This window comes from Streptomyces sp. NPDC060035 (assembly GCF_042736635.1).
Lineage (GTDB): Bacteria > Actinomycetota > Actinomycetes > Streptomycetales > Streptomycetaceae > Streptomyces.
The window spans coordinates 222,035-278,303 of sequence record NZ_JBHWVO010000008.1; the positions used below are offsets into that span (position 1 = coordinate 222,035).

The window sequence follows — 56,269 nt, forward strand, 5'->3', positions numbered from 1 at the left end:
ACTCGGGGCGCCGGATGTTTCCGGGAACGGAACGGACGGGAGTGATCTCCCCTGGTACGAGAAGCGACTGGCCAGACATGCCAGCGAGTCTAACCAGCGCGCCTGGGGCAGCATGGCAGCGAGGAAAGGATCCGACGATGGCCCTGTTCAAGAAGCGCACGGTCGGCAAACCGGGCGAGTGGTACTACTGCCTGGAGCACAAAAAGGTCGAGGAAGGCCCTGAGTGCCCGGCGAAGGACCGCTTCGGCCCGTACACCTCCCGCGAGGAGGCGCAGCACGCGATGGACACGGCGCGTGAGCGGAACCTGGAGTGGGAGAACGACCCGAAGTGGCACGACCGCACGGAGGAGACCCCGGAGTCCTAGGGTCTTCGTTCCGTCCGGGAGCCGTACGTGAGCAGCTTCGGCAGCGCCGCAGCCAGCAGCGCGACCGAAGCGGCACACGCCACCGTGCCCGGCCGGATCGCGGACCGGTGCCGGACCGTGGACCCGTCCGGTCCTGGAGAACCCGTCACCAGCGGGCCGGCGGCGGGGCCGTCAGCTGGTCGGCCAGCCGCGACAGCCGGTCCCGGAACGTGCGGCGCCCCCGCGGGGCAGGCGCGCCGTTCTCCCCGGCTGCCGCGCTGACCAGGTGCTGCACGGTGTCCAGGTCCACGTCATCCCCGTCATCCACCGTCAGCGCCTCATGGGCGAGCCCCCGCACCTCCGCATCGCCACCGTCCAAGGTCAGCACCGTCGCCCCTGCCCGGCGCGCATCGTGCACCCGCTCCAGCAGCCCACCCCCGGGCCGCTCCGGGGCCACCAGGAGCAGGGTCTCGCCGCGCCCGGCCGCCTCGATCCGGCCCAGGCCCACTGCCAGATGAGCCGGATCGCCCGGCTCCGCCCGGTGACGTACGAGTGTGGGCCGCAGCTGTGGCAGCCCGGACCACGTGGACTCGTCGACCAGATGCGCGGCCATGTGCCACGGCTCGTACACCTCGGTTCCCACGAGCAGCAGCCCGCCGCCCTGCGGCACGACCGAGGACCGCAGGGTTCTGGCGAACCGCCGGGTCGCCGCGGGCCACTCGGTCCCGGCGAGCACTTCACGCAGCAGTGCGACTCGTACAGCATCCATGACCCGGCATCATGCCCCCAACCACCCACCCGGACTGCCCGATCCCGGCAGTCCATCCGTACGGGGGACTGCCGGGACCCGGCACTGCCGCCCCCTGCCGGACCTGTCACGATGCCGCCATGACCTCAGCAAGCGCCTTCAACTGGGCGTGGATATGCGGCTGGACACTGCTGGTCCTGCCCTTCTCGTTCGCACTCCTGCGTGGCCGGGCCCCCGCGTGGGTGCGCCGCCGGGCCACGCCGCGCATGGTGCGGGCGCGCGGCATCGGAGGCCTGATCATGTGGGCGGGCGCCGTGACGTCGGCCGCGTTCCTGCTGACCGGCGCCTTCGATGGCGACCGGTACGTGCTCAGGATCCTGGCGGGGCCGGTGCCGGTGCTCGCCGCGATCGCTTTCGTCGCCGTGACGGATCTCGCAGAGCGACGACGGCGCAGGGTGCCCTTCCCTACCTCGCAGTAGGGTCGGCGCCATGACTACGAATGACAGCGGCAGCGCACCCAAGCCCCCCGCCAAGGACCCCTGGGACCTCCCCGACGTGTCCGGGCTGACCATCGGCGTACTCGGCGGAACGGGCCCCCAGGGCCGCGGTCTCGCCTACCGCTTCGCCCGCGCCGGCCACAAGGTCGTCATCGGCTCCCGCGCCGCCGACCGGGCGGAGGCCGCGGCCGCCGAGCTGGGCCACGGAGTCGAGGGCGCGGACAACGCGGAATGCGCACGCCGCAGCGACGTCGTGATCGTCGCCGTGCCCTGGGACGGACATGCCAAGACGCTCGAGTCACTGCGCGAGGAACTCGCGGGCAAGCTCGTCGTCGACTGCGTCAACCCGCTCGGCTTCGACAAGAAGGGCGCCTACGCACTGAAGCCCGAGGAGGGCAGTGCCGCCGAGCAGGCCGCCGCCCTGCTGCCCGGCTCCCGGGTCACCGCCGCCTTCCATCACCTGTCGGCGGTGCTGCTCCAGGACGAGACGATCGAGGAGATCGACACCGACGTCATGGTGCTGGGCGAGGCACGCGCCGACACCGACATCGTGCAGGCGCTCGCGAGCCGCATCCCCGGCATGCGCGGCGTCTTCGCCGGCCGGCTGCGCAACGCGCACCAGGTCGAGTCGCTCGTCGCCAACCTGATCTCCGTCAACCGCCGCTACAAGGCACACGCGGGGCTGCGCACCACCGACGTGTGAGCCCGTGCCCGGAGCCGGAACGGGCATGAGGGACACTGGAGGGGACCGCGCACCATCCCCGGACAGGAGCACCAGCCCTCATGCCCCGCCTCGCTCTTTACGCCCTCGTCGTCTGTGTTCTCGCCGTCGCCGCGGCCGTGGTCTCCTTCGTCCAGGGCAGCCCTCTCGGGATCATCTGGGTGCTGATGGCCGGCCTCTCCTCGAACATGGCGTGGTTCTACATCCGTAAGCACAAGGCGGAGGCGGCAGCGGCCGCGAGCTAGCGCCTCCCGTTCGGATCAAGCCGTGCCCGACCCGAGTGCCGCCGCGCAGCCCGGGTCCTGGTCGCCGAACCACTCCCGCCAGAAGCGGTACGTGTCCAGCCCGCAGTACGTCTCGATCTCGTCGACGCCCAGCCCCCGCAGCAGTGCGTCGACCGCGTCGAAGAAGACCCCGTTCACCTCCGGGATCCACAGGAGCCCGAAGACGGCGATCAGTCCGAAGGGCGCGAACGGCTCCACCTGGCGCCGGACCGTGTACGAGAGCCACGGCTCGATCACGCCGTAGCCGTCCAGCCCCGGGACCGGCAGGAAGTTCAGGATGGCTGCCGTCACCTGCAGCAGTGCCAGGAACGCCAGTGCCAGGCGGAACGGGAGCGGGACCCCGTCCAGCGCGTCCAGCCAGAACGGCGCCGTGCAGACGATCGCGAACAGGACGTTCGTCAGGGGGCCGGCAGCCGAGATCAGACTGTGCTTCCAGCGGCCGGTGATCCGGCCCCGCTCGATGTAGACCGCACCGCCCGGCAGACCGATGCCGCCCATGATCACGAACAGCACGGGCAGCACGATGCTCAGCAGCGCATGGGTGTATATGAGCGGGTTCAGGGTGAGATACCCCTTCGCGCCGATCGAGATGTCCCCGCTGTGCAGCGCGGTACGCGCATGCGCGTACTCATGCAGACAGAGCGAGACGATCCAGGCCGCCGTGACGAACAGGAAGACCGCGAAGCCGGTCTGCTCGGCGAAGTCCGTCCACACCGCCCAGCCCGAGACGGCCATGACGGCGAGGATCCCGAGGAAGATCGGACTGACCCGCCGGTCGCTGCGGCGGAATGCAGTGGTCATCGGCGGAACTCCAGGGTGCTGGACGGCAGGCGGCGAGCCCCGACAGTACGGGTGACAGGGCGAGAACGTCTCGCGGACAGGTGGTAGTTCCACGAAGTGCGGAGCCGTCACGGACAATGGGCGCGTGCACTACAGCATTCTCGGTACGACTCAGGCAATCCGCGACGACGGCTCGGCCGTGGCCCTCGGCGGGGCGCGGCTGCGCGCCCTGCTCACCGTGCTCGCCCTGCGCCCCGGGCGCCCGGTCCCGGCAGCGGTTCTCGTCGACGAGGTGTGGGACGGCGATCCGCCCGCCGATGCCGTGGGCGCCCTGCAGGCACTCGTGGGCCGCCTCAGGCGTGCGCTCGGCCGGGACGCCGTCGACTCCGTGGGGAACGGCTACCGGCTCGCCGCCGACCCGGACGCAGTGGACCTGCACCGCTTCGAGCAGCTCGCGGGGGAGGGGGCACGGGCCCTGGAGGACGGCGACGCGGCGAAGGCCGCAACGGTCCTCGGCGACGCGCTCGCCCTGTGGCGCGGGCCCGCCCTCGCCGACCTGCCCGACCGTGCCACGGCCGCCGTCCGCTGGGAGGCCCGGCGCCTCGACGCCCGCCGCACCAGGATCGGCGCCGTCCTCGCGCTGGGCCGCCCCGACGAGGCCCTGCCCGAACTCGCCGCGCTCTGTGCCGACCACCCGATCGACGAACCCCTGCAGGCGCTGCGCATCAGGGCGCTGCAGGCCGCCGGGCGTACCGCCCAGGCGCTCGCGGCGTACGGGGAGGCGCGGACCGCGCTCGCCGAGCGCCTGGGCTCCTCGCCGGGACCCGAGCTGCGCCGGCTGTACGAGGAGTTGCTGCACCAGGACCGGCCCCGGCCGGAACCGGTGCCTTCTCCCGTCGCGTACGGCAACCTGCGGGCCAGGCTCACCAGCTTCGTCGGGCGCGAGACGGACATCGCCGCCCTGCGCGAGGACCTCTCCCGGGCGCGCCTGGTCACCCTGCTGGGCCCCGGTGGCGCGGGCAAGACCAGGCTGTCGCAGGAGACGGCCGAGACGGTCGCCGCGTCCTGGCCCGACGGGGTCTGGCTGGCGGAGCTCGCCCCCGTCGACGACCCGGCGGCGGTCGCCGACGCCGTACTGAGTGCGCTCGGCGCCCGCGAGACCGTGCTGCGGGGCGCCGGAGCCGAGGAGCTCCGCGCCGTGGAGCGGGGCTCCGACCGCGCGGCCGGGGACTCCCTCGCACGCCTCACCGAGCACTGTTCCGGTCGCCGCATGCTCCTGCTGCTCGACAACTGCGAGCACGTGATCGAGGCGGCGGCCGGGCTGGCCGACCACCTCCTCGCCCACTGTCCCGGCCTCACGGTCCTGGCGACGAGCCGTGAGCCCCTCGGCGTGCCCGGCGAGTTGCTGCGGCCCGTGGACCCGCTGCCCGACCCCATGGCACTGCGCCTGCTCGCCGACCGGGGAAGCGCCGCCCGGCCCGGCTTCCGGGTCGACGTGAATCCCGAGACCGAGGCGGCCTGCGCCGAGATCTGTCACCGCCTCGACGGGCTGCCGCTCGCCATCGAACTGGCGGCGGCACGGCTGCGCATGCTCGGCCCACGCCAGATCGCCGACCGCCTCGACGACCGGTTCCGGCTGCTGACGAGCGGCAGCCGTACCGTTCTGCCACGCCAGCAGACCCTCCGGGCCGTCGTCGACTGGTCGTGGGAGCTCCTGGACGCGGCCGAACGCGCGGTGCTGCGCCGACTGTCGGTGTTCGCCGGAGGCTCCGCGCTCACCGCGGCCGAGGAGGTCTGTTCCGTGGCGGGCGTCGACGCCCGCGACGTCGCGGCGCTCCTCGGCTCCCTGGTCGACAAGTCCCTGGTCGTCGCCGCCCCCGGCAGCGACGGCGGGATGCGGTACCGGCTCCTGGAAACCGTTGCCGAGTACGCATCGGACCGGCTGGACGAGGCGGGGGAGCGGGCTGCCGCCGAGCGGCGGCATCTCGTCCACTACCGGGAGCTCGCCCGCCTCGCCGACCCGGAGCTCCGGGGTGCGGGGCAGCAGTCCGCCCTCGATCTGTTCCAGCGCGAGTACGAAAATCTGCGCACCGCCCTGCGCCGTGCCGAGGCCGCCCAGGACGAGCAGGAGCTCCTCTGCCTCGTCCTCTCCCTCGGCTGGTACTGGCAGATGCGCGACCTGCGGGCCGACGCCCGCCACTGGGCCGACGTGGCGGCGGCCCTCGGCCCCGATCCGTTCGCCGAGCCCGTCGAACCGGCCCCCTCCCTGCTGGAGCGGTGCACCGACAGGCCGCCCCCGATGGAGCCCGACCAGCTCCAGGAGGCCAGGCGCGGTGTGCGGCTGATCCGGCTGGCCAACATGGACCACTCGGGCAACGAATGGGCCACCGACGAGGGCAGGAAGCGCCTGAAGGCGATCGCCCGGACCTACCGGCCGGGCCAGCCGCAGACCTGCCGTACGCCGGGATCACTCTGGATGTTCGCGATCCTGTTCACCGGCGAGGTCGATCAGCTGCGCGAGCTCATGGACGAAACGGTATGCGCCTGCCGGGAGTTCGGCTACGCATGGGAGCTGGCTGCCGCCCTGCAGATGCGGGCCAACGTGCTGGCCAACCGCCCCGACTGGGCAGGCGAGGCCCGGCAGGACGCGAACGAGAGCCTGGACATCTTCGTACGCGTCGGTGATGCCTGGGGCGCCGCCGAAGCGCTCTCCTCCCGGGGCGAGGCCCATGAGCGCGCCGGTGACAGTGCCGCGGCGGCCGAGGACTTCCGTAGCGCGGTCACCTACGCCGAGCAGCTCGGGGCCCAGACCCAGGTCGCGCTGCTGCGGGCCCGGTACGCCTCCGCCCTCTGCGAGATCGGCCGGGGCGAGGAGGGGGAGTCCATCCTGCGCGAGGTGCTCGCCAAGGGGCGGCAGGCCGGGCACGAGGCGATGCCCGCCGCCCGGCTCTACCTCGCCCTGTGGCTGGGACGGACCGGCCGCACAGGTGAGGCGCGCGAGCAACTTGCCGCACTGCGCAAGGAGTTCGGATCGGAGACGGTAGCGATCTTCGAGGGTTTCGTGCTGGGTATGCAGGCCTGGCTGGACAACCTCGACGGCGACTACGTCAGGGCCCTGACCCGGGCCCGCCGCGCGCTGGAGAGATCGCAGGGCTCGATGTCGCAGATGGTGGCACCACAGATGTCGTCCCTGCACCTGGTCGCCGTCGCATGGGCCCTGGGCGGCCTCGGCGGCGAGCGGCGGAGCAGGGACGCGGCGCGGCTGCTCGGCCTGCACGCGGTACTGCTGCCGGACGGTCACGTACCGACCCTGATCGAGCGCGCGAACCGGGACGCGGCCGAAGAGGTCGTCCGGGCGGGACTGGCGGACGACGCCGCCTTCGAGACCGCGTACGCCGAAGGCGGCGGCCTCACACTGGAGGAAGCCACCGCCTTGGCCGACGCGCACGTGCAGGAGCAGGACTCCGGCCCGTGATCAGGTCTTCTTGCGGAACTTGCTGACTGCGAGCGGGGCCGTCACCGCGGTGATGACCACGGTCCAGCCGAGCGTCACCCAGACCGAGTGGGCGAGCGGGCCGCCCATCATCAGGGCGCGGGCGGAGTCGGCAAGGTTGGACAGCGGGTTGTAGTCGGTGAACGTCTGGAGCCAGCCGGGCATCGTCCGGGTCGGCGCGAAGATGGACGAACCGAACTGGAGCGGCATCAGCACGAGCATCCCCATTCCCTGGACGGCCTGAGCCGTCTTCATGGTCAGTCCGAGCAGGATGAAGATCCACATGATGGCGGCGCCGAACGCGGCCGACAGGGCGATCGCCCCGATCAGCCCGAGCACCGGCTCCTGGAGCTCCATGCCGAGCGCGAAGCCCATGCCCAGCAGGATCAGCGTGGCGACCATCATCCGGCCGAGCTCGACCACGATCTTCGCGATGAGCACCGAGGAGCGGGCGATCGGCATCGTGCGGAACCGGTCCATGACCCCCTTGCGGAAGTCGTCGTTGACACCGGCACCGACCGCCATGGCGATGTTCATGCCCATCATCGCCATCAGGCCGGGGATCAGGTAGTTGAGGTACTCCTGCCGGCCGCCGCCCATGCTGCCGCCGACCGAGCCGCCGAAGACGTACACGAACAGCAGCGTGAAGATGATCGGCATCAGGAGCGCGTCGAACATCGACTCCGGATCCTTCTTGATCTGGAGCAGGTTGCGCCGCACCAGCGCCCCGATGTGGCGCAGGTTGTTCCGCAGCCCGATCCGGCCCTCGTCGTGGAGCTTCGTGGCCGGTGCGGACGCGATCTTGTCGGTGGGGGTGGGCGTCAGAGTCGTCGTGCTCATGCCGCGACCTCCTGGGGAATCGTGTCGGTGACGGTGGCCTTGTCGCCCGTGATGGCGAGGAACACCTCGTCCAGGCTGGGCAGTGCGGTGGCGACATGGGCGAGCGAGAAACCCCGGGTGCCGAGCAGGCCGATCACGGCGGTCAGCTGCTCGTCGCTGAGGATCGGTACGTAGAGCAGTCCCTCGTCCGGGACCGCCTGAGCACCCGCGATGCCGTCGAGACCGGCCTCCCGCAGCGCCTGCGCCATCGCGGCCAGTTCGGCCGGGTCGGAGGGCCGGATCTGCAGGGTGCGGCCGCCGACCTTGGCCTTCAGCTCGTCGACACCGCCGCGGGCGATGATCTTGCCCTTGTCGATGACCGTGAGCTCGTTGGCGAGTTGCTCGGCCTCTTCCATGTACTGGGTGGTGAGCAGCACGGTCGCCCCCTCCGCGACCATCCGCTGCACCTCGTCCCAGACCTCGTTACGGGTACGGGGGTCGAGCCCCGTCGTCGGCTCGTCCAGGTAGAGCACGGCCGGGCTGCCGATCATCGATGCGGCCAGGTCCAGCCGCCGCCGCATGCCGCCGGAGTAGTCCATCGCGGCCTTCTTCGCCGCGTCGGTGAGCGAGAAGCGCTCCAGCAGCTCGTCGGCGCGGGACCGGGCCTTCTTGCGCGGCAGATCGAGCAGCCGCCCGATCATGTAGAGGTTCTCCCAGCCGGACAGCTTCTCGTCCACCGAGGCGTACTGCCCGGTCAGGCCGATGGTGCGGCGCAGCTGCCGGGGCTGCTTCACCACGTCGTAGCCCGCCACGACCGCGTGCCCGGCGTCGGGCAGGATCAGGGTGGACAGGCAACGTACGAGGGTGGTCTTTCCGGCACCGTTGGGCCCGAGCACACCGAGAACGGTGCCTTCGCGCACATCGAGGTCCACGCCGTCCAGCGCCTTGGTCGAGCCGTAGTGCTTGACCAGCCCCCGCACCTCGACGGCGTTCGTGCCGCTCCTGGGGTTCTTGTCGTTTCGCGTCATGTCCACCATGACATCAGCCGCCACCGACAAGTCACCGACACGTCGCTGACAGCGGACCGACCGCCGGCCGACGGCAGACCCGGCGCAGGGCGACAGCCCGCCGATGGGGGAAGTCGGCGGGCTGTCGGTGGTGCGGCAGTGGTCAGCGGGGCGTCAGTGGAAGGTGTGCTCCGGCTGCGGGAACGTTCCGCCGACGACCTCGTCGGCGAACTCCTTCGCAGCGTTTCCGAGCACCTGGCGCATGTCGGCGTACTGCTTGGTGAAGCGCGGCACCTTGCCGCCGGTCAGCCCGACCATGTCGGTGTAGACCAGCACCTGGGCGTCCGTGTCCGGCCCGGCGCCGATACCGACGGTCGGGATGTGCAGGGTGCGGGTCACCTCGGCGGCCAGCTCGGCCGGTACGAGCTCCAGGACGACGGCGAACGCGCCCGCGTCCTGCACCGCCTTCGCGTCACGCAGCATCTGCTGCGCGGCCTCCTCGCCGCGGCCCTGAACCCGGTAGCCCATGGCGTTGACGGACTGCGGGGTCAGGCCGATATGGCCCATGACCGGGATGCCGGCCTCGACCAGCAGCCTGATCTGCTCGTGGGAGCGCTCGCCGCCCTCCAGCTTGACCGCGCCGACGCCGGAGTCCTTGATCAGCCGAGTGGCGTTGCGCAGGGCCTGGACGGGGCCCTCCTGGTAGGACCCGAAGGGCAGGTCGGCGACGATGAGGGCGCGCTTGGTGCCGCGTACGACGGCGGCGGAGAGCATGGCCATCTCATCCATCGTGACGGGGACGGTCGTCTCGTAGCCGAGGTGGCAGTTGCCCATGGAGTCGCCGACGAGCATGACCGGGATGCCGGCCTCGTCGAAGACGGACGCGGTCATCGCGTCGTAGGCGGTGAGCATGGGCCACTTCTCGCCGCGCTCACTGGCGGCGGCGATGTCGTGGACGGTGATGCGGCGGGTGCTCTTTCCCCCGTACAACGCCTTGCCGGCGGCGGGGGAGGGACCTGCTGGGGGTGTGGTGCTCTGATTCTGCGCAGCCTGAAGCGACATGGCCAACGGCTCCTTCGTCATCTCGTGGCGCCCTGACGGCGTCCCCGGATCCCTTCCATGGTGGCATCCCGGGACCGTTCCCGGGAAGTGGGCCCCGGCGACCGGGTAAAGACTTTCCAATACGAGACGGTCTCGTATCGAAAATGGGCTAGGGTCGCCGTCATGTCCATACCGTCCGGCGCCCCTGCCGCCGAGTCCCGCGTCCCGGAAGCGGTCCACCGCCGCCGCTGGGTGATCCTCACCGTTCTCATGTTCAGCCTGCTCATCGTGGTGCTGGACAACTCGATCCTGAACGTCGCGGTCAAGACGATCGCCAGCCCCGCGCCGACCGGCATCGGCGCCACCCAGAGCGAGCTCGAGTGGGCCATCAACTCCTACACGCTCGTCTTCGCCGGACTGCTCTTCACGGCGGGCCTGCTCGGTGACCGCATCGGCCGCAAGAAGGTGCTGCTGGCCGGCATCCTGGTCTTCGGTATCGGCTCCGGACTGGCCGCGCTCTCCACCACGCCCGGCGAACTCATCACCTGGCGCGCCCTGATGGGCTTCGGCGCGGCCTTCGTGATGCCCGCCACACTCGCCGTCCTGATGAACGTCTTCGAGCGCGATGAGCAGCCCAAGGCCATCGGCATCTGGGCCGGCAGCGTCGGCCTCGGCATCGCCATCGGCCCGATCACCGGCGGTGTGCTCCTGGAGCACTTCTGGTGGGGTTCGATCTTCCTGGTCAACGTCCCCGTGGTGATCATCGCACTGGTCGCCATGGCCGTCCTCGTGCCGGACTCCCGGGACCCGAACCCCGGCCGGGTCGACCCGCTGGGTGTCCTCCTTTCCATCGTCGGCCTGGTCCTGCTGGTCTACGGCATCATCCGGGGCGGCGAGCTCGCCGACTTCACCGACCTCACCGTGCTCGCCCCGCTGTTCGGCGGGCTGGTGGTGCTGGCGGTCTTCGTGTGGCACGAGAAGCGCAGCAGCCACCCCTCCATCGATATCTCGTACTTCAGGAAGCCGGCCTTCTCCGCGGCAGTCGCCGCCATCGCGCTGGTCTTCTTCGCGCTGATGGGCGTCACCTTCTTCTCCGCCTTCTACCTGCAGAGCGTGCGCGGCTACAGCGCGCTGCAGTCGGGGCTGCTGATCCTGCCGCTCGCCGTCGCGCAGATGATCTTCTCGCCGCGCGCCCGGCTGGTCGTCGACCGGTTCGGCGCCCGTGCGGTCTGCACCGTCGGCATGCTGCTGGTCGCCGGTGGCCTCGCGGCCTTCGTGCTGTTCGACGCGGACACCCCGGTCTGGGTGATGTGCGTGGTCTTCTTCGTCCAGGGCACGGGTATGGCGCACATCATGCCGCCGGTCACCGTCGCCGTGATGCAGGCCCTGCCCCGTGAACGGGCCGGCTCGGGCTCGGCCATCAACAACACGTTCCGCCAGGTCGGCGGGGCGCTCGGCATCGCCGTGCTCGGCTCGGTGCTGTCCACGGTCTACCGCGGTGACATCGAGGGCCACCTCGCAGGAGTACCGGCCGGGGCGCGGGACGTCGCGGGCGAGTCGATCGAGGCGACCCTGGGCGTCGCGGCCAGGCTGGGCCCCGCGGGCAAGCCGCTCGTCGCGGCGGCGAACGACGCGTTCATCTCGGCGATGCACGTCACGGCCCTCGGCTCGGCGGCGGTCGCCCTGATCGGCGCGGTGGTCGTGGGCCTGTTCCTGCCGGGCAGGCCCGGGGTCGATCAACAGGAGAGCCAGGCCGGCCCGGTGACGGAGGACGAGAAGGTCCCGTCGAGGCCGTCCGGCGTGTGAGGACACATCGGTGGAAGGGTGGCCGGAGCGGCCCGTGCGAGGCTCATTCCTCGACCGGATCGCCCCGGCCACCGGCCCCATCGAGACCGTCCGGCGATCGAGGACAGAGCGTCGTGCCGGGCCAACCCGGCACCCCACCCGCACGGCCCGGAGGTCGCCGCGCCGCCCGCCGGTCGGCGAGAATCAGGATGAACGGCGAACAACGAGCGGCGGACGGCGCGGCGAGAGGTGACCCACGTGCAGGCGCAGGACCACGCACAGGACCAGGCACGGGACCGGGCTGGGGATCACGCACAGGACCGGGCTGAGGATCACCACGGTCAGGATCCACAGGCCCAGGACTCCGAACCCCGCCGCGGCCGGCCCCGCAGCGCCGCCGCCGAGCGGGCGATCCTCGACGCCGTCGTGGAGCTGCTGGAGGCCGGTGAACCCCTCGCCGGCCTGTCCATCGAGCGCATCGCCCGCACCGCGGGCGTCGGCAAGGCCACCATCTACCGCCGCTGGAGCGGCAAGGAGGAGCTCTTCGTCGACGTCCTGCGCGACATCGAACCAGCCGACCCCACCGTCTCCGGAACCGCCGGTCTCGCCGATCTCCGCCTCCTGCTGGAATCGATGCGTACCCGCGGCCTCGCCCAGCGCTCCTCCGTCCTCCTGCACAACGTGTTCGCGCAGATGAAGAGCCACCCCAAGCTGTGGACCGAGTACCAGTGCACGGTGATCGCGCCGCGCCGCGTCGCCATGCTCGCCGCCGTGCAACGGGCCGTCGACGCGGGCGAGCTGCGCGACGACCTCGACGCGGAGCTGATGGACGACCTGTTCCTCGGCCCCATGCTCGTACGCACCGTGCACCGCCCCGACGCACCCCTGCCCGAGGACCTCGCCGACCGCATCATCCGGATCCTGCTCCAGGGCCTGGCACCGAAACCGCAGGTCACTGCCGAGAAGCCGACGACCGCCCCCATGTGAGCGTTCTGTCACAAGCGACCACAACGACCCTCCCGGCCGGAACCCACGACGCCACATCCGTCGTCCTGATGGCAGTACGGCCGTCGTCGACGGCAGGAATACCGCCGTCCATCGCCTAGGGTCGTGAGGCGCGGCGATGTGTACGGCAAGGCAGTGAGGACAGCGCAATGGTGCAGGCGTACAGGGCGGACACCGAGAACGCCGGCCGAGGTCCGCAGGGGCCCGGATCCCGCCTCCAGGCCCTGCGTCACAGACTGACGACGGACCGGGGCATCTGGCGGCGCGGCATCCTCCTGGCGCTCTGCTCGGTCCTCCTCACCCTGGTGATGACCTTCCACGCGGAGATCCCCAACACCATCGGCAACACGGGCAGCCTCATCGAGACGTTCCTGCCCTGGTTCGGTCTCCTCGTGCCGCTGCTGCTGATCCTCGGCCTTGTCCGGCGTTCGGCGACCGCGCTGATCGCCCTGCTCCTGCCGGCCGTGGTCTGGCTCAACCTCTTCGGCGGCCTCCTGTTCACCGACAAGTCGGGAACCGGTGGAGACCTCACCGTCGCCACGCACAACGTCAACGCGGGCAACCCCGACCCCGCGGGCACCGCCCAGCAGGTTGCGGGCTCGGGCGCGGACATCGTGGCCCTGCAGGAACTGCCCGGCGGCAAGGTGGCCGCGTACGAGGAGGCGCTCGCCGCCCGCTATCCGCACCATTCGGTACAGGGCACCGTCGGCCTGTGGAGCAAGTACCCGATGACGGACTCCCGCCCCGTCGACATCAAGCTGGGCTGGACCCGCGCGATGCGCGCCACGGTCACCACGCCGGACGGCTCGATCGCGGTGTACGTGGCCCACCTCCCGTCCGTACGGGTCAAGCTGCACGCGGGCTTCACCGCCAACCAGCGGGACAAGAGCGCCGACGCGCTGGGCGAGGCGATCGCCGACGAGCGGCTCGACCGGGTGGCCCTGCTCGGCGACCTGAACGGCACGATGAACGACCGGTCCCTGAACGCGGTCACGGCCCAGATGCGCTCCACCCAGGGCGCGGCGGGCGACGGCTTCGGCTTCAGCTGGCCGGCCTCGTTCCCGATGGCGAGGATCGACCAGATCATGGTCCGCGGCGTCGAACCCCTCTCGTCGTGGACCCTCCCGGCCACGGACAGCGACCACCTCCCGATCGCGGCCCGCGTCGAACTCTGAACGGCCGGACCTGTGGCCGCGCCCGCCCTGCACCTCCTCCAGGGCGCGCTCGCCTTCGGTACGGGTACGGCGCTGATCACCCGGGTTCTCCACCTGGCCCCCGACGCCCCGACCCTGGCGGGCTCTTCATCACGGCCGCCTTCACCGCGGGTGCGGCGCCGAGCCCCTGACCGTGCGGACCGGTCCTCGGCGCGGGGTCCGGCTTCCGCGCACCGGTCCGGGTGAGCGCCCTGCTGATGTGCCTGGCCCTGCGGGGATGCTGTCGGCGCGAGCGGTCCCCTTCGGTTCGGCCGGCGCATGCGGGAGCGGTGGGTACGACGACGTGAGGCGGATCCGTGATCTTCTTCACCGGGCCGGGGAGGTCTCCCGGCTCCTGCCCCGGCTCCAGCAGGTCACCGAATGCATCCTGACCAGCCATGCCGACGCCACGGGGCAGCGACGGAGGTACCCGCGCCGCATCCCCCCGCAACTGCCTGTTCATCTCCGGGCATAAAACGTCTGCGACACTTTGTTCCGGCTGAATACTTAATCCGGACCGGCAATGAAGCCGACGCTCCCTCCACCATGCTGAAAGGTCCCCTCCATGCCTCTGGCCCTGCTCGCCCTCGCTGTGAGCGCCTTCGGCATCGGCACCACCGAGTTCGTGATGATGGGCCTGCTGCCCAACGTCGCGGACGATCTGGGAACGTCCGTGCCCACCGCCGGTTACCTCGTCTCGGCGTACGCGATCGGCGTCGTCCTGGGCGCCCCGCTGCTCACCGCCGTCGGCGCACGGGTTCCGCGCAAGCGGATGCTCCTGCTGCTGATGGCCCTCTTCACCGTCGGAAACCTGGCCTCGGCGTTCGCCCCCGACTTCGGCTGGCTGCTGGCCGGACGGCTCCTGGCCGGGCTGCCGCACGGGGCGTTCTTCGGCGTCGGTGCCGTTGTCGCCGCACGGCTCGTTCCGGACGGGCGCCGGGCCCGCGCCGTCGCGACCATGTTCCTCGGGCTGACCGTCGCCAACATCGTCGGCGTACCGGCGGCCACGCTGCTCGGACAGCACCTCGGCTGGCGCGCCACGTTCGTCGTCGTCTCCGTGATCGGGCTGGGCGCCATGGCCGCGCTCGCCCGGCTCGTACCGCAGATGCCCGTCGACTCCCACCAGGGCCTGGGCCGCGAGATGAAGGCCATGGGCAACCGTCAGGTGCTGCTCGGGCTGCTCACCGCGGTCCTCGGCTTCGCGGGTGTTTTCGCCGTCTACTCGTACCTCTCGGCCATGACGACCGAGGCGATGGGCTTCGGCGAGTCCTCGGTGACGCTCGTCCTCGCGCTGTTCGGCATCGGGATGACGCTTGGTGCGCTGGCGGCCGGACCGCTGACGGACCGGGCGCTGCGGCCCACGCTCTACGGATCGCTGGCTGCCCTGGCCGTCGTGCTGGCGGTCTTCCCGTTCACCGTGCATGTGCAGTGGGCGGCGCTGGTGATGGTGGTGCTGCTCGGCGGGATCGGCTTCATGACGACCACGCCGCTGCAGATGCTGGTGATGAACAAGGCCAAGGACGCACCCACGCTCGCGTCCGCCTCCAACCACTCCGCCTTCAACCTGGCCAACGCCGGCGGTGCCTGGCTCGGCGGCGTGGCCATCGCGGCGGGCTGGGGCTGGACGTCACCGGCCCTGGTCGGTGCGGTCCTGGCGGTCGCCGGTCTGGCCGTGGCGGTCACGGCGGGTCTGCTGGACCGTACGCCGGGGGTCTCGCGTGTGGTGGCCGGCGGGCCTGCGGCGCACAGCAAGCAGGAAGCCGAGGTGCGCTGACCGCGTATCCCGGCCCGTGGGGGCGTAGGCCGGATCATTCCGGCCTACGCCCCCACGTCGTTCGTCAGCCCGACTCGCGCCAGCGGTTCGTGATCGGCAGTCGCCGGTCCTTGCCGAAGCCCTTCGGCGAGATCTTCGTGCCCGGCGGGTACTGCCGCCGCTTGTACTCCGCCGTGTCCACCATCCGCAGCGTCTTGGCCACCAGCTCCGCGTCGAAGCCGGCCGCCACGATCGCTTCCAGGCCCTGGTCCCGGTCGACGTACATCTCCAGGATCCGGTCCAGCACGTCGTAGTCCGGCAGCGAGTCCGTGTCCACCTGGTCCGGGCGCAGTTCGGCGCTCGGCGGCTTGGTGATGGAGGCCTCCGGGATCGGCGGGGTCTGCCCGCGCTCCTCGGCGGCCCGGTTGCGCCACTTCGCGAGGCGGAACACCGACGTCTTGTACACGTCCTTGATCGGCCCGTACGCGCCGACGGAGTCCCCGTACAGCGTCGAGTAACCGACCGCCAGTTCGGACTTGTTGCCCGGCGCGAGCACGATCTGGCCCTCCTGGTTGGAGACGGCCATCAGCATCGTGCCGCGCAGTCGCGACTGGAGGTTCTCCTCCGCCAGCCCGGTGAGCCCCAGCGACCCCATGTACGCGTCGAACATCGGCTCGATCGGTACGGTGCGGAAGTTCAGCCCGGTACGACGGGCCAGCTCGGCCGCGTCGCCCTTGGAGTGGTCCGAGGAGTACTTCGACGGCATCGAGATGCCGTACACGTTCTGGGCCCCCAGCGCATCGCAGGCGATCGCGGCGACCAGCGCCGAGTCGATGCCGCCCGAGAGGCCGATCAGCACACTGCTGAAACCGTTCTTCGCGGCGTACGCCCGCAGGCCCACGACCAGTGCGGAGTACAGCTCCTCGTCGTCGTCGAGCCGCTCGGCGTAGCCGCCGGCCAGCTCCGGCTCGTACGCGGGAAGGGCCTCCTCGGAGAGGACCACGTGGTCGATCCGCAGCCCGTCGTTCACGACCCCGGACGGTGCCTCGGCCGCGGCGGCCGGCAGCTCCAGGTCGAGGATCACGCTGCCCTCGGCGAACTGCGGGGCGCGGGCGATCACTTCGCCGTCCCTGTCGACGACGATCGAGTCGCCGTCGAAGACCAGCTCGTCCTGGCCGCCGATCATCGCCAGGTACGCGGTCGTGCAGCCGGCCTCCTGGGCGCGCTTGCGGACCAGTTCGAGCCGGGTGTCGTCCTTGTCCCGCTCGTACGGCGAGGCGTTGATCGACAGCAGCAGTCCTGCCCCGGCGGCGCGGGCGGCCGGCACGCGGCCGCCGTCCTGCCAGAGGTCCTCGCAGATCGCGAGCGCCACATCGATGCCGTGCACCCGCACGACGGGCATCGAGTCGCCCGGCACGAAGTACCGGAACTCGTCGAACACGCCGTAGTTGGGCAGGTGGTGCTTGGCGAAGTTCAGCGCGACCCGGCCGCGGTGCAGCACCGCGGCGGCGTTGCGCGGTGATCCCGCGGGCTGCCCGTAGCGCGGCGCGGCGTGCTCGGAGCGATCGAGGTAACCGACGACGACCGGAAGCTCTCCGAAACCCTCCGAGTCGAGGCGCGCGGCGAGCGCGCGCAGCGCCTCCCGCGAGGCCTCGACGAAGGACGACCGCAGGGCCAGGTCCTCGACGGGGTATCCGGTCAGCACCATCTCGGGGAACGCCACGAGGTGGGCGCCCTGCTCGGCGGCGTGCCGGGTCCAGTGGACGATCGACTCGCTGTTGCCGGCAAGGTCACCGACGGTCGCGTCGATCTGATTCAGTGCGAGACGTAGTTGAGGCACGCGGCCCAGTGTAATCGTCTCTCTGACGCGATGTCCTGGAGGGCCGCCACGAACCGGAGTGCGGCATCCATGGCCCGGGGCCGGCACCGTCCGCCCGGCAGCTGGACGTCCGGCATCCGACGACCCGGCAGCCCTCATGGCGCAAGGGACGCCGGGCCGGGACGCTCTGCCCCGCGCCGGCCCGGGAGCGGGGGACGGAGGGCAGGGGCAGGGTCAGGAACCGGAGTAGACCTTCTCCGCCCAGCCGGCGACCTGCTCGTCCGAGAGATGCCGCGCCAGGTCCGCCTCGCTGATCATGCCGATGAGCTTCTTGTTCTCGATCACCGGCAGTCGGCGGATCCGGTGACTCTGCATCTCGTCGAGCACCGCGCCGACATCGGCGGTCGCCTCGATCCAGCGCGGTGTGCCGTCGCAGAGGTCGCCCGCCGTCAGCTTCGACGGATCGCGTCCCGCCGCCACGCACTTGATCACGATGTCGCGGTCGGTGATGATGCCGACCATCCTGTCCTGCTCACCGTTGGCGGACACGGGCAGCGCGCCCACCTTGTGGTCGCGCATCATCTGCGCGGCACGGTCCAGCGTCTCGTGGGCCGGGATCCAGTGGGCCCCGGTGTGCATGATGTCTTTGGCGGTGGTCATGGGGGATACCTCCTGCGTGCCGGTGGGCACTGCCGTACGGCCCGAGCGAACCCATCGTCATGGGTCCGTTCGGGGTACGCGAGCGCTGTCACCCATTCGGGTGTGCGCCGACGGCCGGACACTCAGGGGCGGGGGGCGGCACCCCGCGCCGTGAGCATGTCCGCCATGAGGTCGAGCTCGGACTGCTGGGCCTCGACCATGCCCTGGGCAAGCCGTTTCTCCACCGGCACGGTGCACTGCTCCGCGCAGCCGCGCGCCATGTCGACGCCGCCCTTGTGGTGGTCGGTCATCAGCTGCAGAAACAGGATCTCTGCCGGCTTGCCCCGGGCCGCTCGGAGCCCGTCGAGCTCTGTTCTGGTGGCCATGCCCGGCATGAGGGCCCCGTCGTGCGCCGTGAACCCGGCCTCCGAGCCCTCCGTGTGGTGGGTGGAGTGCTGGTGGCCGGACATCCACGCCATCGGCTCCTGCCCGGCAGGCGCGGTCTTGGGCAGCTCCCACAGGTCCAGCCAGCCGAGCAGCATGCCCCGTTGGTTGGCCTGCGTGTTGGCGATGTCGTAGGCGAGGCGCCGTACGCCCTCGTCCTGCGTACCGTCGCGCACAATGAAGGACATCTCCACGGCCTGCTGATGGTGGACGGCCATGTCGCGCGCGAAGCCCGCGTCCGCCGACGCCGCCGAGGGGGTACGGGGGGCAGGGGCCGCCCCGTCGTCCCGGGCGGCGGCGACCGTCGCCGCCCCGGCGAACAGCAGCGCGAGCGTCACGGCGGAGCCGGCCACCCACCGGGTGCGGCGCGTGCGCGCCGAGCTCACCCGTCCACCCCGCCCGTGCAGGGCGCACCCGGCTCGGGCGTCTGCTTGCCCTGGACGTACTTCGCGAAGAACTGCGCCACCCGCCGGTCGTCCGCGCCGTCCACCGTGACCTGCTTGCCCCAGGCGCTCAGCGTGATCGGGCCGGCCTGGCCCTCGTACGGGCTCATCAGCGAGAACGGGGTGCTCCCGACGCGGGCCGCGAGCTTTTGCACATCGGCGTCGGCCGCCTTGCTGTTGTACGTCACCCAGACCGCGCCGTGCTCCAGGGAGTGCACGGCGTTGACATTCGGGACGGCTTTTTCGTATACGACGCCGTCGCAGTTCAGCCAGGCCGGATTGTGGTCACCGCCGACCGGCGGCTCCATGGGGTACGTCACCGCGGTCGTGACGTGGTTGCGGGTCAGTTCCTTGGCGTCCCAGGACTTCTCGCCCGCGACCGGCCCGACTGCCGGCTTCTCCTTCTCCTGCTCGGTCTGCTTGGCGTCCTGGGCCAGGCCCTCCGCGTTCCGGTCGCTCGCCTCCGACCTCTCCAGCAGCATGTACGTGCCGAAACCGATCAGACCGGCGACCACGGCGGCGCTCAGACCTATGGCGACGACACGGTTGCGGCGATCACGCGCACGGTCGGTCCTGCGCATCTGCTCCATGCGGGTCCTGCGGTCGAAGCTCATGTCGTCGGGTCCTTATGCCAAGGGGGAGGGAGGGACGTATCGGGCAGGGAAAGCGGGTACGCACGGGCTGTAGGGATGCCACCGCACCCCTTGCACACCATGGCCGCCGATCGTAGTGGGTGGCCGAGTGCTCTCTCTCACACCGTATGCGTAATCTGGGTGAAATCCCGGGTCGTGATACTGGAGTGTCTCCCCTACCCCGGGCGGTGGTGCACGGACCGTCTGAACTGCAAGGATGTGGCTATGGACAAGCAGCAGGAATTCGTCCTCAGGACGCTTGAGGAGCGAGACATCCGCTTCGTACGGCTGTGGTTCACCGATGTACTCGGTTACCTCAAGTCCGTCGCCGTGGCCCCCGCCGAGCTGGAGCAGGCCTTCGACGAGGGCATCGGCTTCGACGGCTCGGCGATCGAGGGCTTCGCCCGCGTATACGAATCGGACATGATCGCCAAGCCGGACCCGGGCACGTTCCAGATCCTGCCGTGGCGCGCCGAGGCCCCCGGGACGGCGCGGATGTTCTGCGACATCCTGATGCCGGACGGCTCGCCCTCCTTCGCCGACCCGCGCTACGTGCTGAAGCGCATCCTCGCCAAGACCTCCGACCTGGGCTTCACCTTCTACACCCACCCGGAGATCGAGTTCTTCCTGCTGAAGAACAAGCCGGTCGACGGCAGCCGCCCGACCCCCGCCGACAGCTCCGGCTACTTCGACCACACCCCGCAGAACGTCGGCATGGACTTCCGCCGCCAGGCGATCACCATGCTCGAATCGATGGGCATCTCGGTCGAGTTCAGCCACCACGAGGGCGCCCCCGGCCAGCAGGAGATCGACCTGCGGTACGCGGACGCGCTCTCCACCGCCGACAACATCATGACCTTCCGCCTGGTCATGAAGCAGGTCGCGCTGGAGCAGGGTGTGCAGGCGACCTTCATGCCGAAGCCGTTCTCGGAGTACCCGGGCTCGGGCATGCACACCCACCTCTCCCTCTTCGAGGGCGACCGCAACGCGTTCTACGAGTCGGGCGCCGAGTACCAGCTCTCCAAGGTCGGCCGTTCCTTCATCGCGGGCCTGCTCAAGCACGCCGCGGAGATCTCCGCCGTGACGAACCAGTGGGTCAACTCCTACAAGCGCATCTGGGGCGGCTCCACCCGTGCCGCCGGAGCGGGCGGCGAGGCACCCTCGTACATCTGCTGGGGCCACAACAACCGCTCCGCGCTGATCCGTGTCCCGATGTACAAGCCGGGCAAGACCGGATCGGCCCGCGTGGAGGTCCGCTCCATCGACTCGGGCGCCAACCCCTACCTGACGTACGCGGTGCTGCTTGCCGCGGGCCTCAAGGGCATCGAGGAGGGCTACGAACTCCCGGCCGGCGCCGACGACGACGTCTGGGCCCTCACCGACGCGGAGCGCCGCGCGATGGGCATCGAGCCGCTGCCGCAGAACCTGGGCGAGGCGATCTCGCTGATGGAGAAGAGCGAGCTGGTCGCGGAGACGCTGGGCGAGCACGTCTTCGACTTCTTCCTGCGCAACAAGAAGCAGGAGTGGGAGGAGTACCGCAGCGAGGTCACGGCCTTCGAGCTGAAGGCACTCCTGCCGGTGCTGTAACCGCAGGTCAGTGACATAGACAGCACGACGCGGGCGGGGCGCCCGATCCAGCAGTGGCGCCCCGCCCGCAGTCATGATCAGCTCTGGGCCGTCTGTGGGCCGTCAGGCCAGGACGGGCGGCCCAGATACACCTCGTCCATGGCGGCGCGGGCCCGTCCCTCGCTGCTCGGGAGCAGGTGGGTGTACGTCCGCAACGTCCAGGCCCGCCGCGGTGGCGGTGGTGTTCATGGTCAGCGTTCCGTCCGGTTGTGGGCGGGGCCGTGGTTGGCGGTGTAGCCCTCGACCAGGGCCTGTACCTGGGCGTCTCCGGTGGCGGTGGCCGAGGCCCCGCAGTGGCACACGGCGGACCCCGTGGCGGGGGTAGACGGAGAGGGCTTGCTGACGTGCAGGCCGGGGCGATCTGCGGTGGGGGTCAGGTCAGCCACGGCAGTCACCGCCCAACCCGGCTGAGCACGGCCCGGGCGGTGTGGCCGGAGCCGTGGCAGGCGGGGCAGTCCGCGGCGATGGTGTGGCGGTGTCCATCGGGGGTGGTCTGGCCGGTGGTGACAGCGACGGTGGGAAAGCCGTCGCAGTGGGCGCAGATCGGCCGGGGCCGGGTGTGCTGGGGCATGATGGGATCTCCCTTTCGGGTCCGTTGGATCTGGGATGGGTTGGGCGCCCGGGGCGGCGGAAACTTGGCGGTTGAGGCCGCCCCGGGGGCTACTTGCTGCGGTGCGAGGAGCGCTTGAGCGTGAGGCCCACGCCGCCGGTTGCCGAGAGAACAGCGACCGTCGCGGCGGCAACCACGTGCAAGGTGACCGCGATCATGAGAACGATCAGGGCGATTCCGCCGGTGATCGTGATGGCCAGCAGGATGGGGCCGGTGTAGTTGCGCGGTGCGGGCCGGACGATGACGATCTGGCGGGCATCGGTGCCGGGCGGGAGCTGCGCGAGCAGGTCGGACGGGATGTGACCGGCGTTGAACTGGTCCTCGGGGTAGCGCACGGGGTCACCTCCGGTCAGGGGTTGCAGCGGTGGGTTTTGGCGGCGAGTTCGGCGGCGGCGCGGCCGTGGTAGTCGGCGGAGAAGTTGCAGCCGGGGGCGGTGCAGACAGCGGTGTGTTTGGTGCGGCCCCGACCGTCGTAGTGCGTGCCGACCTGGACGGGCCCGATACGGATCACGTCGGTGAAGCGATTCGGACGCGGCATGGTGAAACCTCCTTCTGCTCAGGCGAGTTGGGCGGTGATGGCGTCAGCAAGCGGGCCGGGCACGCCGAGCCGGGCGCGGAGAGTGGCCGAGTCGATCCGGGCGCCGGTCGTCGCGTGATGCGTGTCGGCGACCTTCCGGGCGTGGTCGAGCAGGGCCGGAGGAACAGCCACGGTCGGCACTGACACCGGAGCCACAGTCGCGGGTGGAGCAGGGGTCGGCGGGAGTTCCGGAGCCGGGTTGGGAGCCCGCTCCACCGTGACGCCGGGGCCGGTTCGGGGTCCGGGACATGCAGCGATGCAGTGACCGGGGCCGCGGGAGCCGGTGTGGTGGGTGCGTGGGCAAGCAGGGTGCCGCCGAGAAAGGCGAGGGCGGGCCATCCGGCGACGAGAATGCGGAGCCAGGCCGGTACGTTGCCGAGGTCGAGGAGTCCGGCGGTGGCGATGTTCGCGCCCAATGAGGCGGCGAGCGCGATGACAAACCAGATCCAGGCGGCGCGGTTGTCGGCGTGGGTGCGCATGCGGCGCCAGGCAGCGACGAGGAGCAGGTCCACGCTGATCGGGTAGGCCCAGGCTTTCCAGCCGTCCTGTCCGGCCGCTTCGGCCAGGTCATGCAGGTGGGAGAACGACAGTGCACCGGCAATGACGGCTTGGATGAGTACAGCGTCCAGGCGGAGTTTGCGGGACATCAGGTCACCTCCTTTCGGGGTGGGCCGGGGCCGGGCGGGATGTGGTGTTCACCGCCCAGCGCCCGGGTCGAAGGGGTCAGGCATTGGGGTCGGTGCCGGTGCCGAAGCAATTGAGGCAGAGACCGTCTTGCTGGCCGACCGGGCGCCGCTTGCGACCGACGCGAACCGTGGTGGGGACGTTTCCGGTCCCGCCGCAGGGCTGGCACGCGGCCGACTCGGCAGGGCTGGAGGGCTCCTTGGGCTTGGTGGTCGGTTGGGTGGTCATGGCGCTGGGTCCTTCCGGTTCCGGGCATGGGCGGGGTAGGGACCTGGCGCGAGACGGTCACGCCAACCGAGGGGTGCGGGGTGTTACTCGGTGACCGGCCGCGGATTGACCAGCGGTGAGGCCGGAGCCGGGGCGGTGCGGACGACCGGGCGGAACCGGGCCAGCGCCGGGACGTCGGGGGTCAGGTGCACGTATTCGTGGCAGATGGCCACGGCGTCGGCGGCGCTCATTTCGGGGGTGCGGATGCGGGACCAGCCGCCGGAGGAGTCGCCGGCCACGGCCACACCGGGGCGATCCGGCGGGATCGTGGTCGCGGCGAAGACCGCATCAGGGGCAATGTCCCCCAAGCCCATGTCAGCGGTCTGCTTGTCGTTGACGCGGTGCACCACGCGGCCAGTGAGCTGAGCGCGGAGCATGGTGGCACCCTTGCCGAGTTCTGAGCCGAAGCGCTGACCGCAGATCTCCAGGTAGATCCCGACCGCACGGGCCATCTGCGCGAGCCGTACCAGGTGCATCACCATGCGGTCCCGGCGTTCCTCATCCTTCTTCGCGGCGACGAGGAAGAGTTCCGCCACCTCGTCCACCAGCACCACCAGGGGCACCGGCCGAACCTTGGTCGGCAGGTCCCACAGGTCCGAGACGCCGTGAGCACTCAGGATGTCGAAGCGGTCCTCCATCTCCCGGACCAGAACTTCCAGCAGGTCCGCCGCTTCGTCCGGGGTGACCGCGAGGGCGGAGAGGCGGGATGCGTATCCGCGCTGTTCGACACCACGCTTGCAGTCGATCCCCACCAAGCCCACGGGGAGCTTCGCGAGACCGGTGATGAGGTGGCGCTGATACATCGACTTGCCCGACTGATTCGCACCCAGGGTCAGGCCGTGCGGGACTTTCGTGTAGTCGCGGACGAACGCGGTCCCGTCCTCCCGAAGCGCCACCGGCACCACCAATCGGCCGGACCTGAGCTTGCGGGGCAGCCGGCGCGGCATCTTCACCCGCCGCAACACGTCGTAGCCGGTCATGCGGAGTTCGACGAAGCCGGGTTTGATCTCCATCACGTGGACGGAGTGGACGCCCCAGGCGTGCCGGAGCCGTTCCGAAGCCGCAACCACGTCGGCGGGCTCCAGCCCGGCCGGGAGACGGAGAGTGACCCGCATGCCCGTGGAGGAGCCGCGGACCCGGCGAACCCTGGGTGGGACCGGCTGAACATCCTGGCGACGGGCCACGCTGCGGACCATGAACGCCCGCAAGCGGGACGGCTGAACCGTCAGCCCACACACATCCATCGTGGACCGGTACGTGACCGCGAAGCGGACCCGGGCGACCGGCAGACCAACCAGCGACCAGAACACGCGAGGAGCGCGAACCTTCGCATAGCCGAGACCACCGGCAGCCGATAAGGCCCCCGCCACCTCGATCACCGTGTTCAGGTCCGACATGATCAGACCCCAACCGTGATGGCGACCGCGCGGAAGCTGATCCCGTGCCGGGTCTGGCCGTTGAACGTGTTCTCCCAGTCCCGGGCTTTCAGCCCGACCACCGTGACCGGCGTCCCCGGGGTCAGGCTCTCCGGGACACCCGTGCTCGGCACCGTCACCTGGTAGAGGTTGCCCTCCCCCTCATCTGAGATCAGCAGACCCACTGTCGCGAGCGGAGCACCGGTCTCCCGGTCCATCGCGATCTCACCAGTCTGCTTGCTCACGAGCTTCGGGGTCGGAGGCGTCGCGACGAACACGACAGCGGACGAAACATCGATCTTGAACGACGGCATCTCATACTCCCTGGATTGATGTGGAGCAGCCCGAAGAGGACCCTCGGGGACCCGCTGTCCTAGGACTGCGAACCATAAGCAGGATGATGGCTGGTAGTCCTGGGACTGTGTTTGACTTGGCTCTGACGAGAGGGGTTCGGGATGGCGCCCAAGTGGCGAGAGCTGGCAGACAAGCTGGCCGAACAGATCAGGGGCGGTGACTACGCTCCGGGCAAGCAGCTTCCGCACATTCGGGAGCTTGTGGAGGCGGGCGAGGGTTCCAAGTCCACCGTCCACGCCGCCTATAAGGCTCTCGAAGCAGAGGGTCTGGTCACTTCATCCCGCGGTCACGGCACAGTCGTGCGCCAGCAAGTGCCTCTCAAGCGACTCGGTATCGCTCGATACGACAAGGCCAAGTGGCGCGATGGCGACGAAGTGGCGTTCATTGCGGACCGTGTGGCAAGTGGACGTACCTACCGCCGGAACGAGCAGACGCAGACTGTCAGTCTTGTGGAGGCTTCCCCCGCCGTGTCGGCAGCTCATGGCCTGCCCGCAGGAGCTGAGGTGTACGCACGGGCGCGACTTGTGAAGGAAGGCGAGCAGCCCACCCACACCTTGACGAGCTACTACCGGCCCGAACACGTCGAGGGGACCCGCATCGTTGACCCGACTCCCGGACCCGCCGGCCGAGGTGGAGGGTTCCGCGTGCTTTACGAGGCCGGTTACGAGATCGATCACATGAAAGAGCGGATCTTCGCCCGGGGCGCCACATCGGACGAGTCAAAGCTTCTCCAACTGCCGCCCGGGGAGGCAGTCGTTGAACTGCACCGGACGACGTACACAGCCGACGGCACGGTAGTGGAGTTCGCCATCGGAGTGCACGCGGCATCGCGCTTCGCCTGGGAATACGAGTTCCAGGTGCCTGACTCGGCGACGAACAAGGAAGACTCGTAGTGATTTCTACACAGGACTGGGCCGACGCGCGGCGCATTTGGGAGTACCACCAGATGGGCCACGCCCTCCAACCCTGCTCCGTTGCCATCGGGCTCGGCAGCCATGACCTGGGAGTTGCAGACACGTCGGCAGACCTGTACCAGCGCGGATTGGTGCCGCTCCTGCTCTTTACCGGAGCCACGAGCCCCACGACCCGGGAGCGGATGCCCCGCGGGGAAGCAGTCCACTACCGAGAGCGGGCACTCGAATTGGGTGTTCCCAGCTCGGCCGTCCTCGTGGAGCCGAGGGCACGCAACACGGGTGAGAACATCCGCTTCTCGCGGGAAGTGCTAGAGGAAGGGGGTGTCCAGGTGGCTTCTGTCCTGCTGATCAGCAAGCCGTACGAGGAGCGGCGGGCATACGCCACTGCCCGCAAGCTGTGGCCTGAGGTGGAGATCGTCAGCGCTTCGACGCCGATGACTCTGGACGAGTACGTGGACTCCATCGGTGACGCACGTCTGGTGATCGACATGCTTACGGGTGCACTGCAGCGACTGATGATCTACCCGGAACAGGGATTCATGATCCGCCAGCCCGTACCTGCCGACGTAGCCGAGGCGTACCAGCGACTCCGCCAAGCCGGTTTCACCAGTCGACTCCTGCCGACCGATTCGCACTCTGGTTGACCGACAAGAGCTGTTACAGGTTTCTCTACCTCATCAAGGCTCCTCGCTCCGCTCGTCGCGCGCTCCCCGGCTCACCGCCGGGGCCCTGCGCTCCTGTCTCCGCCCCGCTCTGGGCCCCGGCTACGCCGGTCGCGCAACTAGAGCGAGAGAGCCTGACCGAGGGGATCCGTCGGGCATGAGACATGCCTCCGGCGGGGGCGCTCAGACTCCGGGATGGGAGGGGCGCCGTTCGCGAGTGCCGGCGGATTCGTGGTGAGCGTTGTGGGCTTCCATCCCGACCACCTTCGACCCAGGCAGAGCCGAGCAGTCGCGGCCCAGGGCGTCAAGGTCGTTCGTACAGTGGCGCGCTCCACCTTGACGCCCTGAACCACGCCCGCTCCACGGTGTGTGGGTCGAAGGCGGACGGGATGGAAGCTGGGGTGAGTGGTGGGTTAAGGGCAGTGGATCGCTCACGCTGTGCCCATGACAGACTCAGCGACTTGTCAGTCACGAGTCACGCTTGAGGAGGTCCCCTGCCATGCGCCACTTGGCCACCGTGGCGGCCGGTATCGCGGCCACCGTCTTGCTCACCGGCTGTGGCGCCGGGGATGTTGAGAGAGCACCCGCACCGAAGTCGAAGAGCGGCGCATCGGTCACACCAAAGGCAGCTGCTGCATTCGAGGTCGAGGCGGCGCTCAAGAACGCCGATCCGGCGCCTTACTCGGCTCAGATCACGTCGGAAAGCTATGCGGGCTCCACGCTGACTATCGTTATGGCTGGCCGGATGAACCTCAACGGATCAGCTCCTACGGGCAAAATGACCTTGAAGACTTCCGACAGCGCCCCGGAGGACCAAGCGGTCAATGCGGAGACGATCCTGCTGGAAAACGCCACCTACACACGCACACTCGATGACGACGGAGCAACCGGGGAGTGGCAGCGTGCGGGGCTGGATTCCGCAGGCGCAGGCGTAGCTGACTACAGCGTTTATGCCCGGCTGCTCTTGGACCTCGGGCCGAAGGCACGAAAAGGCTCAGAGGAGGTGGACGGAGCGCCGGCGCACCGCCTTTCCGGGAAGCTCACCCAGGACCAGCTCCGGTCGGTGGACCGTCGGCTGTACGACAGGATGCGTTCCATGGGCACCGAGGAGTTCGCCTGCGACGTGTGGGTCAACGAATCCGGCCGAGTCGTGCGCTTCGAGCAGTGGCTGACGGTATCTGGTGTGTCCGCGCACAACGTCGTGAAGCTCAAGAATTTCAGCGCCCCGGTGCCGGTGAGCGCACCCGAGTAGCTTCAACCCAACCTTTGCGCCTGTCATGACGGCACCGTTGACATCAGCGGCTGACACCAACAAGCGCGAACAGCGACGGTCGGCACCGGACCTCGGAGGACGGTCGACCAAAGTGCAGAGCCGATTGGTCGACGTCGCAACCATGGCGTGATCGACCTGATAAGGACGAGGCCACAGGTTCAAATCCTGTTAGCCCTACCAGCCGGGCGTACGCAAGCCGGACCAGGGACTTCTTCCGGAGATGCAGCCACCAGGGATAGCCTTCCAGTCCGTTCGAAAGCTACTGGAGGCTCTCTGTGCACACCGCCGTCTTCCTGCTGCGGGACGCGCTGGGCCTAAGTGGCGGTCTGGTGGGCGCATGGGAGCTGACCCGCCAGGCTTCGGGACCGGGCTGGAGGAAGCTGCGGGTGTTCTCTGCGGTGGCGGCTTTGATGCTCGCCGGGCTGCTCGCCATCTAGAGATGGCCAGTCGGCGTGCCCCTCCCGTGCCCGTTCGGTCGGGAAACAGCGGGGAACAGCGGTCGCTGGCGGACAACGCTCACGTGAACGGCCCCTGACCGAGATACCTGGTCAGGGGCCGTTCACCTGCGGTGGGTGTGGGATTTGAACCCACGGTGACATCGCTGCCACGACGGTTTTCAAGACCGCCGCGAGTTCAGGGAGAGCAGCACCCTGACCTGCATCGATGTGTCAAGCACTGTGAGCACCATGAGGGTTGGCCCACGCATGGCCCACAGGCTTTCCGTTGGGCACGAGACCGCTTCGCCCCGAAGCAACCCTGGTGGTGGACCGACCATGGGGCACCATGCCGCTGACCTGTGCCGACAGTCCCAGACCGTCCGCCGCCGTCCGGCGCTGTCCGCTCCCGTTGGCACTCACTGCTGGTCGCAGCTCGTCAGCTCTGCAAGTGGTTGGCCCATGCCGTCTTGATCCGTTCCCCCTGATCGGCAGTGATGACGCCGGCATCCAGCGCCACTGACACAAGATCCGCTCCGACCTCCAGCTTCATACTGGTGAAGGCGTCGTTCATGCGGTCCACGCTTCGAGGCGTGCCGACATGCCCCATATCAAGGTCGCCAGGAAGGAAGTTGGCCACCTCACCGTCGTGGTTCTCGAACGCGGCCGTGTCCATCCGCACGTGGACCCGCTTCGTGCCAACGGTGACAACGGTCCCGTGAGACCCATGGTGAAACAGGGGCCTATCGCTCGGCGCCCTGACCGTGACCTTGTCTCCGACCTTGAAGCTACTCAGGGTCTTACCGCTGCCGACCACGTATGTCCCCCCTTGGGTGTGTGCATCACTTGACAGGTTTCGTGCCGAATCAGCTGAGACGCCAGTTTTGAGGTAGTGCGCCTTACAGAACTCGACCAGATCATCCGCGTGGATCGCGCCGTACTCTTCGGGGCGCAGCATCTCGACAGCGTCGATGATCTGGTGAGCTGAGGCCGATCGGAGGCCTCTCGCACTGGCGTCATCGCTGAGCGAGACACCCCAGTACTTCACGAGAACCGGACTCTCCTGAAAGCTGCGATAGGTCTGCGTATCACGCAGATCGCGATCTGTGATCTCTACGTTCAGCCCCTCGGAGAGCGCCTCACGGGCGTACTCCAGAGCGGCCTCCAGATCGAGCGTGTAGAGGGTCAGCGGTCGCCCGTTGGGCTCACGAGGTATGGCCATACACGCACTCTACGAACCCTCTCAGGCAGGCGAAGTGGCTTCGGCGGAAGATCGCGCTTGACGGGGAGGGGGAAATCCTGTCGCCGAATGATCCGCTGGCCAAGACCGAGCGCTGACGATGGTGAAGGATCCGAAGAGTCCTTCTTTGGCTAGGGCTGATGTACAGCAGCGGCGTACCGCAACCACAGCAACCGCCCCCGCCCGCCCCCGCCTCTCCAAGGCCTCGTAGCGGCCGGTATGACCACCGCTGACCGATCCGGCTAGAGCTACGGATCAGAAGTTCCCCGTGCCACAAACGCGCCAGATGGGGCGGGGAGCCACGGGGAGCTGCGGCTGCTGGCAGGGACCACAGCCAACAGAAGCCGAAGTCGGTGTCCCGCAGGTCAGGGCCCAAGTCGCCCCACCTCGCTCCTAAAGCGGTGATTCTCGCCCACCTAGCCCGAGGCCACGGCGTCGCCCTTCGGCGTGTTCGCTAGCCAGTACGCACCGAGCTGAGGGAACCAGTCGAAGCCGTCGAGCACCGCGACCGCCTTGGCCAGGAGTTCGTCGCCGCTCTCCGGCCAGGGCTCGAACCCACTCTCGCCCAGGTCGCCGACGTCCATGAGCCCGCTGTTCAGCAGCAGCGTCAGCAACTCGACCGCGACGCCTCGGAACTCGGCGCCCTGGTCTTCTGCGATGTCCACGGCCAGACCGAGGAGCCGGTCGACCGGAACCCAGTCGTCCAGGCCCTCCTCGATCAGCTCACGGAAGATCTCGTGGTCGTTCACTGGGCAGATGCACCTTCAAATCTTTCTTGCTCCCCGCCAGGGAGAGGTCGATCGTCTCTGACATCCACCGTTGACATCAACCACACCGGACGGAGACGCACCCCAGCATTCTTGTCCGGCCATCGTGTCAGCGAGCGGCTGCAGCCGGATCGGGCTCGGATCGAACCCCTAAAGCGGGTGTCGTTTGAGCCCAGGGGTACCCGCTCTGGGCCGTCTCGGGGCCGTGGAAGGGTGCTCAACGATGAACAACGCTGACAAAGATTGACAGCTCGACAGCAGGTCACAGTGATGATGGATACGTGACCGCAGGTCAGAAACGCCCCAGATCACTTCCTGCGCAACAAGAAGCAGGAGTGGGAGGAGTACCGCAGCCAGGTCACGGCCTTCGAGCTGAAGGCGCTCCTGCCGGTGCTGTAGGGGCAGTTCAGCCCTGTTTCGGGTGAACGTACGCTTCGGGCCGACGGTTTCGTACCGTCGGCCCGAAGCCGTCTCAGGTACAGGTGAGGTTGCCGGGTGCGGTGGTGGGGCTGCCCGTGGCAGTGAAGCCGAACGTGGTCGTGCCGTCGGGGGCGGTGGTGCCCGCCCATGGGGCGTTCCGTACCGTCACGGACCCGCTGGTTCCGGTGTTCACGCCGTTCCAGAGGCTGCTGATGGACTGGCCGGCGGCCAGGGTCATGGCGACCGTCCAGCCGTTCAGCGTGGTGCTGCTGTTGTTCCGGATCGTCACCTCGCCCTGGAAGCCGCCGGACCAGCTTTGGACGGTCCGATAGCCGGCGGTGCACGTGGCGTCCGAGCCGTCGTCCGGGTCACCTCCGTTGTCCGGGTTGCCGATGCCGGTCAGAACCGGGGTCTGCCAGTCCTTCCAGGACGACAGATCACCGGACTTGAGCGGCGAGACCCTGAACACCCCCGGTGCGGTGCCCGTGTTGAGAAGGAATGTGCTGATGCTCTGCTGAAGCGGCGCCTTCCACTCGGACCTGGCCGCGCAGTGGGTGCCGTCCTGTACGTCCGACCAGTAACTGATGTTGGACCCGGCGCCGAGGGCCTTGTAGACCTCCGCCCCGCCCAGGGCCGCCACGCTCCCCGACCTGGCGCTCAGCCAGTCGACGTGCGGGTTCTCCATGACGAACAGGCCTCGCGGCGCGACCATGCCCACGATCTCGTGGGTGTCCACCGGCAGTGTGGCCGGGCTGCCCGTGAAGGAGCCGAACGCGTCGCCCAGCCACGGCTGCTCCGAGTAGGCGCTGCTCAGAGGCTGTCCGCCGCTCTCCCCGGGAATCCCGCGGAAGACGGGGGCGCCACCGGAACCCGACTCGATCGGCATGGTGAGATCGATACGCTGGTCGAACGCGCCGGCCACGAAGGCGCCCTTGCCGAACCGCGAGCAGCCCGTGACGCCGGTCGCGTCGGCCTTGAGCAGGCTGCCGCCCGACTGTTCGATGACGTCGATGATGCGGCTCACGCCCCAGGACCAGGCCATCAGCAGCCCTGTGCTGCTCGACGATCCGTAGACGCTGTAGAAGGCGCCCTGTTTGTTGTTCCGCGCCGTTCCTTCACGTCCCACGGTGTACGGGTCGAAATTGACGACGGCCGCACCCGAGGCCTTGATGGTGGCCGTGTCCGCGCCGAGCCCGCCCAGGACGACGACGGCCGGGAAGGGGCCGGAACCACTCGGCAGTTCGACCTTCGCCGAGAAGGCGGCGCTCTTGCCCTGGTCCGTCACGTTCACCGTGATACCGGTCGCGGAGACCGTTCCCGTGATGCCGGCGGGCTTGGCAGGCTTCTGGCCGTAGACCGACCTCTCCGCCTGTTCCCTGATCTCCGCGCGGCGGCAACGCCAGTCGGACGCGGTGGAGATGCGCGTCCCGTCCAGCTTCTTGAAGGGATCGGGAAGCTTCGCGTTGGCCGGCGAGGCACCGGGGTCGGGCACGGCACAGTCGGCGCCGTCGTCCTCGACAGCGGGAGCGGCCTGCACCGCGGCGGCCTGCCTGGCGGTGGCGCTCGCCTGTGGGGCGAGGGAAGCGGTCGCCAGGCTCGCGGCTGTCACCAGAGCGGCTGCGGCTGCCAGCGCCCGTGGCTTGTACCGATACCGAAGGGAAAAGCGCATGGGGGACCTCCAGATGGCGGGTGCGGGGTGTGGATCCGGCCTGGCGGGGGACCGCCGCGAGTGCCGTGACCGGGAACGGCGTGAGACTCCGGATGCTGGTTCCGGGCGGGTCGGGCGGAAGCCGGCACCAGGTGTGGGAGCGCTCCCGAGCTTAGGGAGGGGGTCAGGGTGTGACAACGGCTGGACATGGGGCACCTGAGGTTGGCTGTTCTCGCACGTCCACGGGCGCGTACCGCGTTCATCAAAACGGGGCGGAAGGGCGAAAGGCGGCCGCGCGAGCCGCCGTCAGAGGCTCGGCGCAACAGGGGCTTTCGGCCACTTTCGGAATTGGGAGCGAAACTTTCGACGTTGGCTCTGGTGTTTCCAGGCCCCTTCGGCCGGGGCTCCGCTCTGTCCCGTCGAGGGCCCGGCGCGGGGTGGTGTCCGACAAGCTGTGACCGGCTGCCGCGCGGGGAACGTCAGTTGAAGCCGCGGCCCATCTCGTCGGCCCCGGGAGCAGGGCGTGTGGTGAAGGGCCCGGTTCCGGTAGTGTGACCCGTCCCGAGACCGGGACCGACCCAGGAGGTGAGACCCATTACCGCTACAGCAGGCTGGGTGCTCACCACTCGCCCTCGCGTGCCCGACACGGCATAAGCGATCGCGGAGCGCCCATCGGTTTTTCCCGAAAGGCTTCTCCGCATGCAGGAATTCGCTTCACCGCACACCGTCTCCTCGATCGTCACCACGCTCCGTGCCGCCGGCTGTGTCTTCGCCGAGGACGAGACCGCGCTCCTTCTCTCCACCGCCGCCGGTCCGGCGGAACTCGCCGCCATGGTCGAACGCCGCGTTGCCGGTCTGCCGCTTGAACACGTGCTCGGCTGGGCCGAGTTCTGCGGGCTGCGTGTCGCCGTGGACCCCGGGGTCTTCGTGCCTCGTCGCCGTACCGAATTCCTTGTCCGCCAGGCCGTGGCGCTCGCCGGGCGGAAGCCGGCCGTCGTCGTCGACCTCTGCTGCGGTTCCGGGGCGCTGGGTTCGGCGCTGGCAGCGGCGCTGCCGCACGTCGAACTGCACGCCACGGATGTCGAACCCGCCGCCGTGCGGTGCGCGCGGCGCAATGTCGGCGACCTCGGGCAGGTCTACGAGGGCGACCTCTTCGATCCGCTGCCCGGCTCGCTGCGCGGGCGCGTCGACGTCCTGCTCGCCAACGTGCCGTACGTACCGACCGATGACGTCGAGCTGCTGCCCGCCGAGGCGCGTATCCATGAGCCGCGCGTGGCGCTCGACGGTGGTGGGGACGGCCTCGACGTCATGCGGCGTGTGGTCGCCGAGGCGCCGGACTGGCTGGCACCCGGCGGCAGTCTTCTCGTCGAGACGAGTGAGCGGCAGGCGGCGCATGCCGCGGGGACGGTGGGCGGCAGCGGGCTGATTGCGCGGGTGGTCGTCTCGGAGGAGCTGTACGCCACGGTGGTGATCGGGACCCGAGCCCGGTAGCCGGGGTGGTGATCGGGACCCCGGCCGTGCAGCTGGGGTGTGATCGGGACCCGCCCCCCCCGTGTAGCCGGGGTGGTGATCGGGACCCCGGCCGTGCAGCTGGGGTGTGATCGGGACCCGCCCCCCCCCCCGTGTAGCCGGGGTGGTGTTCGGGACCCGAGCCCTGTAGCCGGGGTGGTGATCGCACGCCCCGCCCCGTGCAACCGGGGTGTGATCGGGACCCGCCCCGTGCGGTTTCGGTCGCTCCCGTCCCGGTTCGGTCAGGCGAAGCGCCAGCGCGTCTGGCCGTACGGGTCGCCCTTGGCGAAGCCGAAGGCCGTGCGGGGGGTCACCGCGAAGACCTCCGCACGGCCGCCCGCACCGTGGGAGAACATGCCGTCGGCGACGCCGAAGTGCCAGTCGCTTCCGTACTTCGTCTCCCAGGCCTCGGCCAGCGCGATCAGCCGTTTCTCGTCCGTCACCCGGGCCGCGCGGCCCTCGACCACCACGTCGAATCCCTCGTTGAGCGTGTTGGTGCCGGTGGTCAGGACGACCTCCGGGTTGGCGGCCAGATTCTGCGCCTTGCGCTCTGTCGCGCCGGTGCAGAAGTGCAGGGCGCCGTCCGACCAGACCCCGATCAGCGGGGTGACGTGCGGGCGGCCGTCCGGGCGGACCGTGGAGAGCCAGTACAGCTCGGCGTCCGTCAGGAGTGCGACCGCTTCGGGCCACGGGCGGGCGATGGCGTCCTCGCCGCTGTACCGGGAGTCCAGGGCGGTGTCCGGGGCGGCGTCCTCGTCGGGCATGGCGGGCCTCCTGGGAGCGTTGTGCGTGGTCGTTCCGGTCATCGTGCCTGTGAAGTGCGGACTCCGCTCCCGCTCCGAATTCACCGGCGCACGGCTAGGCTCGGAGAGCGGATACGTGTGGGTCGGCGGGCAGGAGAACACGGGATGGCGACGGTTCCGGGGCGCAGGAGCAGTAACTTCACCCGACTGCTGCGGCACGGTTTCATCGATCCGTCCGCCGCCGAACGGCTCCTGGACCTCCCCGCGCTCTCCTCCGTACGGTCCGATCCCGTCCTCTTCGACGCGCTCGGTGCCTCGTCCGACCCCGATCTGGCCCTGCACAGCCTCGTCCGGCTCGTCGAGGCGGAGGAGGCCGACGAACGGCAGGTCCTGCTGGACACGCTCGTCACCGCCAAGCCTCTGCGGGACCGGCTCCTCGGTGTTCTCGGAGCCTCGGAGGCACTCGGGGACCATCTGGCGCGGCACCCCCGCGACTGGCAGGCGCTCGTGACGTACGAGGCCACCGATCTGCACCCCGGGGTCGCCGAATTCGAACGCATGCTCGCCGATGCTGTCGACCCGGACTCGCTGCGGGTCGCCTACCGCCGTTCCCTGCTGTCGATAGCGGCCCGCGATGTGTGCGGCACCACCGACCTCGCCCAGGTCGCCGCCGAGCTGGCCGACCTGGCTACAGCCACCTTGCGTGCCGCGCTCGCCATAGCCCGTACGGCCGATCCGGCCGACGCCGCCCGGTGCCGGCTCGCCGTCATCGCGATGGGCAAGTGCGGCGGGCACGAGCTGAACTACGTCTCCGACGTCGATGTGATCTTCGTGGGGGAGCCGGCCGACGGGGCGGAGGAGAGCGGGGCCATGCAGTCCGCCACCCGGCTCGCCGCCCACATGATGCGGATCTGCTCCGACACCACCGTCGAAGGAACCATCTGGCCGGTCGACGCGAACCTCCGCCCCGAGGGCCGCAACGGGCCGCTGGTGCGGACCCTGTCCTCGCACCTCGCCTACTACCAGCGCTGGGCCAAGACCTGGGAGTTCCAGGCGCTGCTGAAGGCCCGGCCGGTCGCCGGTGACCCCGCGCTCGGCGCGGAGTACGTCGAGGCCGTCTCGCCGCTGGTGTGGCAGGCCGCCGACCGGGAGAACTTCGTCGGCGACGTACAGAAGATGCGCCGTCGCGTCGTCGACAACATCCCCGTCGACCGCGTCGACCGCGAGCTCAAGCTCGGGCCCGGCGGGCTGCGGGACGTCGAATTCGCCGTACAGCTGCTCCAGCTGGTCCACGGGCGCAGCGACGCCACCCTGCACTCGGGCTCCACCCTGGAGGCCCTGCGGGCGCTCGCCGACGGCGGATACGTCGGGCGGGCGGACGCGGCGCAGCTGGACGAGGCCTACCGCTTCCTGCGCGCCATGGAGCACCGCATCCAGCTCTACCGGCTGCGCCGCACGCATCTGGTCCCCGAGGACGAATCGGATCTGCGGCGTCTCGGGCGCTCCCTCGGGCTGCGTACGGACCCCGTCACCGAGCTCAACAAGGCGTGGCGGCGGCATGCCTCGGTGGTGCGGCGACTGCACGAGAAGCTTTTCTATCGGCCGCTGCTGGACGCCGTCGCCCAGCTGGCACCAGGCGAGTCCCGGCTCAGTGCGAAGGCTGCCATCGTCCGGCTGGAGGCCCTCGGGTACGCCGATCCGGCGGCTGCGCTGCGGCATCTGGAGGCCCTGTCGTCGGGGGTGTCCCGCAAGGCCGCGATCCAGCGCACGCTGCTGCCGGTCCTGCTCGGCTGGTTCGCGGACTCCGCCGATCCGGATGCCGGGCTCCTCGGCTTCCGGCAGGTGTCCGACGCGCTCGGCAAGACCCCCTGGTACCTGCGGCTCCTGCGGGACGAAGGCGCAGCGGCGGAGAACCTCGCCCGGGTCCTGTCGGCCGGCCGTCTCGCCCCCGACCTGCTGATGCGAGCCCCGGAGGCCGTCGCCATCCTCGGCGACCCGGAAGGGCTGAAGCCGCGTACCCGGGATCACCTGGAACTGGAGGTGCTGGCCGCGGTGGGCCGTGCGGCGGGCGCCGAGGCGGCGGTCGCGGTGGCGCGCGGGGTGCGGCGGCGGGAGCTCTTCCGTACGACGGCCGCCGACCTGATCGGCTCGTACGGCACCGAGGAGAGCCCCGCCGAACCGGATCCGGGCGCGCTCGTCGACCGGGTCGGACCTGCGGTCACCGACCTGAACGCCGCCACGATCTCGGGGGCCCTGCGTGCCGCCGTACGCGAACAGTGGGGCGACACCCTGCCGACCCGGTTCGCGGTCATCGGCATGGGCCGCTTCGGCGGGCACGAGCTGAGTTACGGCTCCGACGCGGACGTCCTGTTCGTGCACGCCCCGCGGGAGGGTGTGAGCGACGAGGAAGCGGCCCGGGCCGCGAACACCGTCATCACGGAGATGCGCAGGCTGCTGCAGCTGCCGACCGCCGATCCGCCGCTGCTCATCGACGCCGACCTGCGCCCCGAGGGCAAGAGCGGACCGCTGGTCCGCACGCTGAAGTCGTACGAGGTCTACTACCGGCGCTGGTCGCTGGTCTGGGAGAGCCAGGCGCTGCTGCGCGCCGAGCCCATGGCGGGCGACGAGGAGCTGGGGCGCGCCTTCATCGAGCTGATCGACCCGTTGCGCTACCCCATGGAAGGCCTGGGCGAGGACGCCGTCCGGGAGATCCGGCGGCTCAAGGCGCGCATGGAGTCCGAACGGATGCCGCGGGGCGCCGACCCCACGCTCCACACCAAGCTGGGCCGGGGCGGGCTGAGCGACGTCGAGTGGACGGTGCAGCTGATGCAGATGCAGCACGGCTGGGTGGAGCCGGGGCTGCGGACGACCCGTACGCGTGAGGCACTGGCCGCGGCGTGTGCCGCGCAGCTGATCCCGGGGGAGGAGGCGCAGACGCTGGACGAGGCGTGGGTGCTGGCCACACGGGTGCGCAACGCGGTGATGCTGGTACGGGGGCGGCCGGGCGACACGTTTCCCTCGAACCCGCGGGAGCTGACGGCGGTCGGGCGGTACCTGGGGTACGAGCCGGGGCATGTCGGGGACATGCTGGAGGACTACCGGCGGATCACGCGGCGGGCTCGTGCGGTGGTGGAGGAGCGGTTCTACGGGGCGGGGTGACAGGGCCGGGAATCACGCCCCTCCGACGATCGAGGAGCGGGGGCCGGGGCGGTCAGCCGGAGCTCGGCGGGGCCGAGCGGGCCGGGACCGGGTTCGGCTGGGTGGACGGGTGCGACGGGTCGCGGCGGGTGCGGTCGGCCGGGACCGGTAGCAGCGACCGAAGGCGGCTGCGGCCCGAAGCAGCCGACGGCCGCCGCGGCAGCCGGTGCGGCAGCGACCCGTACCAGGCGTACGAGATCGCGTAGCCGAACGTCAGGCAGGCCATACCGCCCACCGCGTCCAGCCAGAAGTGGTTCGCGGTCGCCACGATCACGACCAGGGTCGCTGCCGGGTAGAGCAGGCCCAGGATCCGCGCCCACGGGGCGGTGGCCAGGGCGCAGATGGTCAGACCGCACCACAGCGACCACCCGATGTGCATCGAAGGCATCGCCGCGTACTGGTTCGACATGTGCTTGAAGTTGCCCGAAGCCATCGAACCCCAGGTCTGGTGCAGCATCACCGTGTCGATGAAGCCCCCGCCGCTCATCAGACGCGGTGGTGCCAGCGGGAACAGGTAGTAGCCGAGCAGGGCGACGGCCGTCGTGGAGAAGAGGATCAGGCGGGACGCCGCATAGCGGCCGGGATGGCGGCGGAACAGCCAGATCAGCACACCGATGGTCACGACGAAGTGCAGCGTCGCGTAGTAGTAGTTCATCGACACGATCAGCCACGTCACCGAATTGACGGCCCGGTTGACCGACTCCTCGAAGGCGAGCCCCACCGCGTGCTCGAGCGACCAGACCCAGTCGGCGTTGCGCATGGCCGCGGCCTGCTGCTCGGGGACGGCGTTGCGCACCAGCGAGTAGAGCCAGTAACTGACCGCGATCAGCAGGATTTCGAACCAGACGCGAGGACGGCGCGGGGACCGCAACGAGCGCAGTGACCACAGTCGTTCCCGGTCGGCGATCCGCGTCGATCCGGTAGCCGCCGCCTCGTTCACGATGGGTGACGGGTTGGCCGCCATGCGGTCTTCCTGTGTAGTCACGTGCGATTCACCCATAGGTGCAGAGTCTGCCAGATACGTTCCCCTCCGCCCGATGATCCTCCGGACGGGTTCCGGTCGCACATTCTGCACCTTAACGACGAGGGTGGGATCCTGAGGAGGGGCCGGGCCCCGAGGCCGTCGAGCCACGAACGACCAGCTCAGGCATGAAGACGAACTCACTGTGCGGAGCGGGCGTGCCGCCGATCTCCTCCAGCAGCGTACGCACCGCGGCCTGGCCCATCGCTGTCACCGGCTGACGGATCGTGGTCAGAGGCGGATCGGTGAATGCTATGAGGGGCGAGTCGTCGTAACCGACGACCGACAGGTCGCGCGGAACCTCCAACGACATCCGGCGGGCCGCCCTGATCGCGCCGAGGGCCATCATGTCGCTCGCGCACACCACCGCGGTGCAGCCTCGCTCCATCAGCGCCGAGGCGGCAGCCTGACCGCCCTCCAGGGTGTACAGGGAGTGCTGGATCAGCTCCTCCACCGCGTCCGCGGTGAGGTTCAGCTGTTCCTGCATCGTTGCGTGGAATCCCTCTATCTTGCGAAGTACGGGAACGAAGCGCTTCGGGCCGACCGCAAGCCCGATGCGCTGATGCCCGAGCGCCACCAGGTGCGTCACCGCGAGCCGCATCGCGGCCCGGTCGTCGGGGGAGATGAACGGCGCCTGCACCTTGGGTGAGAAGCCGTTGACCAGGACGAAGGGAACACCCTGGGCCCGCAGTTGTTCGTAGCGCTGCATGTCGGCCGAGGTATCGGCGTGCAGCCCGGAGACGAAGATGATGCCCGAGACGCCGCGGTCGACGAGCATCTCGGTGAGTTCGTCCTCGGTGGAGCCGCCGGGCGTCTGGGTCGCGAGCACCGGCGTGTAGCCCTGCCGGGTCAGCGCCTGGCCGATCACCTGGGCGAGCGCCGGGAAGATCGGGTTCTCCAGCTCGGGCGTGATCAGGCCGACGAGGCCCGCGCTGCGCCTGCGCAGTCGGACGGGGCGTTCGTATCCGAGGACGTCGAGCGCCGCGAGGACGGATTCGCGGGTGGCCGCAGCAACACCGGGCTTGCCGTTCAGTACGCGGCTGACCGTAGCTTCGCTGACCCCCGCCTGAGTTGCGATATCGGCAAGCCGTGCGGTCATGAGTGGACTGTACCGGGCGCGTGTCGGATTGCCCACCATGCGCAGGATTCGGGCGCCCGGGCTCGCCGGCGCAGGCCTGGCGGCCTTCCCGTAGCAACATCTTGCAAGACCTTGCGAGCGCTGTCTGCTGTCCGCAGTCGGATCGTCACACCGCGCTGAGAGGGGCTCTGGCCTGGTGTGGGCAGGGATGCGGGGCTCCCGTCAAGAGGCTTGACGGCAACCTTGCGGACACGCCAATGTAACGATCGCCGGAGCTTGCAGAAATCTTCCGCAAAGTCTTTCGGTCGCCTTTCATCCTTGTTACGTTCACGTCGACCCGGCGCCGCGACGGAGCGGTACGGCAGTTGAAGGAGTTCAGATGCGACGTGGCATAACGGCCACCGCCCTGGTCGCGGCCCTGGCGCTTGCGGCAACCGCCTGCGGCAGTGATGACGAGTCCGGCGGCAGCAAGAGCTCGGGCGAGCTCTCCGGCACGGTTACCTGGTGGGACACCTCGACCGTCGGCAGCGAGGACAAGGTCTTCAAGAAGCTTGCCGAGGGTTTCGAGAAGAAGCACCCGAAGGTTGACGTCAAGTACGTCAACGTGCCCTTCGGCGAGGCGCAGAACAAGTTCAAGAACGCGGCGCAGGCCGGCGCCGGTGCCCCCGACGTCATCCGCTCCGAGGTCGCCTGGACCCCCGAGTTCGCGGACCTCGGTTACCTCGCCCCGCTGGACGGCACCGCCGCGCTGAAGAACGAGGACGACTTCCTCAAGCAGGCCGCCGCGTCGACCAAGTACAAGGACAAGACGTACGCGGTCCCGCAGGTCATCGACTCCATGGGCATCTTCTACAACAAGAAGATCTTCGCGGAGGCCGGTGTCGAGGTCCCCTCCAACATCGCGGACCTGAAGACCGTCTCCAAGACGATCAAGGAAAAGACCGGCAAGACCGGCCTCTACCTGCGCGGCGACGACGCGTACTGGTTCCTTTCCTTCCTGTACGGCGAGGGCGGCGACCTGGTCGACGCCTCCAGCAAGTCCGTCACGGTGGACAAGCCCGAGGGCGTCAAGGCGTTCGCGACCGTCAAGGACCTCGTCGACTCCGGTGCGGCGAAGACCGACGCCACCGACGGCTGGGAGAACATGCAGTCGTCGTTCAAGGACGGCAAGGTCGCGATGATGATCAACGGCCCGTGGGCCGTCGCCGACACGCTGACCGGCAAGGAGTTCGCCGACAAGGCCAACCTGGGCATCGCCCCGGTGCCGGCCGGTTCGGCCTCGCAGGGCGCCCCGCAGGGCGGCCACAACCTCGCCGTCTACGCGGGCTCGAAGAACCTCGACGCCTCGTACGCCTTCGTCGAGTACATGACCTCGGTGGAGACCCAGGCGCAGACCGCCGGTGAGCTGAACCTGCTCCCGACCCGCACCGACGCCTACGCCAAGAAGCAGGCCGTCGACAGCGAGATCGTCGGCTTCTTCAAGCCCGTCGTCGAGACCGCCGTCGAGCGCCCGTGGATCCCGGAGACCGGCAGCCTCTTCGCGCCGCTCGTCACCGAGTACACCAAGGTCCTCACCGGCCAGACCACGCCGGAGAAGGCCGCGTCCACGACCGGCGACTCCTACCGCAAGCTCCTCAAGGGCTGGAAGTAACTCAGGAAGGCAGGCCGACTGATGGCTGTCCACACCAGCCAGTCGGTGGCGAAGGCCGCGGGCGACGTCGTCGCCCGCGGCCGGAGCCGCGGTACTGGTAAATCCGCTCCACCGAGCAAGCTCCGGCGGGCCATGTCGGTCCACTGGTACGCCTGGACCATGGTCGCCCCGGTCGTGATCGTCATCGGCGTGATCATCGGCTACCCGCTGGTCCGCGGCGTCTACCTGTCGCTGACCGACGCGAACGAGCGCAACGTCGCACGGTCCATCGGTGTCAACGAACTGCCCGCCACCTACAAGTTCGTGGGTGTGGACAACTACGTCGACGCGCTGACGGGTACCCAGTTCCTCGGCACGCTCGGCTGGACGCTGGTGTGGACGGTCTCCTGCGTCGGCATCACCTTCTGCCTCGGCATGGGCCTCGCCAACATCCTCAACCGCCGAATCGCGGGACGCTCCGCCTACCGCATGGCCCTGATCCTGCCCTGGGCCATCCCCGGCTTCGTCTCGGTCTTCGCCTGGCGCTTCCTCTACAACGAGGACCGCGGGCTGCTCAACAAGATCCTCGGCGGCGGCGGCATCGACGGCATACCGTGGCTCAACGACCCCACCTGGGCCAAGTTCTCCGTCATCGCCGTCAACGTCTGGCTCGGCGTGCCGTTCATGATGGTCGCCCTGCTCGGCGGACTGCAGTCGATCCCCTCGGAGCAGTACGAAGCGGCCGAGATGGACGGCGCCACCGCCTGGCAGCGCTTCCGGCACATCACGCTCCCCGGACTGCGCCCGGTGTCCACCACGGTGGTCCTGCTCTCTACCATCTGGACCTTCAACATGTTCCCGGTGATCTTCCTGCTGACCCGCGGCGGACCCGGTGAGGCCACCCAGATCCTGGTCACCCAGGCATACAAATTCTCCTTCGAGATCAGCCCGCGCGACTTCGCGCAGTCCTCCACCTGGGGCGTGCTGATCCTCGTACTCCTGATGCTCTTCGCCATGGTGTACCGGCGAGTGCTCCGCACGCAGGGAGACAACTGGTGACCACCTTTACGGAAACCTCCGCCCGGCACGCCGTCCGCAAGCCCCGCCTGCGCGGCGACCGCTCCCCGGCCGCATCCGTGGCCCTGCACGTCACCCTGATCATCGCGTCCGTGATCGCGGTCTTCCCGGTGCTGTGGGTCCTGCTGACCTCGTTGAAGCCCGCCAAGTTCGCCACGACGACGGACTTCTTCAAAGAGACGACGTTCGAGAACTACACGAACCTGATCAAGGACACCGAGTTCCTGAGCTGGTTCGGCAACTCCGTGATCGTCGCGGGGCTCTCCACCGTCATCGGTGTCTTCGTGTCCGCCACCACGGGCTACGCCGTCAGCCGCTTCCGCTTCCCCGGCAAGCGCGGGCTGATGTGGACGCTGCTGATCACCCAGATGTTCCCGGTCGCCGTCCTGATCGTGCCGATCTACAACATCATGGCGGGCATCGGCCTGCTCAACCAGCCGGCCGGACTCGTCATCACCTACCTCACCATCTCGGTGCCGTTCTGCGCCTGGATGATGAAGGGCTTCTTCGACACGATCCCGCGGGAGATCGACGAGTCGGGGCAGGTCGACGGCCTCACCCCGTTCGGCACGTTCTGGCGGCTCATCCTGCCGCTCGCCAAGCCCGGCCTCGCCGTCACCGCCTTCTACTCCTTCATCACCGCCTGGGGCGAGGTGGCGTACGCCTCCGCCTTCATGGTCGGCGACGAGAACCTCACACTCGCGGGCGGACTGCAGAAGTTCGTCAACCAGTACGGAGCCCAGTGGGGTCCGATGACCGCCGCGTCCGTCCTCATCGCGATCCCCGCGGCCCTGGTCTTCCTCTTCGCGCAGAAGCACCTGGTCACCGGAATGTCCGCCGGAGCCGTCAAGGGCTGACGCCCAGGGCACGTACGACCGAACGCACCCGTCACGGCGGCGCCGGATCCCCGACCCGGTCCCGGCGCCGCCCCCCACCCAGACACCCCAGGGACGACATGACCCAGCACCTCGCTGCCCCCTCCACCGGCACGTCCGACGACGCCCCGGGCAACCGCACCGGCTGGTGGCAGGACGCGGTCATCTACCAGGTCTATCCACGGAGCTTCGCCGACGGCAACGGCGACGGCATGGGCGATCTCGCGGGCATCACCGCACGGCTCCCGTACCTCAGGGACCTCGGTGTCGACGCCGTCTGGCTCAGCCCCTTCTACGCGTCGCCGCAGGCCGACGCGGGCTACGACGTCGCCGACTACCGGGCCATCGACCCGATGTTCGGCTCGCTCCTGGACGCCGACGGGCTGATCCGCGAGGCCCACGGCCTGGGGCTGCGCATCATCGTCGACCTGGTGCCCAACCACTCCTCCGACCAGCACGAGTGGTTCAAGCGTGCACTCGCCGAAGGCCCCGGCTCCGCCCTGCGCGAGCGCTACCACTTCCGTGCCGGCAAGGGCGCCGACGGCGAACTCCCGCCCAACGACTGGGAGTCCATCTTCGGCGGACCCGCCTGGACCCGGACCACCGACCCGGACGGCACCCCCGGCGAGTGGTACCTGCACCTCTTCGCGCCCGAGCAGCCCGACTTCAACTGGGAACACCCGGCCGTCGCCGACGAGTTCCGCTCGATCCTGCGCTTCTGGCTCGACATGGGTGTCGACGGCTTCCGTGTCGACGTCGCCCACGGTCTCGTCAAGGCCGAGGGACTGCCCGACCTCGGCACGCACGATCAGCTCAAGCTGCTGGGCAACGATGTCATGCCGTTCTTCGACCAGGACGGTGTGCACGAGATCTACCGCAGCTGGCGCACCATCCTCGACGAGTACCCCGGCGAGCGGATCGCCGTCGCCGAGGCATGGACCCCCACCGTCGAGCGCACCGCCAACTACGTGCGCCCCGACGAGATGCACCAGGCCTTCAACTTCCAGTACCTGTCGACCGCCTGGGACGCCGCCGAACTGCGCAAGGTCATCGACTCCTCGCTCGACGCGATGCGTCCGGTGGGCGCCCCCACCACCTGGGTGCTCTCCAACCACGACGTCACCCGGCACACCACCCGCTTCGCCAACCCGCCGGGCCTGGGCACCCAGATCCGTACGGCCGGTGACCCCGTGACGGGGCTGCGCAGGGCCCGCGCAGCGACGCTGCTCATGCTGGCGCTGCCCGGCTCCGCCTACGTCTACCAGGGCGAGGAGCTCGGCCTGCCCGACGTCACCGACCTGCCCGACGAGGCCCGCCAGGACCCGTCGTTCTTCCGCGCCGAGGGCCAGGACGGCTTCCGCGACGGGTGCCGGGTGCCGATCCCGTGGACCCGCGAGGGCAGCTCGTACGGCTTCGGCGGCGGCGGCAGCTGGCTGCCGCAGCCCGACAGCTGGGGCGAGCTCTCCGTCGAGGCGCAGACCGGTGTGGAGGGCTCCACGCTGGAGCTGTACCGCGCCGCGATCGCCGCCCGCCGCGAGCACCCCGGGCTCGGCGCCGGCACGGACGTCGACTGGCTGGATGCCCCCGAGGGCGTGCTCGCACTGGGCCGCTCCGGCTTCGTCTGCACGGTCAACACCACGGGCGCCCCGGTACGGATGACGGCTCCCGGCACGCTGCTGCTCGCCAGCGCCCCGGTCGCCGTCGACGGCGCCACGGTGGAGCTGCCCGCGGACACCACGGTGTGGTGGACGGTGTGACGGTCCCCGCACCCAGGACCGGGCCGGCGCTGCGGCTCTCCGACATCGCCGGCCAGGCCGCGGTCAGTGAGGCGACCGTCAGCAGGGTGCTCAACGGGAAGCCGGGCGTCGCGGACACCACGCGTCAGCGGGTGCTCGCGGCGCTCGACATCCTCGGTTACGAACGCCCCGTACGGCTGCGGCAGCGCAGCGCCGGGCTGATCGGTCTGGTGACTCCCGAGCTCACCAACCCGATCTTCCCGGCGTTCGCGCAGTCCGTGGAGCAGGTCCTCGCAGGGCACGGCTACACACCCGTGCTCTGCACCCAACTGCCCGGCGGCGCCACCGAGGACGAGCTGGTCGAACAGCTCGTCGAGCGTGGCGTCGGCGGGATCGTCTTCCTCTCCGGACTGCACGCCGACACCTCGGCGGACCCGGCACGGTATGCCGCGCTCAGCGACCGCGGCGTGCCGTTCGTCCTGATCAACGGCTACAACGAGCGCATCAGTGCCCCGTTCGTCTCGCCCGACGACACGGCCGCCGTACGGATGGCTGTCGGGCATCTCGCCGAGCTCGGGCACCGGAAGATCGGTCTGGCGATCGGACCGCAGCGCTATGTGCCCTCCCGGCGCAAGCGCGACGGTTTCGTCGACGCGGCCGTCTCCGTGCTGGGCATGGACCGGAGCGAGGCCGAACTCCTGGTGTGCTCGACGCTGTTCAGCGTCGAGGGCGGCCAGGTCGCGGCGGGCTCCCTGCTCGACCGCGGCTGTACCGGCATCGTCTGCGGCAGCGACCTGATGGCGCTGGGCGTGGTCCGGGCGGCCCGGGGACGGGGGCTGGACGTCCCGCGTGACGTCTCCGTCGTCGGCTTCGACGACTCGCAGCTGATCGCGTTCACCGACCCGCCGCTGACGACGGTGCGCCAGCCGGTGCAGGCGATGGCTGCCGCGGCGGTGGGGGCGCTGCTGGAGGAGATCGCCGGCAGTCCCGTGCAGCGCACGGAGTACGTGTTCCAGCCGGAGCTCGTGGTGCGGGGCTCCACCGCGGCGGTGCGCAGCGCCTGAAGGTGCACCGATTTGGGGCCGGGTCCGGAGGGGGGACCCGGCCTTTCAGTTCTCGGAGGCGTACGTCGCGAAGGCTTCCCACGCGGCGAAGAAGGCCGTGCTCAAGGTCGTGCCGAGGGTCGCGCCGAAAACATCCTGATCATCCTCGGCGCCCGCGGTATCGACGTCACCGACGCCACCCGCGAGAAGATCACCACCTGCGGTGACTCGGAACTGTCGCGCCAGTGCGTGGTTCGCGGCGTCCATACAGCCATCGTCGAAGAGATCTTCGGCGAGGAGGCCGCCGCCGGTCGGTGAGCTGCGTCGCCCGGACGTCGTCGGTGAGTAGCGACGACGGGGTCTCCCCTCAGTCCTGCCCGTCGCCTTCCTTGAAGAGCCGTACCGTGCTCAGAATTTCGCGAATCGTGGCGTCGGGCACCTCGTCGGACACCCCGTGTGCCCCGAGGTAGGTCCACGACACGAAGTCGCCCTCCGCGTTCTTGAAGGCGAACGTCACCGCCTTGCCGTCGGTGTCGCACGTACCCTTCGCCGGCGTCCCGGAGGACGTGACGGTCACGAGGCTGCCCTCGACGCCCGACTTCGTCCGGTACGACTCGGCCTCACCGATCTCGAGACGGGTTCTGTCGGGCTGGGTGTAGGCGCCGTAGACCCACGTCTTCGCCGTGTCCTCGGCGGCCTCGGCGGTGCTCCTTGCGCCCTTTTCCCCCGTGGTGCCCGTCGAGGCGAGCGGGGTGTCGTCCTCGGTGCCGTCCTTGTCGTCGTCGGACGTGCACCACTTCTCCTTGAAGACCGCCGGGGCCATCATCGCGACCAACGGCTTCTCGTCGGGGTCGCCGTCCTCCGAGACGTAGCTGACCCAGTCCGCCGACTGCCGCGACCAGGAGACCGGCACGTCGAAGGTGATGCCGCGTTTGGCGTTGACCACCGTGTTCCAGCCGGGGACGAGCGGGCCGGAACCGCCCTCGGCCGCGGACCGGTCCGTGTCGTCGGCGCTCGCCGAGTCCGTCGCCTCGGGCTTCGCGTCGGCCGTGTCGGTCCCGTTGCGGAGCAGCAGGAAGCCGGTCACCCCGCAGGCCACGACGACTGCCGTGGCAGCGGCCACGACGGCGACAGTGGTCCGGTTCCAGGGGCGACGGGGCGGCTCGGGCGCGCCCATGCCGACCGTAGGTGCGGAGTGCCAGTTCGGGCCGGGCGGACCGGGCTGCGTGGGAAGTGAACGGGGTTGTCCGTCCTGCGGGTTCGGCTGTCCGGAGGGCGACTGCTGTCCTGGCCACATGGGTGATGAGTCTAGTGCGGGGCCGGGCCCGGACCGACGGCGCCTTTACAGCTGGTCCGGCATGGCCTCGAAGATGTGTGGCACCGGGGGAATCTCGCCTGTTCGTGGCGAGTTGGGGCATTTCGCGGCAGAGGTCTCCGTTGCTGTTCGCGCGCAATGGACGGTACGCACAGGAGAGGTCCGGAAGTCGGCCCGGGATGGGCCGGCGGGGAGTGGAGCGACTCCGGACCTCTCTGTGCCGTGACCGGCCCGGCCGGCCGGGCGCGTGGGGCCCGGCGTACCGGGACCCCCGGCCGACCGGGCCGGAGTCGGGATGAATTTAACAGCCTCGCAATATCTTGCGAAAGGCCTTGCAGGAAGAAATCTCCAAGATTTCGCGGATGTGAGCGGGATGTAATCGCGTGATGTCCAGGGGGTTGACCAGGCCAGGTCAGGCTCGTACCGTCTGCTCGCACGCAGGTTTTGCATTCTTGCTGCAAGAACCTTCATAAGCCTTGAGGGCACGGCGCGTTGCCATGTGAGGCTGCTCCGCCATCCCCGCATTTCCCCCACCGCAGGAGGAAAGACATGGCACGCAGACCGCTGTCTGCCACGCTTGCCCTTGTCACGGGTGCCGCCGTTCTCGTCATCCCCACCGGGCTCGGCGCCGCAGGTACGGCCCAGGCCGCGCCGCCCGGCGACAAGGACGTCACCGCAGTGATGTTCGAGTGGAAGTTCGACTCCGTGGCCAAGGCCTGCACGGACAGTCTCGGTCCGGCCGGCTACGGCTTCGTCCAGGTCTCGCCGCCCCAGGAGCACATCCAGGGCGGCCAGTGGTGGACTTCGTACCAGCCCGTCAGCTACAGGATCGCCGGCCGGCTCGGTGACCGTACGGCCTTCGCCAACATGGTCAGTACCTGTCACGGCGCGGGCGTCAAGGTCATAGCCGACTCGGTCATCAACCACATGTCGGCCGGTTCGGGCACCGGCACGGGCGGCTCCCCGTACAGCAAGTACGACTACCCGGGCACCTACTCGGTCAGCGACATGAACGACTGCCAGTCGCAGATCAACAACTACGGCGACCGGGGCAACGTCCAGAACTGCGAACTGGTCGGCCTGGCCGATCTGGACACCGGTGAGGACTACGTACGCGGCCGGATCGCGACGTACCTCAACGACCTGCTCTCCCTCGGAGTCGACGGCTTCCGTATCGACGCCGCCAAGCACATACCGGCCGGCGACCTCTCCCAGATCAAGTCCCGGCTGAGCAACACAAGCGTCTACTGGAAGCACGAGGCGATCTACGGAGCGGGCGAGGCCGTATCGCCCTCGGAGTACCTCGGCAGCGGTGACGTCCAGGAGTTCCGCTACGGCCGCAGCCTCAAGCAGGTCTTCAACAACGAGAACCTCGCCAACCTCAAGAACTTCGGTGAGGGCTGGGGCTTCATGGAGTCGGGCAGGTCGGCGGTCTTCGTCGACAACCACGACACCGAGCGCGGCGGTGACACGCTGAACTACAAGGACGGCGCGAACTACACCCTGGCCAGCGTCTTCATGCTCGCCTACCCGTACGGCTCCCCGGACGTCCACTCCGGCTACGAGTGGTCCGACAAGGACGCCGGCCCGCCCAACGGCGGCCAGGTGAACGCCTGCTACAGCGACGGCTGGAAGTGCCAGCACGCCTGGCGGGAGATCTCTTCCATGGTCGGCTTCCGCAACGCAGCCCGTGGCCAGGGTGTCTCGAACTGGTGGGACAACGGCGGCGACCAGATCGCCTTCGGACGCGGCTCCAAGGCGTACGTCGCGATCAACCACGAGGGTTCCTCGCTGACCCGCACGTTCCAGACGTCGCTGCCCGCCGGTGACTACTGCGACGTCCAGTCCGGCAACGGCGTCACCGTCAACGGCTCGGGGCAGTTCACCGCCACCCTCGGTTCCAATACGGCCCTCGCCCTTCACGTCAACGCCCGTACGTGCTCCGGCGGCAGCACCCCGGACCCGGGAACCGGCCAGTCCGGCGCCTCCTTCGGTGTCAACGCCACCACCCAGCTCGGCCAGAACATCTACGTCACCGGCAGCCAGGCCGCCCTCGGCAGCTGGGCCCCGGGCAGCGCGCTGAAGCTCGACCCGGCGACGTACCCCGTCTGGAAGCTCGACGTCAGCCTGCCCGCAGGTACGGCGTTCGAGTACAAGTACCTCCGCAAGGACGCGAGCGGCAACGTCACCTGGGAGAGCGGCGCCAACCGCACCGCAACCGTGCCGTCCTCCGGCAAGGTCACGCTGACCGCCGACGTCTGGCGCAGCTGAGCACACCGCTCGGCGGGCCGGGGACGCGCGGCGGTGCGTCCCCGGCCCGCAACCAGCTCCACAAGGACCCACCCCTGAAAGTCGAGGAGAACCCGCCCGTGTCCCGAACCACCCTCCGGCGGGGGGCCGTTGCCGCACTGTGCGCGGCGCTGCTGCCCGTCGTACCGGCGGCCTCCGCAGCCGCCTCACCCAGACCCCCGGCCCCGCCCTCGGACGCCGCGCTCGCCAAGGAGCCGGCCAGGCACGACCTGACCCGTGAGCAGTTCTACTTCGTGATGCCCGACCGGTTCGCCAACGGCGACACCTCCAACGACCGCGGCGGGCTGACCGGCTCGCGGCTGGAGACCGGCTACGACCCCACGGACAAGGGCTTCTACCAGGGCGGCGACCTCAAGGGCCTCTCCGACAGGCTCGACTACATCAAGGGCCTCGGCACCACCGCCATCTGGCTCGCCCCGATCTTCAAGAACCGGCCCGTCCAGGGCACCGGGGACAACGCCTCTGCCGGCTACCACGGCTACTGGATCACCGACTTCACCCAGGTGGATCCGCACTTCGGCACCAACGCCGACCTGACGAAGCTGATCGACAAGGCCCATGGCAAGGGCATCAAGGTCTTCTTCGACGTCATCACCAACCACACCGCCGACACCGTCGACTACGCCGAGAAGAAGTACGGCTACAAGCCCAAGGGTGCCTTCCCGTACCTCGACAAGGACGGCCGCCCCTTCGACGACACGCAGGGCGTCGCGAAGACCGACGAGGGCTCCTTCCCGTACACGCCGGTCAACGCCGGCAAGAAGGTCCCGTCCTGGCTCAACGACACCACGATGTACCACAACCGGGGCGATTCGACCTACGCGGGCGAGTCCACCGAGTACGGCGACTTCTCCGGCCTCGACGACCTGTGGACCGAGCGTCCCGAGGTCGTGTCCGGCATGGAGAAGATCTACGAGAAGTGGGTCCGCGACTTCGACATCGACGGCTTCCGCATCGACACCGTCAAGCACGTCGACCTCGACTTCTGGACCCAGTGGGCCACCGCCCTCGACGACTACGCGGCGAAGCGGGGCCGCGACGACTTCTTCATGTTCGGCGAGGTCTACTCCGCCGACACCGCCATCACCTCGCCCTACGTCACACGGGGGCGTCTCGACTCGACGCTCGACTTCCCCTTCCAGGAAGCCGCACGGCAGTACGCCTCCCAGGGTGCTCCCGCCTCGAAGCTCGCCGCGGTCTACGGTGACGACTACCGCTACACCACGGACAAGGCCAACGCCTACGAGCAGGTGACGTTCCTCGGCAACCACGACATGGGCCGGATCGGCACCTTCCTCGAGCAGGACAACCCGAAGGCCGGTGACGCGGAGCTCCTGGACCGCGCCCGCCTCGCCAACGAGCTGATGTTCCTCGGCCGCGGCAACCCGGTGATCTACTACGGCGACGAGCAGGGCTTCACCGGAGCGGGCGGCGACAAGGATGCCCGCCAGACGCTCTTCGCCTCGAAGACCGCCGACTACCTCGACGACGACCAGCTGGGCACCGAGCGCACGCACGCCTCCGACGCGTACGACACCCGGCACCCGCTCTACCGGTCGATAGCGGCGCTCTCCGAGCTCACCCGGGAACACCCGGCGCTGCGTGACGGGACCCAGACCGAGCGGTACGCGGAAGGCTCCGTGTACGCCTTCTCGCGCGTGGACACCGAGCGGCCGTACGAGTACGTCGTGGCCACCAACAACGGCACCGCGGCGAAGACCGTCGAGCTCGCCACCGGTTCGGCCGGAATGAACTTCCGTACGCTGTACGGCGGTTCCGCGAAGTTCCGCAGCGGCGCCGACAAGGCGATCAGCGTCACCGTGCCCGCGCTCTCCAGCGTCGTGCTCCGTGCCGACAAGCCGCTGGGCGCCCCGGCCACCAAGCCCTCCCTCACCCTGAAGGCCCCCGCCGCCGGAGCCACCGGCACCGTCGAGATCACTGCCGACGTGGACGGCGGCCAGCTCAACCGGGTCGTGTTCGCCGCGCAGACCGGCAACGGGAAGTGGCGCACCCTCGGCTCCGCCGACCACGCCCCGTACAAGGTCACCCAGCACCTGGACGACTCGGTGAAGGCCGGGACGCCCCTGCGCTACAAGGCCGTGGTCATCGACCGCGCCGGGCGCACCGCCGGTGCGCTCGCCTCGACGACCGCCGGACAGACGCCGCCGGCCCCGAAGCCGGTCGCCGTCGAGCGCGACCACGCCGTCGTCCACTACAAGCGCGCGGACGGCGACTACGAGGGCTGGCAGCTGAAGTCCGGCGACACGTCCGCCGACTTCATCGGGCGGGACGCCTACGGCGCCTTCGCCTGGATCGACCTCGCCGAGGGCACCTCCTCGGTCCCGTACACGGTCGAGAAGGACGGCACCGCCGACGGGCCCCTGCGCACCGTCGACCTCGCGAAGACCGGCCAGATCTGGGTCGAGCAGGGCAAGGACGGGCAGGCCACCGAGGCACCCGACGGAGCCAACCCGCCGCAGGACACCGCCAAGGCCGTCCTGCACTACCACCGCGCCGACGGCAACTACGACGGCTGGGGCCTGCACACCTGGACCGGGGCCGCCGCGCCCACGGACTGGGCGAAGCCGCTGCAGCCCGTGAAGACCGACGCCTACGGTGCCACCTACGAGGTTCCGCTCACCGACGGCGCCACCTCGCTCAGCTACATCCTCCACAAGGGCGACGAGAAGGACCTCCCGAGCGACCAGTCCCTGGACATCGCCTCGTACGGACACGAGGTCTGGATGCTCGGCGGGAAGCCCGGCTACCTGCTGCCGCAGACCGGCGGCGCGCCCACTCCCGACCTCACCAAGGCCGAGGCCCAGTGGATCGACGCCGGCACCGTCGTATGGAAGGTGAAGGCCACCGACGCCACCAGCCAGCAGCTCGTGTACGCGAAGGACGGCGGGATCTCCGTCGTCGACGGCGCCCTGACCGACGAGGGCCAGTGGCTCCGGCTCAACGCCACCGTGCTCACCGACGCGCAGAAGGCGAAGTACCCGCACCTCAAGGACTACCCGGCGTTCACCGTCGACGTCCGCGACCGGGACAGGGTCCGTCAGTCGCTGCGCGGCCAGCTGATCGCCACCCAGCGTGCCGCCAACGGCGCCCTGCTCGCAGCCACCGGGGTGCAGACCGCCGGAATCCTGGACGGCCTGTACGGGAACGCCGCGAGCAGCGCCGACCTCGGCCCGGTCTTCCGCAAGGGCAGCCCCACGCTCTCCGTCTGGGCCCCCACCGCCCGTACCGTCGCGCTCGAACTCGACGGCAAGAGCGTCCCGATGCGGCGCGACGACCGCACCGGCGTCTGGTCGGTCACCGGAAAGAAGAGCTGGAACGGCAAGCCCTACCGGTACGCCGTGAACGTCTGGGCGCCCACCGTCCAGAAGATGGTCACCAACAAGGTCACCGACCCCTACTCCACCGCCCTGACCGCCGACTCCGCCCGCAGCCTCGTCGTCGACCTCGACGACCCGAAGCTGGCCCCGAGCGGCTGGTCCGGCCTGAAGAAGCCCACAGCGACCCCGCTGCGCGACGCGCAGATCCAGGAGCTGCACATCCGCGACTTCTCGATCGCGGACGGGACGTCGAAGCACCCCGGTGAGTACCTGGCCTTCACCGACACCCGCTCCGACGGGATGAAGCACCTCAAGGAACTCGCGGACTCCGGCACCGGCTACGTCCACCTGCTGCCCGCCTTCGACATCGGGACCATCCCGGAGAAGAAGTCGGACCAGGACAAGCCCGCCTGCGACCTGTCCGTGTACGCCCCCGACTCCGAGGAACAGCAGGCCTGCGTCGCGAAGGCCGCCGCCAAGGACGGCTTCAACTGGGGCTACGACCCGCTGCACTACACGGTCCCCGAGGGCAGTTACGCCTCCGACCCCGACGGCACGAAGCGCACCGTCGAGTTCCGGCAGATGGTGCAGGGGCTCAACGGCGCCGGGCTGCGGACCGTCATGGACGTCGTCTACAACCACACCGTCGCCTCCGGCCAGGACGACAAGTCCGTACTCGACCGGATCGTGCCCGGCTACTACCAGCGGCTCCTGGAGGACGGCACCGTCGCCACCTCGACGTGCTGCGCCAACACCGCGCCCGAGAACACGATGATGGGCAAGCTCGTCGTCGACTCGATCGTCACGTGGGCCAAGGAGTACAAGGTCGACGGCTTCCGCTTCGACCTGATGGGACACCACCCGAAGGCCAACATCCTCGCGGTCCGCAAGGCCCTCGACGAGCTGACCGTCGCGAAGGACGGCGTCGACGGAAGCAAGATCATCCTGTACGGGGAGGGCTGGAACTTCGGTGAGATCGCCGATGACGCCCGCTTCGTCCAGGCCACCCAGAAGAACATGGCCGGCACCGGCATCGCCACCTTCTCCGACCGGGCCCGCGACGCCGTACGCGGCGGCGGCCCCTTCGACGAGGACCCCCGCGTCCAGGGCTTCGCCTCCGGCCTCTACACCGACCCCAACACCTCACCCGCCAACGGCACCGAGGCCGAACAGAAGGCCCGGCTGCTCCACTACCAGGACCTGATCAAGGTCGGCCTCACCGGCAACCTCGCCGACTACACCTTCACCGACACCCAGGGCCGTACGGTCAAGGGCTCGGCCGTCGACTACAACGGGGCCCCCGCCGGATACGCGGCGGTGCCCGGAGACGCGCTCGCCTACGCCGACGCCCACGACAACGAGTCGCTGTACGACGCCCTCGCCTTCAAGCTCCCCGTGGGCACCCCGGCCGCCGACCGGGCCCGCATGCAGGTCCTGGCGATGGCGACCGCCGTACTCTCGCAGGGCCCCTCGCTCTCCCAGGCCGGCACCGACCTGCTGCGCTCCAAGTCGCTCGACCGCAACTCGTACGACAGCGGCGACTGGTTCAACGCGCTGCACTGGGACTGCCGCAAGGGCAACGGCTTCGGCCGCGGACTGCCGCCCGCCGTCGACAACAAGGCCAAGTGGTCCTACGGGAAGCCGCTGCTGACCGCCGCCGCGCTCACCCCCGGGTGCGCGCAGATCACCGGCGCCTCCGCCGCGTACCAGGACCTGCTCACCATCCGTACCACCGAGAAGGAGTTCGGCCTCGCCACCACCGAGCAGGTGCAGGACACCCTGGCCTTCCCGCTCTCCGGGAAGGACGAGACACCCGGGGTGATCACGATGCGCCTGGGCAAGCTGGTCGTCGTCATGAACGCCACCCCGGGTACGCAGAGCCAGGACATCCCCGAGCTGGCCGGGAAGGCGTACGCACTGCACCCCGTCCAGGCGGCGGGCGCGGATGCCGCGGTCAAGAAGTCCTCGTACGAAGGGAAGTCGGGCAGCTTCACCGTCCCGGGACGCACGGTCGCCGTGTTCTCCCAGCGCTGACGCCCCTGTTCCATCCGGCCGGTCTCCGGCTCCGCGCCCTCATCGGCTCGGAGCCGGGGCCGGCCGGGTCCGTTTCGCGGAGAACTCCCTTGTGCGGGCGGCGCGGTCACGCGAAGCTGATGCCGTACACGTGTATGTACGCTGTCCTCGTATGTGCACTCGTCCGCACTCGCACCCAGGAGCGCCTGATGCCACAGATCACCGTCGACTACTCCGCCGAGCTCGACGACAGCTTCGACCGCCGCGGCTTCGCGCTGGCCCTGCACCCGCTCATCGCCGAGACCGTGACCACCAAGGTCCACGGCTGCAAGACCCGGTTCCTCCGGGCCGATGACTCCGTCGTCGGCGACGCCGTGACGGGCTACGCCATCGTGAACGTCTCGATCGGGATACTGCCCGGCCGCACCCCCGAGATCAAGGCACAGCTGACGGAAGCCGCTCTGGAGCTGCTGACCGGGCATCTGAAGCCCGTCGACGGCCTCACCGTCCACGCCTCGGTCGAGGTCCGGGAGCTGGACGCGTCCTTCTGCAGGTATTAGCTCTGCGGCAGCCGTTGTGACAGGACGGCGGGTGCGGCGGGGGCCAGGACGGAGAGCCGGGTCAGCAGATCTCCGAAGGGTCCGTCCGCCGGCTCCTGCGCGAAGACCCGCAGCACGATGCCTGCCATCTCCTGGTCGTACGCGGCGCTCACCGCGGCCAGCGCAGCGAAGTCGTGCACCAGCTGCAACTCCAGCTCGGCACGCGGAATGCGCCGCCCGTCCAGCCAGAGCAGGGCCGTCGACTCGGCCAGCGACACCCAGGACCGCACCACGAGCTCCAGCCGGGCGGGCGGCGGGCCCGAGACTCCGAGGTGGGCGATGATCTGCTCGTACGCGGCCTGCCGCACCCCGTCGATCAGGGCGTCGGCCGTGGACGAGCCGCCTGCCGGACCACCCCGCATCAGCGCGGCGAAGCCGGGCCCGTGCTCCTCGACGAAATCGAAGAACCTGCCCATCACCCGCAGCAGTCTTGCCCCCAGGGGTCC

General features: G+C 69.5%; 50 protein-coding genes, 1 tRNA gene and 2 pseudogenes (2 of these 53 cut by a window edge). 25 read left to right on the top strand and 28 right to left on the bottom strand.

Features of this window, described 5'->3' with window-relative positions:
* A protein-coding gene (gene map / locus ACFWBQ_RS15730; protein ID WP_385488301.1) for a type I methionyl aminopeptidase crosses the window boundary here: on the bottom strand, positions 1-79 show its 5' portion. The gene continues 779 nt to the left of window position 1, outside the view; the window shows 79 of its 858 coding nt (coding positions 1-79); it begins with the start codon at positions 77-79; the stop codon falls past the left edge of the window.
* Positions 80-137: 58 nt separating this feature from the next.
* Here map and ACFWBQ_RS15735 point away from each other — a divergent pair, with 58 nt between their 5' ends.
* Entirely contained in the window at positions 138-365 is a 228-nt protein-coding gene (locus ACFWBQ_RS15735) for a hypothetical protein (RefSeq protein ID WP_385488304.1), read from the top strand.
* Positions 366-510: 145 nt separating this feature from the next.
* Here the strand turns inward: ACFWBQ_RS15735 and ACFWBQ_RS15740 are convergent, their stop codons facing one another.
* A complete protein-coding gene (locus tag ACFWBQ_RS15740) occupies positions 511-1,113 on the bottom strand; it encodes a hypothetical protein (protein ID WP_385488307.1) in 603 nt (200 codons plus the stop codon).
* Between the two features lie 119 nt (positions 1,114-1,232).
* Between ACFWBQ_RS15740 and ACFWBQ_RS15745 the strand changes: the two genes are divergently transcribed.
* The 3 genes from ACFWBQ_RS15745 to ACFWBQ_RS15755 all read left to right on the top strand — a co-directional run bounded on the left by ACFWBQ_RS15745 (position 1,233) and on the right by ACFWBQ_RS15755 (position 2,555).
* Positions 1,233-1,571: a hypothetical protein gene (locus ACFWBQ_RS15745; RefSeq protein ID WP_385488309.1), complete on the top strand. Its 339-nt coding sequence runs from the start codon at positions 1,233-1,235 to the stop codon at positions 1,569-1,571.
* A 10-nt stretch (positions 1,572-1,581) separates the two neighbouring features.
* Positions 1,582-2,292: an NADPH-dependent F420 reductase gene (gene npdG / locus ACFWBQ_RS15750; RefSeq protein WP_385488312.1), complete on the top strand. Its 711-nt coding sequence runs from the start codon at positions 1,582-1,584 to the stop codon at positions 2,290-2,292.
* An 80-nt stretch (positions 2,293-2,372) separates the two neighbouring features.
* Positions 2,373-2,555 (top strand): hypothetical protein, encoded by a 183-nt coding sequence (locus ACFWBQ_RS15755; protein ID WP_385488315.1) that lies wholly within the window; start codon positions 2,373-2,375, stop codon positions 2,553-2,555.
* Positions 2,556-2,570: 15 nt separating this feature from the next.
* Here the strand turns inward: ACFWBQ_RS15755 and ACFWBQ_RS15760 are convergent, their stop codons facing one another.
* Complete coding sequence (locus ACFWBQ_RS15760; protein ID WP_385488317.1) at positions 2,571-3,395, bottom strand: site-2 protease family protein; 825 nt, start codon at positions 3,393-3,395, stop codon at positions 2,571-2,573.
* Positions 3,396-3,519: 124 nt separating this feature from the next.
* On the opposite strand from ACFWBQ_RS15760, the gene ACFWBQ_RS15765 reads away from it, so the two are divergent.
* Positions 3,520-6,849, top strand: a complete 3,330-nt coding sequence (locus tag ACFWBQ_RS15765) for a BTAD domain-containing putative transcriptional regulator (RefSeq protein WP_385488320.1) — start codon at positions 3,520-3,522, stop codon at positions 6,847-6,849.
* Here the strand turns inward: ACFWBQ_RS15765 and ACFWBQ_RS15770 are convergent, their stop codons facing one another.
* From ACFWBQ_RS15770 to panB, 3 genes are all read right to left on the bottom strand, one after another.
* Positions 6,850-7,707, bottom strand: a complete 858-nt coding sequence (locus tag ACFWBQ_RS15770) for an ABC transporter permease (protein WP_385488323.1) — start codon at positions 7,705-7,707, stop codon at positions 6,850-6,852.
* Positions 7,704-8,723 (bottom strand): ATP-binding cassette domain-containing protein, encoded by a 1,020-nt coding sequence (locus ACFWBQ_RS15775; RefSeq protein WP_385488574.1) that lies wholly within the window; start codon positions 8,721-8,723, stop codon positions 7,704-7,706. The genes ACFWBQ_RS15770 and ACFWBQ_RS15775 overlap by 4 nt, the downstream gene beginning before the upstream one ends.
* A 144-nt stretch (positions 8,724-8,867) precedes the next feature.
* Positions 8,868-9,755: a 3-methyl-2-oxobutanoate hydroxymethyltransferase gene (panB, locus tag ACFWBQ_RS15780; protein WP_385488326.1), complete on the bottom strand. Its 888-nt coding sequence runs from the start codon at positions 9,753-9,755 to the stop codon at positions 8,868-8,870.
* A gap of 162 nt (positions 9,756-9,917) precedes the next feature.
* Between panB and ACFWBQ_RS15785 the strand changes: the two genes are divergently transcribed.
* From ACFWBQ_RS15785 to ACFWBQ_RS15800, 4 genes are all read left to right on the top strand, one after another.
* Positions 9,918-11,540 (top strand): MFS transporter, encoded by a 1,623-nt coding sequence (locus ACFWBQ_RS15785; protein ID WP_385488329.1) that lies wholly within the window; start codon positions 9,918-9,920, stop codon positions 11,538-11,540.
* Positions 11,541-11,777: 237 nt separating this feature from the next.
* Positions 11,778-12,506 (top strand): TetR/AcrR family transcriptional regulator, encoded by a 729-nt coding sequence (locus ACFWBQ_RS15790; protein WP_385488332.1) that lies wholly within the window; start codon positions 11,778-11,780, stop codon positions 12,504-12,506.
* Between the two features lie 167 nt (positions 12,507-12,673).
* Positions 12,674-13,699, top strand: a complete 1,026-nt coding sequence (locus ACFWBQ_RS15795; RefSeq protein WP_385488335.1) for an endonuclease/exonuclease/phosphatase family protein — start codon at positions 12,674-12,676, stop codon at positions 13,697-13,699.
* Between the two features lie 583 nt (positions 13,700-14,282).
* Positions 14,283-15,491 carry an MFS transporter gene (locus ACFWBQ_RS15800; RefSeq protein WP_385488337.1) on the top strand — a complete coding sequence of 403 codons (1,209 nt, stop codon included), beginning with the start codon at positions 14,283-14,285 and terminating at the stop codon, positions 15,489-15,491.
* Between the two features lie 64 nt (positions 15,492-15,555).
* On the opposite strand, the gene ACFWBQ_RS15805 is transcribed toward ACFWBQ_RS15800, so the two are convergent.
* The 4 genes from ACFWBQ_RS15805 to ACFWBQ_RS15820 all read right to left on the bottom strand — a co-directional run bounded on the left by ACFWBQ_RS15805 (position 15,556) and on the right by ACFWBQ_RS15820 (position 19,429).
* Positions 15,556-17,310: an NAD+ synthase gene (locus ACFWBQ_RS15805; protein WP_385488339.1), complete on the bottom strand. Its 1,755-nt coding sequence runs from the start codon at positions 17,308-17,310 to the stop codon at positions 15,556-15,558.
* 213 nt (positions 17,311-17,523) lie between these two features.
* Positions 17,524-17,949, bottom strand: a complete 426-nt coding sequence (locus tag ACFWBQ_RS15810; RefSeq protein ID WP_385488341.1) for a CBS domain-containing protein — start codon at positions 17,947-17,949, stop codon at positions 17,524-17,526.
* Between the two features lie 122 nt (positions 17,950-18,071).
* Positions 18,072-18,758: a DUF305 domain-containing protein gene (locus tag ACFWBQ_RS15815; RefSeq protein ID WP_385488344.1), complete on the bottom strand. Its 687-nt coding sequence runs from the start codon at positions 18,756-18,758 to the stop codon at positions 18,072-18,074.
* Complete coding sequence (locus tag ACFWBQ_RS15820) at positions 18,755-19,429, bottom strand: DUF3105 domain-containing protein (protein ID WP_385488347.1); 675 nt, start codon at positions 19,427-19,429, stop codon at positions 18,755-18,757. The genes ACFWBQ_RS15815 and ACFWBQ_RS15820 overlap by 4 nt, the downstream gene beginning before the upstream one ends.
* A 243-nt stretch (positions 19,430-19,672) precedes the next feature.
* Between ACFWBQ_RS15820 and glnA the strand changes: the two genes are divergently transcribed.
* The gene (glnA, locus tag ACFWBQ_RS15825) at positions 19,673-21,034 is read left to right on the top strand and encodes a type I glutamate--ammonia ligase (protein ID WP_385488350.1); all 1,362 of its coding nucleotides are present in this window, start codon (positions 19,673-19,675) and stop codon (positions 21,032-21,034) included.
* Positions 21,035-21,264: 230 nt separating this feature from the next.
* Here the strand turns inward: glnA and ACFWBQ_RS15830 are convergent, their stop codons facing one another.
* The 8 genes and pseudogenes from ACFWBQ_RS15830 to ACFWBQ_RS15865 form a co-directional block, all read right to left on the bottom strand.
* Positions 21,265-21,459, bottom strand: a complete 195-nt coding sequence (locus tag ACFWBQ_RS15830) for a hypothetical protein (protein WP_385488353.1) — start codon at positions 21,457-21,459, stop codon at positions 21,265-21,267.
* 5 nt (positions 21,460-21,464) lie between these two features.
* A complete protein-coding gene (locus ACFWBQ_RS15835; RefSeq protein WP_385488355.1) occupies positions 21,465-21,644 on the bottom strand; it encodes a hypothetical protein in 180 nt (59 codons plus the stop codon).
* A gap of 89 nt (positions 21,645-21,733) precedes the next feature.
* Positions 21,734-22,018: a hypothetical protein gene (locus ACFWBQ_RS15840; RefSeq protein WP_385488358.1), complete on the bottom strand. Its 285-nt coding sequence runs from the start codon at positions 22,016-22,018 to the stop codon at positions 21,734-21,736.
* 14 nt (positions 22,019-22,032) lie between these two features.
* Positions 22,033-22,221 carry a mobile element transfer protein gene (locus ACFWBQ_RS15845; RefSeq protein WP_385488361.1) on the bottom strand — a complete coding sequence of 63 codons (189 nt, stop codon included), beginning with the start codon at positions 22,219-22,221 and terminating at the stop codon, positions 22,033-22,035.
* An 18-nt stretch (positions 22,222-22,239) separates the two neighbouring features.
* A pseudogene (locus ACFWBQ_RS15850) lies at positions 22,240-22,907 on the bottom strand (DUF2637 domain-containing protein).
* Positions 22,908-22,983: 76 nt separating this feature from the next.
* A complete protein-coding gene (locus tag ACFWBQ_RS15855) occupies positions 22,984-23,172 on the bottom strand; it encodes a hypothetical protein (protein ID WP_385488364.1) in 189 nt (62 codons plus the stop codon).
* Positions 23,173-23,255: 83 nt separating this feature from the next.
* The gene (locus ACFWBQ_RS15860; protein ID WP_385488367.1) at positions 23,256-24,608 is read right to left on the bottom strand and encodes an FtsK/SpoIIIE domain-containing protein; all 1,353 of its coding nucleotides are present in this window, start codon (positions 24,606-24,608) and stop codon (positions 23,256-23,258) included.
* Between the two features lie 2 nt (positions 24,609-24,610).
* Positions 24,611-24,940 (bottom strand): hypothetical protein, encoded by a 330-nt coding sequence (locus tag ACFWBQ_RS15865; RefSeq protein ID WP_385488370.1) that lies wholly within the window; start codon positions 24,938-24,940, stop codon positions 24,611-24,613.
* Positions 24,941-25,081: 141 nt separating this feature from the next.
* Here ACFWBQ_RS15865 and ACFWBQ_RS15870 point away from each other — a divergent pair, with 141 nt between their 5' ends.
* From ACFWBQ_RS15870 to ACFWBQ_RS15885, 4 genes are all read left to right on the top strand, one after another.
* Entirely contained in the window at positions 25,082-25,873 is a 792-nt protein-coding gene (locus ACFWBQ_RS15870; protein ID WP_385488373.1) for a GntR family transcriptional regulator, read from the top strand.
* Positions 25,873-26,538, top strand: coding sequence for a YdcF family protein (locus ACFWBQ_RS15875; protein WP_385488376.1), 666 nt, complete (start codon positions 25,873-25,875; stop codon positions 26,536-26,538). The genes ACFWBQ_RS15870 and ACFWBQ_RS15875 overlap by 1 nt, the downstream gene beginning before the upstream one ends.
* Positions 26,539-27,055: 517 nt before the next feature.
* A complete protein-coding gene (locus tag ACFWBQ_RS15880) occupies positions 27,056-27,808 on the top strand; it encodes a hypothetical protein (RefSeq protein ID WP_385488379.1) in 753 nt (250 codons plus the stop codon).
* A gap of 296 nt (positions 27,809-28,104) precedes the next feature.
* Positions 28,105-28,266 carry a hypothetical protein gene (locus tag ACFWBQ_RS15885; protein ID WP_385488382.1) on the top strand — a complete coding sequence of 54 codons (162 nt, stop codon included), beginning with the start codon at positions 28,105-28,107 and terminating at the stop codon, positions 28,264-28,266.
* Between the two features lie 127 nt (positions 28,267-28,393).
* Here ACFWBQ_RS15885 and ACFWBQ_RS15890 read toward each other — a convergent pair.
* From ACFWBQ_RS15890 to ACFWBQ_RS15900, 3 genes are all read right to left on the bottom strand, one after another.
* Positions 28,394-28,533: transfer RNA gene (locus ACFWBQ_RS15890), tRNA-Ser, on the bottom strand.
* A 169-nt stretch (positions 28,534-28,702) separates the two neighbouring features.
* Positions 28,703-29,485, bottom strand: coding sequence for a hypothetical protein (locus ACFWBQ_RS15895; RefSeq protein WP_385488385.1), 783 nt, complete (start codon positions 29,483-29,485; stop codon positions 28,703-28,705).
* A gap of 434 nt (positions 29,486-29,919) precedes the next feature.
* Positions 29,920-30,252 (bottom strand): hypothetical protein, encoded by a 333-nt coding sequence (locus tag ACFWBQ_RS15900; RefSeq protein ID WP_385488388.1) that lies wholly within the window; start codon positions 30,250-30,252, stop codon positions 29,920-29,922.
* 324 nt (positions 30,253-30,576) lie between these two features.
* Between ACFWBQ_RS15900 and ACFWBQ_RS15905 the strand changes: the two are divergent.
* Positions 30,577-30,669, top strand: a pseudogene (locus tag ACFWBQ_RS15905) (glutamine synthetase); the annotation flags it as partial.
* A 73-nt stretch (positions 30,670-30,742) separates the two neighbouring features.
* Here the strand turns inward: ACFWBQ_RS15905 and ACFWBQ_RS15910 are convergent.
* A complete protein-coding gene (locus tag ACFWBQ_RS15910; protein WP_385488391.1) occupies positions 30,743-32,359 on the bottom strand; it encodes a cellulose binding domain-containing protein in 1,617 nt (538 codons plus the stop codon).
* A gap of 678 nt (positions 32,360-33,037) precedes the next feature.
* Between ACFWBQ_RS15910 and ACFWBQ_RS15915 the strand changes: the two genes are divergently transcribed.
* The gene (locus ACFWBQ_RS15915) at positions 33,038-33,829 is read left to right on the top strand and encodes a putative protein N(5)-glutamine methyltransferase (protein WP_385488394.1); all 792 of its coding nucleotides are present in this window, start codon (positions 33,038-33,040) and stop codon (positions 33,827-33,829) included.
* A gap of 260 nt (positions 33,830-34,089) precedes the next feature.
* Here ACFWBQ_RS15915 and ACFWBQ_RS15920 read toward each other — a convergent pair whose 3' ends face one another.
* A complete protein-coding gene (locus ACFWBQ_RS15920; RefSeq protein WP_385488397.1) occupies positions 34,090-34,611 on the bottom strand; it encodes a pyridoxamine 5'-phosphate oxidase family protein in 522 nt (173 codons plus the stop codon).
* A gap of 144 nt (positions 34,612-34,755) precedes the next feature.
* On the opposite strand from ACFWBQ_RS15920, the gene ACFWBQ_RS15925 reads away from it, so the two are divergent.
* Entirely contained in the window at positions 34,756-37,749 is a 2,994-nt protein-coding gene (locus ACFWBQ_RS15925; RefSeq protein ID WP_385488399.1) for a bifunctional [glutamine synthetase] adenylyltransferase/[glutamine synthetase]-adenylyl-L-tyrosine phosphorylase, read from the top strand.
* Positions 37,750-37,801: 52 nt separating this feature from the next.
* Here the strand turns inward: ACFWBQ_RS15925 and ACFWBQ_RS15930 are convergent, their stop codons facing one another.
* Positions 37,802-38,773, bottom strand: a complete 972-nt coding sequence (locus ACFWBQ_RS15930; RefSeq protein ID WP_385488403.1) for a phosphatase PAP2 family protein — start codon at positions 38,771-38,773, stop codon at positions 37,802-37,804.
* A gap of 91 nt (positions 38,774-38,864) precedes the next feature.
* On the bottom strand, positions 38,865-39,908 hold the full coding sequence (locus tag ACFWBQ_RS15935; RefSeq protein WP_385488406.1) for a LacI family DNA-binding transcriptional regulator: 1,044 nt from the start codon (positions 39,906-39,908) through the stop codon (positions 38,865-38,867).
* Positions 39,909-40,266: 358 nt separating this feature from the next.
* Between ACFWBQ_RS15935 and ACFWBQ_RS15940 the strand changes: the two genes are divergently transcribed.
* The 5 genes from ACFWBQ_RS15940 (at position 40,267) to ACFWBQ_RS15960 (ending at position 46,269) form a co-directional block, all read left to right on the top strand.
* Positions 40,267-41,538 (top strand): extracellular solute-binding protein, encoded by a 1,272-nt coding sequence (locus ACFWBQ_RS15940; RefSeq protein ID WP_385488409.1) that lies wholly within the window; start codon positions 40,267-40,269, stop codon positions 41,536-41,538.
* A 21-nt stretch (positions 41,539-41,559) separates the two neighbouring features.
* The gene (locus tag ACFWBQ_RS15945; protein ID WP_385488413.1) at positions 41,560-42,576 is read left to right on the top strand and encodes a carbohydrate ABC transporter permease; all 1,017 of its coding nucleotides are present in this window, start codon (positions 41,560-41,562) and stop codon (positions 42,574-42,576) included.
* Positions 42,573-43,451 carry a sugar ABC transporter permease gene (locus ACFWBQ_RS15950; RefSeq protein ID WP_385488416.1) on the top strand — a complete coding sequence of 293 codons (879 nt, stop codon included), beginning with the start codon at positions 42,573-42,575 and terminating at the stop codon, positions 43,449-43,451. The genes ACFWBQ_RS15945 and ACFWBQ_RS15950 overlap by 4 nt, the downstream gene beginning before the upstream one ends.
* 98 nt (positions 43,452-43,549) lie before the next feature.
* Positions 43,550-45,226, top strand: coding sequence for a glycoside hydrolase family 13 protein (locus ACFWBQ_RS15955; protein ID WP_385488419.1), 1,677 nt, complete (start codon positions 43,550-43,552; stop codon positions 45,224-45,226).
* Entirely contained in the window at positions 45,211-46,269 is a 1,059-nt protein-coding gene (locus ACFWBQ_RS15960; RefSeq protein ID WP_385488422.1) for a LacI family DNA-binding transcriptional regulator, read from the top strand. The genes ACFWBQ_RS15955 and ACFWBQ_RS15960 overlap by 16 nt, the downstream gene beginning before the upstream one ends.
* Before the next feature lie 45 nt (positions 46,270-46,314).
* Here the strand turns inward: ACFWBQ_RS15960 and ACFWBQ_RS15965 are convergent, their stop codons facing one another.
* Both ACFWBQ_RS15965 and ACFWBQ_RS15970 read right to left on the bottom strand, forming a co-directional pair.
* Positions 46,315-46,515: a hypothetical protein gene (locus tag ACFWBQ_RS15965; RefSeq protein ID WP_385488425.1), complete on the bottom strand. Its 201-nt coding sequence runs from the start codon at positions 46,513-46,515 to the stop codon at positions 46,315-46,317.
* Positions 46,516-46,615: 100 nt separating this feature from the next.
* Positions 46,616-47,425, bottom strand: a complete 810-nt coding sequence (locus tag ACFWBQ_RS15970) for a hypothetical protein (RefSeq protein WP_385488428.1) — start codon at positions 47,423-47,425, stop codon at positions 46,616-46,618.
* Positions 47,426-48,112: 687 nt separating this feature from the next.
* Between ACFWBQ_RS15970 and ACFWBQ_RS15975 the strand changes: the two genes are divergently transcribed.
* The 3 genes from ACFWBQ_RS15975 to ACFWBQ_RS15985 all read left to right on the top strand — a co-directional run bounded on the left by ACFWBQ_RS15975 (position 48,113) and on the right by ACFWBQ_RS15985 (position 55,784).
* Positions 48,113-49,834 (top strand): carbohydrate-binding module family 20 domain-containing protein, encoded by a 1,722-nt coding sequence (locus ACFWBQ_RS15975; protein WP_385488431.1) that lies wholly within the window; start codon positions 48,113-48,115, stop codon positions 49,832-49,834.
* A 98-nt stretch (positions 49,835-49,932) separates the two neighbouring features.
* Entirely contained in the window at positions 49,933-55,245 is a 5,313-nt protein-coding gene (pulA, locus tag ACFWBQ_RS15980) for a pullulanase-type alpha-1,6-glucosidase (RefSeq protein WP_385488433.1), read from the top strand.
* A 188-nt stretch (positions 55,246-55,433) separates the two neighbouring features.
* Positions 55,434-55,784 carry a 5-carboxymethyl-2-hydroxymuconate Delta-isomerase gene (locus ACFWBQ_RS15985; protein WP_385488436.1) on the top strand — a complete coding sequence of 117 codons (351 nt, stop codon included), beginning with the start codon at positions 55,434-55,436 and terminating at the stop codon, positions 55,782-55,784.
* Here the strand turns inward: ACFWBQ_RS15985 and ACFWBQ_RS15990 are convergent.
* Positions 55,781-56,269, bottom strand: the 3' portion of a protein-coding gene (locus ACFWBQ_RS15990) for a TetR/AcrR family transcriptional regulator (protein ID WP_385488438.1). The gene runs 243 nt beyond the window's last position; the window shows 489 of its 732 coding nt (coding positions 244-732); its start codon lies beyond the right edge, outside the window; its stop codon occupies positions 55,781-55,783. The genes ACFWBQ_RS15985 and ACFWBQ_RS15990 overlap by 4 nt on opposite strands.

Bases quoted from the DNA above. Each gene is read 5' to 3' on its own strand.
- ACFWBQ_RS15965 (WP_385488425.1), bottom strand. From the start codon at position 46,515: ATGGACGCCGCGAACCACGCACTGGCGCGACAGTTCCGAGTCACCGCA.
- glnA (WP_385488350.1), top strand. From the start codon at position 19,673: ATGGACAAGCAGCAGGAATTCGTCCTCAGGACGCTTGAGGAGCGAGAC.
- ACFWBQ_RS15745 (WP_385488309.1), top strand. From the start codon at position 1,233: ATGACCTCAGCAAGCGCCTTCAACTGGGCGTGGATATGCGGCTGGACA.
- ACFWBQ_RS15880 (WP_385488379.1), top strand. From the start codon at position 27,056: ATGCGCCACTTGGCCACCGTGGCGGCCGGTATCGCGGCCACCGTCTTG.
- ACFWBQ_RS15835 (WP_385488355.1), bottom strand. From the start codon at position 21,644: ATGCCCCAGCACACCCGGCCCCGGCCGATCTGCGCCCACTGCGACGGC.
- ACFWBQ_RS15865 (WP_385488370.1), bottom strand. From the start codon at position 24,940: ATGCCGTCGTTCAAGATCGATGTTTCGTCCGCTGTCGTGTTCGTCGCG.
- ACFWBQ_RS15895 (WP_385488385.1), bottom strand. From the start codon at position 29,485: ATGGCCATACCTCGTGAGCCCAACGGGCGACCGCTGACCCTCTACACG.
- npdG (WP_385488312.1), top strand. From the start codon at position 1,582: ATGACTACGAATGACAGCGGCAGCGCACCCAAGCCCCCCGCCAAGGAC.
- ACFWBQ_RS15775 (WP_385488574.1), bottom strand. From the start codon at position 8,723: ATGGTGGACATGACGCGAAACGACAAGAACCCCAGGAGCGGCACGAAC.
- ACFWBQ_RS15910 (WP_385488391.1), bottom strand. From the start codon at position 32,359: ATGCGCTTTTCCCTTCGGTATCGGTACAAGCCACGGGCGCTGGCAGCC.
- ACFWBQ_RS15915 (WP_385488394.1), top strand. From the start codon at position 33,038: ATGCAGGAATTCGCTTCACCGCACACCGTCTCCTCGATCGTCACCACG.
- panB (WP_385488326.1), bottom strand. From the start codon at position 9,755: ATGTCGCTTCAGGCTGCGCAGAATCAGAGCACCACACCCCCAGCAGGT.
- ACFWBQ_RS15800 (WP_385488337.1), top strand. From the start codon at position 14,283: ATGCCTCTGGCCCTGCTCGCCCTCGCTGTGAGCGCCTTCGGCATCGGC.
- ACFWBQ_RS15735 (WP_385488304.1), top strand. From the start codon at position 138: ATGGCCCTGTTCAAGAAGCGCACGGTCGGCAAACCGGGCGAGTGGTAC.
- ACFWBQ_RS15760 (WP_385488317.1), bottom strand. From the start codon at position 3,395: ATGACCACTGCATTCCGCCGCAGCGACCGGCGGGTCAGTCCGATCTTC.
- ACFWBQ_RS15855 (WP_385488364.1), bottom strand. From the start codon at position 23,172: ATGACCACCCAACCGACCACCAAGCCCAAGGAGCCCTCCAGCCCTGCC.
- ACFWBQ_RS15785 (WP_385488329.1), top strand. From the start codon at position 9,918: ATGTCCATACCGTCCGGCGCCCCTGCCGCCGAGTCCCGCGTCCCGGAA.
- ACFWBQ_RS15810 (WP_385488341.1), bottom strand. From the start codon at position 17,949: ATGACCACCGCCAAAGACATCATGCACACCGGGGCCCACTGGATCCCG.
- ACFWBQ_RS15795 (WP_385488335.1), top strand. From the start codon at position 12,674: ATGGTGCAGGCGTACAGGGCGGACACCGAGAACGCCGGCCGAGGTCCG.
- ACFWBQ_RS15975 (WP_385488431.1), top strand. From the start codon at position 48,113: ATGGCACGCAGACCGCTGTCTGCCACGCTTGCCCTTGTCACGGGTGCC.
- ACFWBQ_RS15955 (WP_385488419.1), top strand. From the start codon at position 43,550: ATGACCCAGCACCTCGCTGCCCCCTCCACCGGCACGTCCGACGACGCC.
- ACFWBQ_RS15920 (WP_385488397.1), bottom strand. From the start codon at position 34,611: ATGCCCGACGAGGACGCCGCCCCGGACACCGCCCTGGACTCCCGGTAC.
- ACFWBQ_RS15770 (WP_385488323.1), bottom strand. From the start codon at position 7,707: ATGAGCACGACGACTCTGACGCCCACCCCCACCGACAAGATCGCGTCC.
- ACFWBQ_RS15935 (WP_385488406.1), bottom strand. From the start codon at position 39,908: ATGACCGCACGGCTTGCCGATATCGCAACTCAGGCGGGGGTCAGCGAA.
- ACFWBQ_RS15940 (WP_385488409.1), top strand. From the start codon at position 40,267: ATGCGACGTGGCATAACGGCCACCGCCCTGGTCGCGGCCCTGGCGCTT.
- ACFWBQ_RS15970 (WP_385488428.1), bottom strand. From the start codon at position 47,425: ATGGGCGCGCCCGAGCCGCCCCGTCGCCCCTGGAACCGGACCACTGTC.
- ACFWBQ_RS15860 (WP_385488367.1), bottom strand. From the start codon at position 24,608: ATGTCGGACCTGAACACGGTGATCGAGGTGGCGGGGGCCTTATCGGCT.
- ACFWBQ_RS15870 (WP_385488373.1), top strand. From the start codon at position 25,082: ATGGCGCCCAAGTGGCGAGAGCTGGCAGACAAGCTGGCCGAACAGATC.
- ACFWBQ_RS15925 (WP_385488399.1), top strand. From the start codon at position 34,756: ATGGCGACGGTTCCGGGGCGCAGGAGCAGTAACTTCACCCGACTGCTG.
- ACFWBQ_RS15755 (WP_385488315.1), top strand. From the start codon at position 2,373: ATGCCCCGCCTCGCTCTTTACGCCCTCGTCGTCTGTGTTCTCGCCGTC.
- ACFWBQ_RS15985 (WP_385488436.1), top strand. From the start codon at position 55,434: ATGCCACAGATCACCGTCGACTACTCCGCCGAGCTCGACGACAGCTTC.
- ACFWBQ_RS15740 (WP_385488307.1), bottom strand. From the start codon at position 1,113: ATGGATGCTGTACGAGTCGCACTGCTGCGTGAAGTGCTCGCCGGGACC.
- ACFWBQ_RS15845 (WP_385488361.1), bottom strand. From the start codon at position 22,221: ATGCCGCGTCCGAATCGCTTCACCGACGTGATCCGTATCGGGCCCGTC.
- ACFWBQ_RS15945 (WP_385488413.1), top strand. From the start codon at position 41,560: ATGGCTGTCCACACCAGCCAGTCGGTGGCGAAGGCCGCGGGCGACGTC.
- ACFWBQ_RS15820 (WP_385488347.1), bottom strand. From the start codon at position 19,429: ATGAGCTTCGACCGCAGGACCCGCATGGAGCAGATGCGCAGGACCGAC.